Origin of the sequence: Brevundimonas sp. (assembly GCF_013912065.1) — a bacterium.
Classification (GTDB): domain Bacteria; phylum Pseudomonadota; class Alphaproteobacteria; order Caulobacterales; family Caulobacteraceae; genus Brevundimonas.
In genome coordinates, this window is sequence record NZ_JACESA010000008.1 from 113,209 (window position 1) to 162,176 (window position 48,968).

Here is a 48,968-nt window from a genome sequence, read left to right on the forward strand (position 1 = left end):
TGAACGCGTCGGGAAAGGGCTTTCCCACGCCGACTTCGCCCTCGATCTGAATGTGATCGAAATACGGTTCGAGACCGAACCGTTCGATCTTGGCGCGCTGCAACGGTCCGGCGCCGTTGGTGAGAAGCGCGAGGCGATAGCCCGCGTCGCGCAAGTCGAGCAGCAGGGCCTCAGCCCCCGCCTCGAGCCGCATCTCTTCGTCCCGCCGCCGGCTGAAGGCGTCGGCGAGGCTCGAGACCGTTTCGCAAGCCGGTGCGGGATGGCCTTCCCGAAGCAGGGTCTCGAAGGCCGCTGTCGCGATGAGGCGCCGCGCGTGTCGTGGGTCGGCGCGACCCAACTCATGACACCGCGGGTCGCGCCAGAACGCCTGCCCGGCCCGCGTGAGCGCCTGCGCCGCGATATCCGGGGCGAGGCCGCCCAGCTCGGCTTGCATCATCAAGCAGACGCTCCGCCAGGCCAGATCCGGCCGGCGGTAGGCCGAGAGCAGGGTGTCGTCGAGGTCGATGACCACGGCCGAGAGGGGCCGCGGCCTCACCGAGACCTCCCCGTCCTTTCCAGCCGCCGAGACCGGGGACGCCGCGCCTCGGCGACGATCCGCGACCGCCTATCGGGGCCAAGGATCAGACGAGGCCCGCCGCCGCCGACCTTCGCTAGAACCACGTCCGGATGCCGACGACGAGGCGCGTGTCTTCCGAGCTTCGCCCATCGGCTTCGAGGAAGTCCGCCGTATTCCCGAAGCTCTTGGTCCATTCCAGGCCGACATAGGGGGCGAACTCCTTGTGGAATTCGTACCGCAGCCGAGCCCCGATCTGGATCGACGTCAGGCCGGATCCAATCCGGAGCTCGGGGATGTCCTCGGCCGACAGCACGACTTCAGCGCGAGGCTGCACGATCCAGCGGTTGGTGATCCGCTGATCGTATTCGGCCTCCGCCCTCGCCGTGAGTTCACCCTTGTTGGAGAGGAAGGCCGCCGCATCGACCTCGAACCAGTAGGGCGCGAGGCCCTGAACGCCCACGACCAGATCGGTTCGATCGCCCTCCGGACGGTAGGTCTGTCGCAGACCCGTCTGGAAGTCGAAGAAGGGCCGGAACGCCCGGCTGTAAAGGGCCTGGATCTCGGCTTCCTCGACCTCGCCGTCGAAGTCGCCCTCGACTTCCGACTTCCACCAGAAGCGGTTGATGTCGCCGCCGGTCCAGCCCTGCGCGTCCAGCGCGTAGCCTTCTTCGCCGTCTCCGAAACTCGCTTCGAGCTGGTCGATGATCACCGCGGTGGTCCGCACGTCGCCATTCTCGACGCGAAGCTGTTCGCGGGCCGCCGCCATCTCCGCGGGATCGAACAGGGTATCGGCGGCGTGAGCGGGGCCGCTGGTCGCCCCGGGCGGAACGGGCATTTCCGGAGGGCGTCCCGGGTTGTCCGCGCTGGTCGGCACGTCGGGCGGCATCGCCATGGCCGACATGTCATGACCCGGGGGCATCTGCCCCATGGTCGACATGTCATGTCCCGCCGGCATGGCCGACGCGGGCGCGGTCTGCCGCATCGTTGACATGTCGTGCCCGGCGTGGGGATCCGGCTGACCGGCGGCGGCCGGCTGTTGGCCGGCCTGCATGGTCGACATGTCATGTCCCGCCGGCATGGCCGGCGCGGGCGCGGTCTGCCGCATCGTCGACATGTCGTGCCCGGCGTGCGGGTCCGCCTGGCCGGCGGCGGCCGGCTGCTGGCCGCTCTGCATGGTCGACATGTCATGTCCCGCCGGCATGGCCGGCGCGGGCGCGGTCTGCCGCATCGTCGACATGTCGTGCCCGGCGTGAGGATTCGGCTGACCGGCGCCGGCCGGCTGTTGGCCGCTCTGCATGGTCGACATGTCATGTCCCGCCGGCATGGTCGGCGCGGGCGCGGTCTGGCCCATCGTCGACATGTCGTGCCCGGCGTGGGGGTCCGCCGACGCCGGCGCGCGCTCGGGCACGGCGCCGGTTGGGCAGGCCGGCGCCCCGAGCGTTCCGACGCGGGAGGGATCCGCCGTCGGCGCGCCGCGCCGGACGCAACCGGCGGGCAGCTGGACGGCGGGCTGGACGGCGTTAGCCGCCGCGCCGTGCCCGGCGTGGCTCTGGGCGAACACCGGGCCGGCCGAGGCCGCGAGGAGCAGAGGGACGAGACCCACAGACCGACGGATCATGACGAAGCTCCTGCCATCGGGCGGACGGTGACGACGTTGAACATGCCCGCGTGCATGTGCATCAGCATGTGACAGTGGAAGGCCCAGTCCCCGGGATTGTCGGCGGTCAGGTCAAAGGTGACCTTGCCGCCGGGGAGAACGTTGACCGTATGCTTCAGCGGTTGGTGGCCCGCCGGTCCGCCGGTCACCAGTTCGAAGAAGTGGCCGTGCAGGTGGATGGGGTGGGCCATCATGGTGTCGTTGACCAGGGTCACCCTCACCCGCTCGTTCCGCTCAAAGCGGATCGGCTCGACCAGTTCGCTGAACTTTCTTCCGTCGAAGCCCCACATGAACCGCTCCATGTTGCCGGTCAGGTGGATCTCCATGGTCCGCGATGGGGGACGCTGGTCCTTGTTGGGCGTCAGCGAGACCAGGTCGGTGTAGACCAGCACGCGGTGGGGTACGTCGGCCAGTCCCGTCGGGCGCTCGCCCATGCGGTTGGCCGGCGCCATGGCGATGGCGTCCACGCCGACCCCCACCGCCATGTCCGGCGGCGCGTTGGCGGGATCGCGCATGCTCATGCCGGCCATGGAGCCGTGGTCCATCCCGGTCATCGCACCCGTGGACTGGGTCGCCATGGCGCCGTGATCCATCCCGGCCATGGCGCCGCCGGAGGCGCCGGTCATGGCGCCATGATCCATCCCCGCCATGGCGCCGCCCGGCTGGCCTCCCATCGAGCCGTGGTCCATGCCGCCCATCCCGCCCATGTCCCCCATGCCCATGTCCTTCATGGTCAGGTTTGGAACCTCGCGGAGCGGCGGAACCTCGGCGGTCATCCCCAGGCGCGGAGCAAGGGTCGCCCGCCCCATGCCGGAACGGTCGATGGCCTCGGATACGATGGTGTAGGCCCGGTCTTCGGTCGGTCGGACGATGACGTCATAGGTCTCGGCGACGGAGATCTGGAACTCGTCGGTCTCGACCGGACGCACGTTCTCGCCGTCGGCCTGGACCACCGTCATCGGCAGGCCGGGGATGCGGACGTTGAAGATCGACATGGCCGAGGCGTTGATGATGCGCAGCCGCACCCGTTCGCCGGGTCGGAACAGGCCGGTCCAGTTCTCCTGCGGGCCGTGTCCATTGATCAGATAGGTGTAGGTCGTCCCATTCACGTCGAGGATGTCGCGCGGGTCCATCCGCATCTGGCCCCACATGCGCCGTTCCTCCAGGCTCATGCGGTCCTCGCCGGAGAAGAGGCCCGCCAGGGTCGTGCGCTGCCGGTTGAAGTAGCCGGGGCTCTTCTTCAGCTTGTCGAGGATTTCGTGCGGATGCATGAAACTCCAGTCCGACAGGACCAGCACATGCTCGCGGTCGTAGGCGACCGGATCGGCGCCGGCCGGATCGATGACGATCGGCCCGTAATGGCCGAGCGCCTCCTGCAGGCCGGAGTGGCTGTGGTACCAGAAGGTGCCGGACTGCCTGATCGGAAACTCATAGACGAAGGTCTCGCGCGGCTTAATGCCTGGGAAGCTGATCCCGGGCACCCCGTCCATCTGGAAGGGCAGGAGAATCCCATGCCAGTGGATCGAGGTGTCTTCGTCCAGGGTGTTCGTCACCGCCAGACGGGCGTTCTGGCCTTCACGCAGCCGCAACACCGGCGCCGGCAGCACGCCGTTGATGGTCGTGGCGGTCGCGGTGCGCCCGTTCACGGTGAAGGGTGTCTGACCGATGGTCAGATCGATATTCGGCCCAGTCAGGGTAGGCAGGTCCGACCGCAGCCCCGGCGAGCCCGTCTGCGCCCAGGCGGGCATCAGGCCCTGCAAGGCGGCGAGACCGCCGCCCGCGACGGCGCCGCGCAGCAGCAGTCGACGATCTAGCTTCATAAGATACTCCTGAAAGTCAGAACCGCGCCTCGGCGAGGCGACGATCTATAGGGTTTTACGCAGGCGACCCGGTCGGCCCTCGCGACACGCTGCCGCAGAGCCGACCGGGCCGGAAACTCCCGTCGCCTGGCGCTGGATCAGCGCCGCGCCAGGATGGCTTTCATCTGGGCGATCTCCCTCTCCTGGGAGCTGACGATCTCCTCGCACAGACCGAGCACTTCCGGATCCTCCAGCGACGCCTGCTGACACATCAGGATCGCGCCGGAATGGTGGGGAATCATCGAGCGCAGGAACTCGGTGTCGCCCACCGCCGCCTGGGTCCGCATGCCGTAGAAGCTCACCGCGAACACCAGGGCCGCGGCTCCGCCGATCAGCAGGTTGGTCCGTTTCGACGGATACATCGATCGCATGAAGATCAGCATGAGGATCGCCATCGGCGAAACCATCATCAGCGTCATGTAGACGTTGTTGAGGTTGAAGTAGAAGTGATTGAGGGACGCGATCATCGTGTACATCACCAGGTACATGATGATGAAATCCAGAACGAGTTCGAAGCCGAACGAACGGTAGCTCCCCTTCATCGAATCCATCGTCTTCATCTTTTCCATCGATCGCTCCTTTCGCGACAACGCTCTTCAATCACATTCCGATCGCCAATCAGGCGGCGCCGGCCGGATGGGAGTCCAGCCAGGCGCGCAACTCGGCGATGTCGGCGGTCTGCATCTCGATCGTTTTCTGCGACATGCGCCGGATGTCGGCGTCCTGACTTTCGCGCAACACCACCTGGGCCATGTCGAGGGCGCCCTGGTGATGCGCAATCATCTTGCGAGCCCAGGTCTGGTCCGTGTCGGCCCCGGTCGCGGCCATCATGGCGTCCTTCATCTTGGCCTCGGCCGTCGCGTATGGATTTTCCGCGCTTCCGCCCGGAGCCGCCGCGCCGGCGGCGGCGCCCACGTTCGTTTCAAGCCAGCGCCGCAGCTCGGCGATATCGCCGGTCTGCATCTCGATGGTCTTCTGGGCCATGCGACGGATATCCGCGTCCTGTGTGTCCCTCAGCACGATCTCGGACATGTCCAGCGCGCCCTGGTGGTGAGAGATCATCTTGCGGGCCCATGTCTCGCCCGCATCCGCGCCCATGGCGGACATCATGGCCTCGTGCATCTTGGCCTCGGCGGCGGAGAACGGAGTCTGCGCCATGGCCATCGGCTCCTGCGTCTGAGCCGAGGCTTCGGCCTCCGTGTTCGGCGGCGGTTCCGCCGCCGGGCTGCAGGCCGCCAGAACGAGAGCGGAACAGCCGGCGACCAAGAGAGACGTGCGGGTGAAAGTCGGGGTGAGCATAGGGAGTCTCCGCTTGAGGGGGTCGCCGGCGGATCGCCGGACGGCCAGACGATCGATGCGTCCGACAACGTTGCGGCGGGTGCGAGTTTGGTCCCTTGCCCCGACTGCCCACGCCGGACATCGTCCAGCGTAATCCGGCCCCGGAGCCACGGTTCCGCCGTGATTAAATATTCCCGAACGCCGTTGGATCAGGCGAGGGATCGGTCGCCGGAATGCGTATTGGCGCCCGCCGCGGCTCTCGTCTGCGACGGCCTTCTGGCCATGGGACGTCCATCAGAGTCGGACGGCCCGGAGCCGCAGCGCGTTGGCGATCACACTGACGGAGGACAGGGCCATCGCCAACGCCGCCAGGGCCGGCGACAATAGGAGGCCGGAGACCGGGTAGAGCAGTCCCGCCGCGATCGGAATGCCGAGGGTGTTGTAACCGAAGGCGAAGACCAGGTTCTGGCGGATGTTGCTCATCACCGCACGGGACAGTTTGCGCGCCCGGACGAGGCCCTGGAGATCGCCGCCGAGAAGGGTGACCCCGGCGCTCTCGATCGCGACGTCCGAGCCGGCGCCCATGGCCACCCCCACGTCGGCGGCGGCCAGGGCCGGGGCGTCGTTCACACCGTCTCCGGCCATGGCGACGATCCGACCCTCCGCTCTCAGCCGCTCGACGACCGCCGCCTTGTCCTGGGGCAGAACCTCGGCCTGAACGTCGTCTATGCCGAGCCGGCGCGCCACCGCCTCCGCCGTTGTACGGTTGTCGCCGGTCATCATCACCAGACGCAGCCCCGACGCCTTCAGATCGCGGATGGCCTCGGCGGTCGTCGCCTTGACCGGATCGGCGATGCCCAGCACGCCGGCCGCAGCCCCGTCCACGGCGACGAAGATGGCGGTCGCGCCGTCTTGGCGAAGCGTATCGGCCCCGGCTTCCAGAGGCCCGACGTCGACGCCGATCTCGGCCAGATAGCGGCTGTTGCCGAGCGCCACGCGGCGGCCGTCGACGACCCCGGTGACGCCGCGCCCGACGGGGCTGTCGAAGTCCGACGCCTCGGACAGAACCAGATTTTGGTCGCTCGCCGCCCGAACGACGGCGTCCGCCAGCGGATGCTCGCTGCTCCGCTCAAGACTGGCGGAAAGTCTCAGAAGCTCGGCCTCGTCGAACCCGTCGGCTGGCCGGACGGCCGTCACCGAGGGGCGCCCCTCCGTCAGGGTGCCGGTTTTGTCGAGCACCAGGGTGTCCACCTTCTCGAAGCGCTCCAGCGCCTCGGCGTTCTTGATGAGCACCCCGGCGTGAGCGCCGCGCCCCACCCCGACCATGATGGAGATCGGCGTGGCCAAGCCCAGGGCGCACGGACAGGCGATGATCAGCACGGAGACCGCGGCGACGAGGGCGTAGGACAGCCGCGGTTCGGGGCCGGCCAGGCCCCAGACGATCGCGGCGAGAACGGCGATCCCGATCACGGCCGGAACGAACCAGCCCGACACCTTGTCGGCCAGCCGCTGGATCGGCGCGCGGCTGCGTTGGGCCTGCGCCACCATCTGGACGATCTGCGCCAGGAGGGTGTCGGCGCCCACCTTGTCGGCTCGCATGACGAACGAGCCGGTCTTGTTGAGCGACCCGGCGACGACCTTGTCGCCGACGTCCTTGGTCACCGGCATGGATTCACCCGTGACGAGGGACTCGTCGAGGGTGACCCGGCCGTCCAAGATCTCTCCGTCGACCGCCACCTTCTCGCCGGGACGGACGCGCAGCCGATCTCCCACAGCGACCAGATCGAGGGTGACGTCCTCATCGCCGCCGTCGTTGCGGACGCGCCGCGCGGTCTTCGGGGCGAGGTCCAGCAGGGCCCTGATGGCCCCCGACGTCTGTTCGCGCGCCCGAAGCTCCAGGATCTGGCCGACCAGCACCAGGACGGTGATGATGGCCGCCGCCTCGAAATAGACCGGCGCGCTGCCGTCCATCCGCCGGACCGCCGCCGGGAACAGATGCGGCGCCAGAACCGCGACCACGCTGTAGATCCAGGCCGCACCGACGCCGATGGCGATCAGGGTGAACATGTTGAGGCTGCGATTGCGGATGGACGCCCAGCCCCTCTGGAAGAACGGCCAGCCGGACCACAGCACGACCGGCGTCGCCAGGGCGAACTGGATCCAGTTGGAGGTCTGGCCCGGAATCCGCATCGCCAGCCCGGTCAGATGGCCGCCCATTTCAAGCGCGAAGACCGGCAGCGTCAGAACCGCGCCGATCCACAGGCGACGGGTGAAGTCGATCAGTTCGTGATTGACCGGAGCCTCGGCGGTGACGGTCTCCGGCTCCAGCGCCATGCCGCAGATCGGACAGGAGCCCGGTCCCTCCTGGCGCACCTCGGGATGCATCGGACAGGTGTAGATCGCACCGGGCGTGACGGGAGCCGGTTCGGGCCGCTCGCCGAGATAGCGATCCGGATCGTCCACGAATTTGGTCCGGCAGCCCGCCGAACAGAAGACATACTCCTCCCCCGCGTGGGCGGCCCCATGCGCCGTGGTCGCCGGATCGACGGTCATGCCGCAGACCGGATCGATCGCCTGGGCGCCGGCTTGAGGCGTCTTGTTCGAACAACAGCCGTGACCGGCGGGATGGGAATGGGATGACGTAGCCATGACGGCTCCTCAGACAACCTCACTAACAAATATACCCCACAGGGGTATCGCGCAAGGTGTGACGGTGAGGTAGGATCGAACGGTCGGAACGAGGAACAGGATGCAGACCGAGATCAAGCCGAAGGTGTTGAACCGCCTGAGCCGCATAGAGGGACAGGTGCGTGGTCTTTCCAGAATGGTCGAGGAGGACCGCTACTGCATCGACGTCCTGACCCAGCTCCAGGCCGTTCGGGCGGCGCTGTCGCGTGTCGAGGGCCAGGTCTTGAAGGACCACATGGATCACTGCGTCATGGGCGCGATCGCGGGTGACGATCTCGCCGACCGCAAGGCCAAGGCGTCCGAACTGATCGAACTTCTCGGCCGCGCTTCCCGCTAGCCGGGGACGGACTCCCGGCGTTTGGTCGCCAGGCCCGGCGGTCGGCCTGGACATCCTCTCGTCTGGCTGAGGGACATGACATGTCTTGGGGGCGGCCTCACCCAGAGCCGCAGCGGTCCAGGCTGGCAAACCGGCCGAGGGCATGCCGAGCCCCGAGCCAGACTTGGACGTCCCGTATGACCGGCCGGCCCCGTCTGGCGTCGCGCATGAGGGATGTTCCCGCCCGATGCGTATCTCAATATGGCGGCGGTGCTGATCCGCCGCCCTTGGGGGGCCATCGCGAATGACATCCGTACCGCCGACCCGAGACGGCTATCCCGCCGATCTCAGGGCCCTGACCAGTCTGCGCGCCTTCCTCGCCTTGGGGGTGGTGCTGTTCCATTATCAGCTCCAATGGGATCCGGCCCTGGGCTTCAGCCCGATCATCGAGCGAAGCCGGCTGGCGGTGGACGCCTTCTTCATGCTGTCGGGCTTCATTCTGGCGCACGTCTACGGTCCGGCCTTCGCGAGCCGCGGTTTCAGTTACCGGCGTTTCATCGTCGCCCGGCTCGCGCGGCTTTATCCCCTGCACGTCGCGGTTCTGACGGGCGCCTTGATCATGGTGCTGGGCGCGACCGCCGCCGGCGTCCGCTTCGACGCCGAGGGCTACGGGCCGCTGGCCTTCTTCCAGACGCTGTTTCTCATCCAGGCCTGGTTTCCGACCGATGCGGAGTTGAACTGGAGCGGCCCGAGCTGGTCCCTGTCGGCGGAATGGTTCGCCTATCTGCTGTTCCCCGCCTACGCCTGGCTGGCCCTCCGTCTGCGAGCGCGGCCGTGGGTGCTGCTGGGGATCGGGGCCGCGGCGTTCGTCGCCCTCGACGCCTTCTACGTCCAGGCGTTCGGCAAGGTCCTTCCGCGAGCTGAGGACTCCCTCGGCATTCTCCGGATCGTCCCCGAATTCCTGGTCGGCATGGCGCTCTACGGGCTGGGCCATCGCTGGCGCTGGAGCCCGCCCGTGGCCGCCGCGGCCGCCCTGTCCACGACCGTCCTGCTGCTGGGCGCGATGCAGCTGTCACTGGACGATCGCACCATCGTCGCCCTCGCCGCCCCCGTGATTCTGACCTGGTCCCTGCTCGCGCGGGCGGATTGCGAGGGCCCCCTCGCCGCCCCGGGCCTTGTCTTCGCCGGAGAAGCGTCCTTCGCCCTCTATCTGGTGCACATGCCGGTGATCGTGGCCTGGAAGGGCGTCGTGGCCGAACTGCGCGGCATCGACAGCACCTTCCGCATCACGCCGGTCGAACTGATCGGATTGTTCATCGCCACGGCCCTGATCGCGGCGGCGCTGCATCTGCTCGTCGAAAAGCCCGGCCGAACCTGGATAAGGCGCCGGTTCGACAGGCGTCGCGACGAGCTCGCCCCGGCCGCGCTCAGCCCGCCGGCGCTCCGTGAGCCTGACGACCGCTGAGCCGACCGGTCTCTTCGCCCTTCGCGACGGCCGTCCGCTCGTTGGCGATGACACCGCCGTCGTCGAGAACCGGCCGATCCCGACCTCCGATCGACCCGTCGCGAGGACCTCCGTCGCGGATAAACCGCACCGTCTCCGTTCGGAGATGCGGCTCGGCCACGAAGCCGGCGTCCGCCAGGGCGAGATGCTGTGGCGTCGCGGGCGCGCCGCGCTCAGGTTTCCACCAGCCCTCCGTCGCCGCAGCCTTCGGAAGAAGGCCGCTGATGATGCGTTCGATATCGCGGAACGTTAGCACCACTTCGGTCCGCCTTTGACGCCGCAGATAGGTTGCGAGGGGCGCGTATTTGGCCATGAACCTCTTTTCCTCTCGCCGCCCCGCAGGTCAAGCGCTGCTCGGCCCCTGCGATAGCCACGAAGAAGCCAACACCAGGCTGGCTAGATGCGAGTGCGATTGACTCGCAACAAGGCCTGTGGTCAGACGCCCTCCCTGTCGTTCCCCTGAAGAGCTCCATGTCCCCTCGTCTCCTCGCCACCGTCGCCCTCCTGCCGCTGCTGCTGGCCGCGCTTCCCGCGGCGGCCCAGGAGGGGCCCACCCCGGACGCGACGCTTTTGGACGAGGTGGTGGTCACCGCCTCCCGGATCGAGACCCCGCGCTCCGCGATCGCCGCCACGGTCGAGCTCATCGACGCCGAGGCCATCGTCCAGCAGACGGCGCTGGCCGCCTCGGCCGTCGATACGGTGGCGGCCCTGGTGCCCTCCTTCTCGCCGACGCGGCAGAAGCTGTCGGGCTTCGGCGAGACCCTGCGCGGACGCTCGCCGCTCTATCTCGTCGACGGCGTGCCGCAGTCGACGCCGCTGCGCGACGACAGCCGCGACGGCTACACCATCGATCCCTTCTTCATCGACCGGGTCGAGGTCATCTTCGGCTCCAACGCCATCCAGGGCATCGGGGCCACCGGCGGGGTGGTCAACTACGTCACCGCCCGCAAGCCGTCCGAGGCGGAGGGCCTGACCGGGCGGATGATGGCCCAGGTCACCACCGACGACGAGCTGCAGGGCGACGGCGTCGGCGCCAAGATCGCCGCCATCGGCGGCCGTGACTTCGGCGCCTTTGACCTGACCGTGGGCGCGGCCTTCGAGACCCGCGGCGCCTACTATGACGCTGACGGCAGCCGCGTCGGCTTCGACGGCGCCCAGGGCGAGGTCCAGGACTCGCAAGCCGTCTCGCTGCTTGCGCGCGGTGGCTGGGACCTGGGCGGCGATCGCCGGCTGGAGGGCTGGGTCAACCGCTTCGATCTGGAAGGCGACGGCGACTATGTGACCGTGGCGGGCGACCGGGCGACGGGCGTCCCGACCACCGCCGTGCGCGGCGCGGCGCCGGGCGAGCAGCCCTCGAACGCGGTGACCTCTGCGGCCCTGACCTACACCGATCGCGACCTGTTCGGCGGCGTCCTGCGGGCCCAGGTCTTCGCCCACGATTACCAGGGCGTATTCGGCGGCGGCAGCTTCCCGGACTTCCAGGACCCCCGCATCGCCCCGGTCGGGACCCTGTTCGACCAGTCGGCCAACAACTCGGAAAAGCTGGGCTTCAAGATCGACTGGCAGGGCCAGGTTCCCGGTCTGGCGGGCCTCAAGGCCCTGGTCGGCCTCGACGGCCTGCGCGACCGGACCTATCAGGAACTGATCCTGACCGGGCGCAACTGGGTGCCCGAGACCGCCTACGAGAGCCTGTCGCCCTTCCTGCAGCTGAACCAGTCGGTCCTGGCGGGCCGCCTCAGCCTGTCGGCGGGCGTGCGGCGTGAATCGGCGAAGCTTAAGGTCGACGACTTCCAGACCCTATACGCCTACGGCCCTCAGACGGTGGCGGGCGGCGAGCCGGGCTTCGAGGAGACGCTGTTCAATATCGGCGCCGCCTTCGAGGTGACTCCGGCTCTCCTCGTCTACGGCTCCTTCGCCCAGGGCTTCACCATGCCGGACGTCGGTCGGGTGCTGCGCGGCATCAACCGCCCCAATCAGGACGTCGACACCTTCCTCAACGTCGAGCCGGTGGTGTCGGACAACACCGAGGTCGGGGTCGAATACCGCGGCGCGCGCGTCGAGCTGTCCGCCGCCGTGTTCCGGTCCGAGGCCGAACGCGGCTCGCTGCTGAACCGCCTGCCCTCGGGCATCTTCGAGGTGCAGCGCCAGGCCACGCGGATCGATGGACTGGAGCTGAAGGGACTATGGCGCGCCACGGACGCCCTGACCCTTGGCGGCAGCTACGCCGCGCTGGACGGCCAGAGCGACAGCGACGGCGACGGCGATCTGGACCGCGACCTGAACGGAGCGAACATCTCGCCCGACCGCCTGCTGCTGTGGGGCGAGTACGAGACAGGCCCGATCGCCCTGCGCCTTCAGGCCCAGACCTATCTCGCACGCGACTTTGACGGCGAGCCCGCGGCCAACGGCTTCGAGGGCTATACGGTGCTCGACGCCGTGGCCCGCTATGAGGCGGGCTTCGGCACGGTGTCGCTGGGGGTGCAGAACCTGCTGGACGAGCAGTACATTTCCTATTTCTCGGACACACAGGGGCCGACCGACAATCTGCGCTTTTTCGCCGGTCGCGGGCGCACGGCCACCGTGACCCTGACGCGGAGCTTCTGAGCCGGTGATGGGCGCGATCCGCACGCTCCACGCCTGGGCCGGGACCGCCCTCTCGATCCTGGCCGTGGTGTTGGGCCTGACGGGATCGTTGCTGGTGTTCGAGGACGACTGGATCCGCGCCACCGTCCCCGCCGCGCGCGCCGAGATCGATCTCGATGCCGCCCGTCTGGGTGCGGCGCTGGACCGGCTCGAGGCAGCCGAGCCCCGCCTCACCTCGGTGGTCCTGCCGGGCGGGGCGGTCGGCGTTCACCGGCTCTACCTGGCCGAGGACGGTTTCGGCTACGCCGACCCCGACGGCAAGGTGGTGGACCGCTGGTGGGGCCCGGCGCGAGCCGAGACATGGATCTTCGACCTTCACCACGAGCTGCTGGCCGGTCACACCGGCAAGCTGGTTGCCGGCGGCGCCGGCCTGACCCTGGCGGTGATGATCCTGACCGGCCTGATCGTCTGGATTCCCGCCTGGCGCGCCACCGGCTGGCGGGTCTGGCCCCGCTCGGGGGCCCGGCGCGAACTGATCGGCAGCCATCGCAATCTCGGCCTGATCTTCGCCATCCCGCTGGTCGTCTTCAGCATCACCGGTGCGGCCATCGTCTTTCACGGCACGACCCAGGCCCTGCTGGGGGCTGTCCCGACGCCGCCGGCGCCGGTGGTCGGGACCGGGGACGTCGACTGGGCCCACGCCCTGACAGAGGCCCAGGCCCGCTTCCCCGAAGCGATCCCGCGCATGGTTGTCCGCCCCGCCGCACCGGGCAAGCCCGCCACGATCCGTCTGAAGCAGCCCGGCGAGTGGCATCCCAACGGCCGCACCACCGTGACCATCGATCCGGCCACCAGCCGGGCGGTCGCGACCTCCGACGCCAACGCCCTGCCGACCGGCGTCCGGGCCTACAACGCCTTCTACCCCCTGCACGCCAGTTCGGTCGGCGGCTGGCTCTATAGCGCGGTGACGGCGCTCAGCGGCGTCGCCATGGCGGCCCTGGGGGTGGTCGGCGCCTGGGCCTTCCTCGGAAAGCCCCGACGCCGCTCGCCTCGATCGAAACCGACCCGCTGAGGACAAGCGGGCGAGGGAGCGGAAGGGTTTGCCGGATTCCCGGGTCTTGCCCTCCGCTGGTCGCCACTCGAGGCCTGATGCACTCACACCGCCCCGCGCGAACCCCTACGCGCGACCACCGGCGGCAAGGCCTCGTTCACCGTGTCGGGCAAGCCTTCCTTGGCGCCTGTGGGGGGATGATGGCTGGATGACGGAAGATCCAGCACCCCCGGAGCGCCGACGCCCGCCGCCGATCGCGCGCGGCGGCTGGCTCGACCTTCTGCGTTTCGTCGTGGGGGCGATGATCGTCCTCTATCACTTCCGCGAGGCCGCTCCGATCCCCTTGCCGCTCTTCCATCCGGTCTTCGACCGCGGCTATCTGCTGACCGACTTCTTCATCATCGACTCCGGCTACGTTCTCGCCCGCGTCTACGGCGAGCGGCTCGCGAACCGGCGAATTCCGCTTTCCGTCTTCTACCGTCAGCGATTTCTCAGGGTGGTTCCGGCCCACATGACCGTCAGCCTCGCCCTGGCGGGGCTGGTGCTGACGGCGGCGATCCTGGGCCAAACACCCAGCCACCCGGAATGGTTCGACTGGTCCCGGTTTCCCGCCCAGTTCTTTCTGGTGCAGGCCTATGGGGTGCCGGGCGGAGAGGGATGGAACGCGCCGACCTGGACGCTCTCGGCGCTCCTGGGCTGTTACGTCAGCCTGCCCTTCCTCGCTCGCGCGGCGCGCGGCCTGTCCCCATGGCTGATCCTCGCTCTTGGGGTGGGCGGGCTGCTCGCCGCCAACCTGTCCGCCCACGCCGCCTTCGGGTTGCCGATCTACGAGATGCCGTTGCGCCTCGGCTTCCTGCGGGCCTTTCCGCTGTTCGCCCTCGGCGTCGCCGTGGCTCTGTTCGCCCGGCAGGTCTATTGCCCGCCCCGTCTGGCCGCCGGTCTGGGCGGTTCCGCCGTGGTCGCTGTGGCGGGTCTGCAGGCTCTGGGACCCCATAATCTGGCGACCCTCGGCCTCCTGACCGTCATCATCTTCGCCACCGGGGCCTTGCCGGTTCGGAGCCCGTCCAGGCTGGTCGAGCACCTCGCTTTGATGGCGTTCGCGATCTTCCTGACCAACGAAGTGATCCGGATCGTGTGGTTCGGCGTGCTCGACGCCGTCGATTGGCGGAGTTGGAGTCCGTCAGTGCAATGGACCGCCTGGGCGGTCGGCCTGGCCGCGGCTTTCGGCGGCGCCGCCGTCTTCCGCTACGCCTTCGACCGACCGACCCAGGCCTGGTTCAATCGTCCGCAGTCGGGGTCGCGATCGACCTCCCCCGCGGCCAAGTCTCCCGTTCCCGCGCTGTAGGCCGATCCTTCACAAAAGCTCGGCGAGGTTCACATCATGGCGGCGGGGGGCGCCTGGGTGCCCATGATCGCCACGATCAGAAGCAGCAGGGCCGCCAGCACGGTCTCCAGCGCCAGGCTGCGCCGCAGGCGGCGCAAGGCGAGCGGACGGGCGTGATCGTCTTCGAGCGCCGATCCGAGATGCGGGGTCAGGACAAAGCGGTTCGAGGCCGCTAGGGCCAGCATGCCGGCGAACAGGACGAGTTTCAGGATCAGAAGAACGCCGTAGGGCGTCGTCAACAGGCTCCCGAGCCGGCTGAACCCGATCAGATAGGCGCTGTTCACCAGACCCGTGATCGTCAGCAGGACGACGGCGAGCGTTCCCAGACCGGCGAACCCCTCCAGGGCGGCGTGAGTCACCGGCGCGCCCGCCGCGTGCCCGTGGCGGGTCCGCAGCATCAGGAACAACGCGACCAGACTGCCGAGCCAGAGTCCGGCGGCGAGCGCGTGAACGACATCGGCGATCAGATGCGGCCAGCGGCCCGCGCCTTCCGTCGCCGCGCCGTGACCGGTCCAGGCCAGGCTGGCGCTGACCACAGCGCCGACGACGGTCAGCACGATCCAGCCGCCGCGTCCCGGTTTCAGACTGATCAGCAGAACGGCGGCCAAAAGGGCCATCGCCGCGCGAACCAGGAAGCCGACGCCCAGGCCCGTGCCGAATGCCACGTAGGACAGCGACTCCGGCTTCAGCGCCTCGGTCAGCGATCCCGCCATCACGGCGGTTTGGACCACGAGGTTGGCGAGAGCAGCCAGGACGGTCGCCACGGCGGCGACCAGCAGCGTCGTTCGCGGCCACCTTTCGGCGGCCGCGTCCGACATGGGCATCCTGAACGCGAAGAACAGGGGGACGCCAAACAGCAGGACGGCGCCGATGTACTGCCCCAGCCTCAGCAGGACGACCGTTGTCTCCATCTGATCAGCGGACCGAGAAGTTGGTGGACCCCGTCATCCGGTGCCCGTCCGGAGACGCCACCCGCCAGTTGACCACGTAGGCCCCGGCCGCCAACGGCCTCGCCGGAGCGCCCGAGATCGTCTTGCCGTCCTCGGACACCCGTGTCTGGACACGGATGGTCGCGCCCGCCGCATTGACGAGATCGAAACCGGAGAAGGCCGGCGCCACGCGCTCGCTGAAGGTGAGACTGATGGTGCGCGGCGCCGCGACCGCAGCGCCGGCGGCCGGCGTGGCGCTCACGAGACGCGCGTGTGCATCCGCCTGACCGGCGACCAGGGAAAGCGCCGCGACGGTCGCGGCGAGCGATGCGATTTTGAAACGGGTCAACTCAAACTCCTAGGAAGGGACGCCCCTACTGTCTCTTACGCGGCACGCGCCCCCGCCCCTCACGAAATGAAACTGAAGCCGGCCGGCCCCCGACAAAAACACTCGACGGCGGGTTCATCCACAAACTCGGCTTCAGGGATTTAAACCGGATCAGTTGGTGGCGGCCGGCAAGCAGAGACACATCTACCAAGGGAAGGCCGGACAAAGTGAGTCACGGTCCAGTCGCGCTTCGGCACAGCGGGTCCGCTCAACCGCTGTCACCGGCAGGGCGCCGGTCTGGACGACAACGCCTTGTAGAGGCGCCGCCGCGTCGCAGACCGCAGGTCGCTAAGCGCCGCCTCGCCGATCGCCTAGACGCGGAACTCGAGCATCACGCGAGAATTCGCCGATTACTGCTCGTCGGCGCATAGTCGAAAGTTCATGCGCTTCGGGGCCCACCAGCGCCTGCGTAAACGCTAGCAGTCGGTTCAACCGGTCACTGGATATCCCGCGAGCCTTACCCATCAGTTCGCAACGCGCCATAACGACAGGCACCACAGGCCCGCCGCAGACTGTGAACCCGATCCTCAAGAATCGAAGGAACAGGGCGCCTGAGAACCACGCGGGGTAGAGGCTGGTGCGCCACGGCGCCTGCGCTATCCGACCTGCCGGTCTGCACACATTGGTTTGGGCTCTCTTCCGACGAAGCGCACCGTCTCCGCTTTCAGATCGACTTCAGCTGCGAACCCTGCCGAACCCGAGCCTACTTCTGCGGCGCGCCATCGGCGTCGTCTGCGCCGTGCGACCGCCAGCCTAGGTCACTAGACGCCTTCGGCCGAAGACCGCCGATGATCCGTTCGATGCCGCAGAAGCTTAGTCGCACTCGGTTTTGCGCCGCCGTCGCAAATCACCCGCCAACGGATCATGCCTTCCGTACCCCCATTTCGGCGACGCCAGCGGCGAGGGTCAACCTTGAGGGGTGTTTGGTTTGAACCGTTCCCGAAACGTCGGGTAAGCTGAAACCATCGTCACCCAGGCTCGCAGTTGGAGCAGTTTCTTGACGGCGCTTTCGGACACCATCCAGTTCACAGTCATTCGAGGCGAAGGCGATTGGCGCGTCCTCCGCGATGGCCGAGACGCCGGCCACTTCGATTTCAGCGTCGACGCCATCGAGTCAGCCCTGGTCCGCGCTACCACGTTGATCGAAAAGGGCGAGACCGTCGAAGTCTTCGTCCAGGACGCGGCAGGCCAGCTTAGACAGGTCGATCCTGTCGGTGGCGAGGTACTGCACTAACGTCCTCGACCGTCGTCGAGCGCCGATATCCGGTCTTCTGCACCTCTTCGAGCAATCCCCACCGGCTTGGAAAGCGTTGTTCGACGCGTCCGAGAGCTCCGACCATCCCGGTCGACTGAAAAATTCGCGACATATGAGGGAAGGGAGGAGACGCCGCGTAGTCAACAAAGAGGGGCCGCGATTTGGCCGCAATGTCGCTAGGGGGAAACCATTGGCCAATAAGTTTTTCAGGAGCCGGCTCGTCGCCTCCTCTGTCCTGACCGGAATCACGATCGTGGCGACAGCGACGGCCCTGCCTGTCGCGGCGCAAAACCGTCCCTCCTCCGAGACATCGTCATCCGAACCGGCCGCAGAGCTGGAAGCTGTTGTCGTCACCGGGTCTCGCATCGCCCGACAGGACTACATCGCCAACAGCCCGATCGTGACCGTGACCCAAGAGGATTTCCAGGCGACGGGATCGGTCAACATCGAGAGCTTGATCAACGAATTGCCGCAGTTCACGGCCTTGGGCAACGCGGCCTCTAACAGCCCAAATCTGGCGGGCCAAGCCAATGTGCAACTCCGTGGTCTTGGATCGACGCGAACCCTCGTTCTTCTCGACGGGCGCCGGATAGTCCCATCCAACGCCTCGTCGGTCGTCGATCTCAACCTGTTGCCCACCCCCCTGATCGCTAGCGTCGAGACGATCACGGGCGGAGCCTCCTCGACCTACGGATCGGACGCGGTGGGCGGCGTGCTCAACTTCCTGCTCGACCGCCGCTTTGAAGGCTTCAAGCTAGACGCTCAGTACGGGGCCTCCGACCAGGGCGACGCGGAGGCGGAGGCGGTCAGCCTAACGCTCGGCGGGGACTTCGCCGAGGGACGGGGTCGCGCTGTTCTTTCGGCCAGCTATTCCAACCGGGCGTCCGTGCTCAACGCCAGTCGCTCTTTCTCGCTCATCGGCGGGTTCGCCGGCACCTCGCCGCTCGGGTCGACGGTGTTCGACGCCTCAAACTTGCCGACAGCCGCCGCCGTCAACGCCGCCGTTTCCGGCGCTGCACGGGGCGATACGTTCGGCTTCAACAACAACGGAACCTTGTTCACCTATCAGGGCGCGCGCGATTACGTGAGTCCCGGCGGCATAGACTATGAGGGGTTCCGCAAGCCGGGTCCGTTGCAGCAGACGGACTTCACCTACAGCACCGTTGATCGCAACTATCTGATTATTCCCCAGACCCGGTACAATGTGTATGCGGCCGCGAGCTACGAGCTCACCGAAGCGGTCGAGTTTTACACGGACGTCCTGTTTTCTCAGTATCAGGCCGGCAACCAGCTCGCGTCCAACCCGGGTACCGGCCCCACTACGGGCTTCCGTATCCCATCTACCAATCCGTTCATTCCTACTGAACTGCGCGGTGTCCTCAACTCGCGACCCAATCCGGCCGGGAGTTTCCGCCTCGACAAACGATTCAACGAGCTCGGTCCGCGCCGCCAGAACGAAAATTACAGCGTCTACCAGATCACCACGGGCTTACGCGGCGATCTGGTCGGTCTGCGCGACTGGACCTACGACGCCTACCTGACCTATGGCCGGGTAGACAACGACACCAATTACACTGGCTATCTCTCTCGCTCCGCCATTCAGCGGCTCCTGGAGGCGTCAGACGGCGGCGCGTCGCTCTGCACCGGCGGTTTCAACCCCTTCGGCGCCAATCCGTTGAGCGCCAGCTGTATCGCCTATGTCAGCCGGGTGCCGCGCAATAAAACTACGAACGATCAGCGTGTAGTGGAAGCCAATCTGCAGGGTGGGCTGTTCACCCTGCCCGCCGGCGAGGTGCGCGCGGCTGTCGGCGCGGCCTACCGAGAGCAGAACTACGACTTTTCGCCCGACAACCTGCTGATCAGCACCTTTACCCTTAACGGCGTCACCGGACCTGAACTGGCCGGCAACTCCGGCACGCCGCTGTCGGGATCGGATACGGTGTCGGAACTCTATGCCGAGGTACTGATCCCGCTGCTCGCCGACCTGCCGTTCATTCGCCAGCTTGAGACCAACCTCGGCTACCGTGTGTCAGACTATGACACCATCGGACAGGTCGCGTCTTACAAGGCGGACCTCAGCTGGGAGGCGATCGACGGGCTGCGGCTGCGCGGCGGTGTGCAACGCGCGGTGCGCGCGCCCTCGATCGGGGAGCTTTTCGCCGCCCAGAACCTGAGCTTCCCGTCGATCGGCGTACCCGTGTCCTCGACCGGGGTGCGGCAGTTCTCCGGCGACCCCTGCGACATCCGCGGCGCCTATCGCGCGCCCGGCGCCGCGAACGCCGGCCAGGTGCGGAGCCTCTGTCTGGCGCAGAATGTCCCGGCGCAGGTGATCGACTCCTACACCTTCTCCAACTCGCAAGTGTCGGGCGTAACCGGCGGGAATCCCGACCTGCAGGAGGAGACCGCGGACTCCTTCACGGTCGGCGCGATCTTACAGTCGCCGTTGTCTAGCGCGTGGCTTAGCGGCGTATCCGGATCCATCGACTACTATGACATCACCATCGAGCAGGTGGTCGGCACGGTCTCGACGACCGAACAGCTGCGCCGCTGCTACAATCAGGACGGCGTCTCCAACCCGACCTACGATCCGAACAACGTGTTCTGCCGCCTGTTCAGCCGGGATCCGAACTCCGGCCAGATCACCAGCACGTTCGAGACAAATGCCAACCTGGGCACGCTGAAGACCAAGGGGATCGACTTCCAGATCGACTGGCGGCTCGATCTGACCGACATAGGCGCACCAGACTGGGGCGCCCTAGCCCTCAACGTCACTGGCACCCGGCTGCTGGAATGGGAGCGGCAGGACATCCCGGGCGGCCCCTACACCGATCGCAAAGGCACCGTTTCCAACAGCTTCGGTCTAACCCTCCCGGAATGGAAGGCGCTCTCGACCCTGAACTGGACTCAGGATCCGTGGACCCTCGGTCTGCGCTGGCGTTACCAAGGCGAGGTCGAGAACTTCAACAATCGAAGCCAAGTCATCGACGCCATCCACTATTTCGATCTGAACGCTGGATTTGAGATCAACTCGACCGTCTCACTTCGCGCGGGCGTCAACAATCTGACGGACGAACAGCCGCCCGTCTATGCGCCCGCGATCGCCGCCAATACCGACCCGTCCACCTACGATCTGGTCGGACGCCGATACTACGTCGGACTGACGGCTCGCTTCTGATCCCACCGATACTCGGCGCGTCCTGCTGAAATCACGCAAAAGAAGGCCCCATCTCATGAACACTCGTCTGATGCTGACCTTGGCCACGAGCCTCAGCCTCGTCGCCGGCGGCGCGGTCGCCCACGACTTCTTTCTCATCCCCGAGCGCTTTGTCGGACCGGCCGGACAACCGCTTATCGTTCACGCGACCTCGTCGTCAGATTTTCCCGCTCTCAATGTCGGTTCGCCGCTGGCGCGGGTCGGAGAAGCACGAGCGATGGTGAACGGCAGGCCCGCCCAAGTCGCCGTGGACGCCCATCGGCAATCCCTCCGTTTAACCGTCTCCAGCGCCGACGAGGGCATGGCCGCGGTCACTCTTCAGACGGTTTGGGGCGAGTCCAACTGGCGCCCTGACCAGGTCGAGACCTACCTTGACGAGCACCCGTTCTCGGCGGAGGACATCGCGACAGTCCATCGTTTGCTTCCCGCTGGCGCGACGCTCCAGATCCGATCGCGCCGCCTAGCGAAATCTCTCGTGTGTTTCCAGACCTGCACCCCGATCCCGCAGGGCCCAACGGGTTTGGAGGTGGAGTTTCTGCCGCTGTTCGAACCGGGTCAATCGATGCCCGCCGGCTTTCAGCTGATCAGAAACGGTGAGCCGTTAGCGGCGCACCCCGTCACTATCCGTTTCGGCCCTCGCGAACGTCGCACGGTCGTCACCGACGCCGACGGCCGGTTGAAGCTTCAGGATGGCGTGAGCGGCCCCATCATGCTGGTCGCGGTAACTATTGACGCGCCGTCGCAACCCGGAGAGCGGTTTGTCACCAACAACGCGACCTTGACCTTCAACGCGCCGGTCTAGGTTGATGCCCCTGGGCGGTGGTCCTCGTCATCATCATCCGAGGCGCTACAGCCGGCTGTGACGCCCTTCTGAGACCTCCAGCCCGGCGTGCGCCAGGACTTCCGCCTCGAGGGCGATGATACGACGCATCTGGTTCTCGGCCTTCAGGGTCTGGCGCCCTACTGGTGGGAGATCGACGCCGCCTCCTTCCTGTCGACCGAGGGGAACCTGACCGCTCGTGTCGAGGCCGAATACGACCAGCGCATCACCCAGCGCTGGATCCTCCAGCCGCGCCTCGAAATCGACGCCTCCGCCAGCGACATTCCGGAACTGGAGCTCGGTTCCGGTTTGTCCTCGGTCGAAGCGGGCCTGCGTCTCCGCTATGAGTTTCGCAAGGAGCTCGCCCCCTACGTCGGCGTCGAATGGAGCCGCGCGCTCGGCGATACCGCCGACTACATCAAAGCCCGAGGCGGCGAGATAGACGACACACGCTTCGTCGTCGGTCTCAACGCCTGGTTCTAACCGAAGGAGATCATTGATGATCCGCACCCTCGTCCTCACCGCAGCCCTGGCCTTCGCCGGAGCGGCCGCCGCCCAAGACCCGCACGCTGGCCATGCCATGCCGGCTCAAGCCGCCGCGCCGCAATCGGGCATCGTCACCGTCCCTGCCGATGGCGCCATGACATCCGGTTCGCCCGAACGCTTCAGCGTCACCTTCCCGCACGCGATGATTTTGAAGACCGTGACCCTCACCGCCGAAGGACGTGCCCCGGTCGTCGTCAACGCCCCTGCCGCGCCGGCCGCCGCGACCGTCAGCGTGGCCCTGCCCCGCCTCGTGGCGGGCACTTACAGGGCCGCCTGGACGGCGGAAGGCGCGGACGGGCACAAGATGTCCGGGTCCGTCAGCTTCATGGTTCACTAGGAGAACGACGATGAAACTTTCCAATCTGCTGGCCGCCGCCGGCGCTGTCCTGGCCCTGAGCGCGGGTGCGGCGCTCGCCGCCGAAGGCTGCGAGTGCTGCAAGGACATGGCGGCTAACGCCGCCATGTCCTGCTGCGACAAGATGAAACCCGAAACGCCTCCGCCCGCCGAACCGGCGGCGCCCACGCCCGCGCCCTCGGATGCTCCCGCTCCCCAGGGTCACGCCGACCATCACTGATCGGCCGATCTGAGCCGCTCCGGCAAGCGCTCCGTCGACCGGGCCTTGCCGAGAGCGTCCAGGCCTCACTCCTCGGCCATCGTCCCGCTCGGCCGCGCCGCGCCTCCTGTGACGCCGCATCCCCCCACCCGGACGAAACGGACCGTTTCGGCCCGCGTCCGGGGTTCGGCGACAAAACCCGCGTCGGCGAAGGCGAGATGCTGGGGCATGGGCTCCCGCGCGGGATCCGTGCGCCACCAGTCCTCCATCGCCGCCGCCTTGGGCAGGATGCCGCCGACGATCCGTTCGATGTCCCGGAACGTCAGGTCCACTTCTGCGCGCTTCTGGCGTCTGAGAAAGGCTGCGAGCGGCGAATATTTGGCCATCGGCGTGTCTTGCTCCCCTGCCGTTGACGGTCAAGCCCAACTGGCGCGACCGGCCTCTCCAGTCTAGGCTCGCCCGCGGCGGGTTCCGGGAACGATAGGCGCCGACAGGGGACGCGCGAGCGTCGGCGGCGATTGGCGGCGAAACGCCGGGCTTCCTCACAGAAGTTCCTGGCCCGCCCCCTCCCCTCACCCCGGATCGATGAGACCCAGCCGAACGGCGGACGCCACGGCCTCGATCCGGGTCCGTACCCGGAGTTTCGAGCACACCTTCTCCAGGTAGCTGTCCACGGTGCGCGGCGACAGGGACAAGATGATCCCGATGTCGGAAGAGCTCTTCCCGCGACAGACCCACTGGAGGCATTCCTGTTCGCGCGAGCTCAGGGAAACCACGGGCGACGCACGATCCGGATCTTCGGAGACAGCTTCCATACTACACCACGGGTTGTCCTACTCCTTCCGTACACGGCGAGTTTAGAGCCGCGCAACGTCGATCAATTGCGGGTTGCCCGCAGGTTTCTTGCGGTCGCGGGGAGCCGCCGGCGCTTGAACCCCTGACAGCCTCCGCTTACAGCGAGGGGTCGGGCGCCGCGAGATAGGCGCACAGCTTGAGCCGGGGTTCGTCGCTGACGGAGGCGGCGCTGAGCGCTGAAGTAACGGGCCTCGTTCGCAGAGGATTCCAACGCCCGACCCCTCCCGCTTGCGTCGGGATTCCGTTTGATTCATGCTTCGACGTCGGCGTTCGCGCCGATAGGGGCCTGGAATCCCCTGTGCGATACCTTCTTCGACGACCCACGCCCGGCGTGGCTGTCGCTGACCGGATGACCGTGTCAGGCGTGTGAGCGTCTGCGCCCGGCTGTCCGCTCGCGCCTCGGATTCCAGCCGTTTGAGCCGCGGTCGGAGAGGCAGGTTGAGCGAAGCGGAGCCATTGCAGGCGGACAGCGGCGACGGGCTGAACAGCCTGTATCGCCGCTACGCCGCGTGGTTGAACCGCCGCCTCCGGGCCCGGGTCAGCCCGGAAGACGCCGACGACGTGGTTCAGGAGACCTACATCCGTATCGCGCCCTTCGCCGACGGCGGGATCGCCCAGCCCCGGGCCTTCCTGCTGCGGGTCGCCCTCAACCTGGTGCGCGACGACGCCAAGCACAGGCGCCGCAGACCTCGCGACGCCGATCTTCGAGCTCCGGAATCCGAAGGCGCGACCCAGTTCGACCTAGTGCTGCTTGCCCAGATCGTCACCTCCATGCCGCAACTCTACCGCGACGTCTTCGTCTTGAGCCGCTTTGACGGTATGACGTATCCCGAGATCGCCAAGGAGCTTGAGATCAGCGTCAAGACGGTGGAGTGGCGGATGGCCAAGGCGCTCGACTACTGCGCGCTGCGGCTGGACCTTTAGGCGAAGACTGATGACGACCGAGGCTGACGCCGACATCAGACGCAAGGAGACCGCCGACTGGTTAGCGCGGCTCAACCAACGCAAGGTCACGACCGCGGACGTGAAAGCTTTCAGCGCCTGGCGGCGCGACCCCAAGAACGCCGAAAGTTTCGACCGCATGAATGCAATGTGGGAGGCGAGCCGGACGCTCGCCGACCAGCCCGAGATGGCGGCGCTTTCGGTCGAGGCGCGGGCCCGCGCAGCTTCCCGCCGGAAGGGTCGTCCCCGTCTTCTGGGCGTTCTTGCGCCCGTCGGCGCCGTGGGCGCCGTTGTCGCGGCGCTGTCTATGGGCGGGTGGTTGTGGTCGGCGCAGCAGCCGACCCGCTATCTCACCCAGGTCGGCGAACGCCGCGTCGTGCAGCTGGCCGACGGTTCGACGATCACCCTCGACACGGGCTCCCGCATCGAGGTTCGCCTGACGGAGGGCCGTCGGCTGGTCACCCTGGCGGCGGGCCAGGCCCGCTTCGACGTTCGGGGCGACCCCGAGCGCCCCTTCGTCGTCCGGGCCGGCGATACCGAGGTGACGGCCGTAGGCACCCGTTTCGATGTCCGACGCTTCGGGACCGGGGCGCGCGTGGTGCTCGTGGAAGGCCGGGTCGATGTGCAGGAGGGCAAGCAGGCCGATCGCCGCTGGTCGATGCAGCCGGGCCAGCAACTGGTGACCTCCGTCCCCCGGCCGCGGGTCGTCACTACCGATCTTCCCGCCGCGACCAGCTGGGCGACAGGCCGGCTGACCTTCCATGAAACGCCGATCGGCGTCGCCGTGGCCGAGGTGAACCGCTACACGCGCCATCCGATCGAGCTGCGCGCCGGCGACATCTCCGCGATCCGGGTGAGCGGGGTGTTCGACGCCGGCGACGTAGACGGCTTCGTGGCGGCGCTGCGCGACCTCTATCCGCTTACGGCGGAGCGCGCCGAAGACGGCCATGTCGTGCTGTCGGGCGCCCCAAAAGATAATTCGAACCCGGACTTAGGGTAAGGCCTGCGCCCAGTCGTCTCTTCCTGGTCCCGCATCAATGCGGATAAAAAATCGGGGGAGACATATGAGACAGGGCTTCACTTCAACGGCGCTCGCGGCGCTTCTGATGGCGTCGGCGACGCCGGTCTGCGCCCAGCAGATCGAGGCCGCGCGCCGCTTCGACATTCCGGCCGGACCGCTGTCGCGCACCCTGCCCGCCTTCGCGCGCCAGAGCGGCCAGCAGATCCTCTATCCAAGCGCCCTGGTGGCGGACCGGGCCTCGATGGCCCTTTCGGGAGACTATTCCGTCGAGCAGGCCCTCGCCCTGCTGCTGCGCGAGACCGGCCTGACCTATCGTCGCAGCCGACCCAATGTCTTCGTTCTGATCGATCCGTCACAACGCGCCGACCTCGACGAGCCGGAGGCGACCGAATTGGAGGAAGTCGTGGTCACGGGCAGCCTGCTGCGCGGCGTTCTCGACGGCCCCTCCCCGGTCGTGGTCGTCAGCCGCGACCAGATCGACCGCGACGGCCACGCGACCGTCGCCCAGGCCCTGGCCGCTCTGCCGCAGAATTTCGCCGGCACCGCCAATGACGCCACGCTCAGCAACGGCGGCGACCGCAGCGGCACCAACGCCAACTACTCCAACGGGGTGAACCTGCGCGGCCTCGGCAGCGACGCCACCCTCGTCCTGGTCAACGGACGAAGGATCGCCGGCACGGGCTCCAAGGGCGACTTCGCCGACGTGTCATCGATCCCGACAGCCGCCGTCGAGCGCATTGACGTCCTGCTCGACGGAGCCTCGGCCCTCTACGGCGCCGATGCCGTGGGCGGGGTCATCAACGTCGTCCTGCGCGACGACTACGACGGGGCCGAAACGCGGGCCCGCTACGGCACGGCGGCCGACGGCGCCTTCTCCGACGTCCTGTTCGCCCAGACGATCGGACGGCGTTGGTCCACCGGCAGTCTGATGGGCGTCTACGAATACCAGGACCGGGAGGCTCTGGCGGCGTCTGAACGGGACCGCGCCGCCGACGCCGATCTGCGCCGCTTCGGCGGGTCGGACCGCCGCCTGAACTACAGCAACCCCGGCAACATCATGGCGATCGACCCGGTGTCGGGCGCCTATGTGTCCGCCTTCGCCATTCCGGACGGCCAGGACGGGACCAACCTCGCGCCCGGCGACTTCCTGGCCGGCCAGGAGAACCGCACCAATCAGCGGTTCGGCATGAACGTCTTTCCCCGGCAGACCCGTCATATCGCCTATCTGGCGGGTCGGCAGGATCTGGGAGACCGGCTGACCGTCTCCGGCGACGCCCGCTGGGCGCGCCGGGACTACGAGACCCACTCCTCGCCGATTTCGACCCTGCTGACGGTCAACCGCAACAACCCCTTCTTCGAATCCCCGACTGGCGCGAACTCGCACCTGATCGCCTATTCCTTCGCCGGCCAGACGGCCAACCCGGTGCAGTCCGGCGCGGTGGAGACCCTGTCCGCCACCTGGGGCGCCGATCTCGACCTGGGCGGATCGTGGCGTCTGTCCAGCTATCTCGCCTATGGCGCGGAGGAGGCCCGGTTCGGCTCGTCCGGAACGCTGCAGTCCACCTACCTGCGCGAAGCCTTGGGCGCCTTGGCCGACAATCCGGCCACGGGCTACAGCGCGGCGCGGGACGGCTTCCTCAATCCGTTCGGCGCCGGGAACGTCAATCCTCAGGCGGCGCTGGACTTCATCACCGGCGGCTGGACCCACCTCTGGAGCGAGAGCCGGATCACGACAGCGAACGTCATGCTGGACGGCGACCTGATGGAGTTGCCGGGCGGCCCGTTGAAGATCGCCGTCGGCGCATCGCTGCGGCGGGAGAATTTCGACCGCAAGGTGGACAGTTTCACCTCCGGGACCGCACCGGTCCTCGGCGCCCTGAACGAGAGCGAACGCGATGTTTCGGCTATCTATGCGGAAGCTCGTATCCCCCTGTTCGGGGCCGGCAACACCCGCCCGGGTCTGGAACGGCTCGAACTGTCGCTCGCGGCCCGGTTCGAGGACTATGGCGACGTCGGCCAGACCACCAGCCCCAAGATCGGTTTGGTCTGGGAGCCCGTCGACGGCGCCCGCCTGCGCGCCAACTACGGCCGGTCCTTCCGCGCGCCCGCCCTGCGTGAGGTGAACGACGCGGCCACGGCCAGCCCGTCGATCCTCCCGCGCGGTCCAAACCAGATCCTCACGATGATCCTGTATGGCGGCAACCCGGACCTTGAGCCCGAGACCGCCGACACCTGGACGATCGGTGGGGATTTCGAGCCCGCCGCGGTCGAAGGGCTTCGGATCAGCGTCAACGCCTTCCGCACCGACTTCGAGAACCGGATCGGCCAGCCCGCGCTGGAGAACATCCTCACCGCGCTCAGCGACACCACGCTCAGCCCGTTCGTGCGGGTGATCGATCCGGTCAACAACGCCCAGGATCGCGCCGACATGCAGGCGATCCTCGATCTGCCGACCACCAATCTGCGCGATCTGTTTCCGGCCACGGACTACGGCGCCATCGTCGACGCCCGCTACGTCAACACCGCCAGCGTCCAGGTCCAGGGGGCTGACCTGATCGTCGCCTACGCCTTCGAGGTTGGGCCGAACGCCTTCGACCTGTCCTCCAGCCTGACCTGGCTCGAGCGTTTCGACGCCCAGGCCACCCCGACCTCTCCGGTCGTGTCTCAGGTAAATCGGCCGAACTATCCGGTCGGCCTGCGTGGACGCACCCACCTGTCCTGGACACGAGGCCCGCTCACCGTGGGTGGCGCGGTCGATTATGTCTCCGACTACGCCGATCTGTCGGGTCGCCGCATCGGCTCCTGGACCACGGCCGATCTGCAGATGCGCTATGCGCCCGACACGGGCCCGTTCGCCGGCACGGCCTTCGCCCTGACCGTCCAGAACCTCTTCGACCGCGATCCGCCCTTCTATGACGCGCCGGAAGGCGTGGCCTATGACGCGGCGAACTCCGATGTGATCGGCCGCTACGTCTCGCTCCAGCTGACGCGGAGCTGGTGATGCGCCGTACAGTTCTGATGCTCGGCCTCGCGGCCGGGCTCGCTTTCGCCTGCCCGGTCCTCGCCCAGTCCGCCGGACCCTTCACCATCGACGCCCTGCTCCGGCAGGAGAGTTTCGGCGATACGCGGGTCAGCCCGGACGGACGCTGGATCGCGTTGGAGCGGCGTGCGCCCTACGATCAGGCCCCGTCCTATAGACTCTCCAGGGATACCGACCGGGTCCTCAGTTCCGTCCTGATCGTGGACGCCCGCACCGGCGCCGTCGTTCACACGATCCAGGCCCCGGACCGCGCCGCCGGCTATTCGGCCGGGCGGTTCTCGCCCGATGGGCGCCGCTTGCTCGTCTACGAGCTGACACCGCAATCCTGGCGTCTGGGGATCCTGACGCTGGACACCGGCACCGTGCGCTGGACCGATCTGGCCTTGGAGGACCCGCGCCTCGGCCTAACGGCGGTGTGGCGCAATGCCGACGAGCTGCTTCTCGTCGTCCAGCCCGCCGGGCAGTTGCCCGAGATCGCCCGCACCGGCTTCCAGGCCCAGGATCGGATCGCGGCGCTCTGGGCGGCGACGGCTTCCGGCCGATCCGTCGGCGGCACCTTCATCCCGAGCGGTTCGGCCCGCGACACCCGCGCGCATCGCCCGGTTCTGACGCTCGTCCGCCTGAACGTGCACACCGGTGTGCAAACGACACTGGCCGCCGGCGCGATCTTCGATCTGGCCCTGTCGCCCGATCAGAACCGCGTGGCGATCCTGGAGGACCGCGAGGACCTGCAGCCCGATCCAGAGCGGCCTGTTCTGGTCGGCGATCCCATCCGGCGGCGGTTCCTGCGCCTGATCGACATCGACACCGGCGTCGAGCCTCTCCTCGACCGGTCGCTCGACTACGGCCCCTATCTGATGGCGTGGAGCCCGGACAGCCGAAGGCTTTTGGCCTTCGCCCGCGAGGTCGGCTCCACCGGGTTCGAGCAGAGTGGAGCCTATGTGGTCGTCGGCATCGACGGCGCGGTCTCTGCGCTCCAGGGAAGGCCGGCCACGGAGCGCAGTCCCTGGGACGAACCGGTGGCGCTCGGCGGCTGGCGCGGCGACGCGCCGATCCTACGCCTGAGCGACGACGCCGGCGCCGCCCGATGGCGCATCGGCGAGGGTCAGTCGATCCCGGCGCAGCCCGGCGACCGGCTGGTCGAGTGGAACGGCGAGACCCGCGTCGAACGCGGCGACAGACTGGTGTCGCTGTCCGGCGAACCGGACCTCCCCGGGCGGATCGCGGATCTCGGCGAGGCCCGGGACGCCGGCTTCCGCGCCGCCTATGTCAGAGAGCCGACGCCGGGACGAACCCTTGTCGAAGGCGACTGCGTGCGTATCGCGGGCGACCCGGCGCCCCGGTGCGCCGCACCTCTCGGTCCCGACGAGACCCGGATCGTGACCAGCCCCGACGGCGGCTTCGTGGTCGCTCGGCAGGACCGGACCGACGGCACGTCGAGCCTGCGTCTTCACCGGCCCGACGCCGAAGCGACCCTCGCCGAGATCAACGCCGACCGCGCGGCCTTGGCCTGGGGCGACCTCGTCGAGGTGGCTCACACCGGTCCCGCCGGTCAGGCGCTGAAGAGCTGGTTGCTGTTGCCGCCCGGCTTGCCGGACGGCGTGCAGGCGCCGCTCGTCGTCGAGGTCTATCCCGGCAGGGTATCCTCGCGCCCGCCTTCGGCGCTGACCCGCCGCTCCGCCATGCTCCAGAACAATCCGGCGGTCATCGCCGGCGGCGGCTATGCGATCCTCTATGTCAGCCTTCCGAACCCGCCGACCGGCCGTTGGACCGGGCCGGCCCTGGCGAGCCAGATCGACGCCATCGCGGACGCCGCCGGCGCCACCGGTCGGGTTCGGACCGATCGCTACGCCCTGCTCGGTCACAGCTACGGGGCCTTTAATGTGCTCAACGCCGCGCCGCACAGCGATCGGGTCGCCGCAGTCATCGCCTCCAACGGCTACGCGGATCTGGTCAGCGCCTTCGAGCTGCCGCCCTTCTTCCGCTCCGCGCCGGACGAAGGCGTTCCGATCGGTCAGCTGTCGGGCTGGGCTGAAACCGGCCAGGCGGCGATCGGCGCCTTCCCGGCGGAGGCGGCGCGCTATGTGGAGATGAGCCCGCTGTTCTCCGCGGCCAACCTGCGGGCTCCGGCCCTGCTGATCGAGAGCGATCTCGAACGCCCGCGCATGGGCAAGCTGTTCGGCGTCCTCTACCGGCTGAATCGCGAGGCGGCCCTGCTGACCTACTATGGAGAGGGGCATGTGCTCGCCAGCCCCGCCAATCTGCGGGACCTACACGCCCACATCCTTGACTGGCTGGCGCGTTATCTCGGTCCGCCGGCGGGCGATGCGGCTCTCCCAGTGGCGGGCCCAGCCCTCCAGGACGGCGGCCAGCAACGGGGCGTTGGCGCCCTCGCGCCATAGCAGGCGAGCGGGATCGAGATCCGTCTCCAGGGCGGCCCGGTCCAGGACGCCCTGGGCGGCGAGCCGGCCATCCATCAGGAAGCCGGCCAGGACCGGCGCGCTGCCGCGCACGACCTGACCGTAGAAATGGCTCAGGTCGCCCTTGTCCCGCCGCTCGGCGATCAGGGGCGGCAGGCGGTCGGCGAAGGCGCGTCGCGCCAGGCCCCGGTCCCGCTCTTCCAGGGTCAGCCGGTAGGACGGCACGCCGAGGCAGTGTTCGACGACCGGCTGACTCAGGAGGGGATTGAGCAGGGGCGCCTGACGCGCCCGCAGGCAGTCGGTCCAGAACAGCTGGCAGTTCACAAATCGCTCGACCTGGCCGCGCTTGCCAGGCGGCAGCTCCCGCGCGTCGTCCAGCCAGCGGTGCCGCGGCCCCGATCCGGCCACGGGTCGCCCGCGCAAGGCCAGTCGACCGACGGTCCAGGCGGAGTGACGGGTCCAGCGGCCGACCGCCGCGAGATAGGCCGGACTGAGAGCCCGCGGGCCCTCCCCGCGAAGCCGGTCCGCCGCGACCAGGGGATCGGGCGCCTGGAAGAAGACGCTGTCGCCGCCCTGGCCCGTCAGCAGGCCGTCCGCGCCGAGCGTCGCCAGCCGCTCCGCGGCATGTCGGTCGTAGGCCGGGTCTACGCCCTGAAGGGCCGGGCGGAGCCCGGAGGCGAGGGCCATGAAATCCGCCTCCGAGATCGGCTCCACCGGTTTGCGGACCGTCTCCAGGGCGACGCCGTGCAGCGCCGCGGCGGCCTCGGCGTGCCGGCGTTCGTCCCCCTCCGCGTCGTCGCCGTAATAGTTGACGAACACCGCCCGATCGGCGTGACCGGTCGCCTTCAGACTGCCCGCCACGATGGCGGAGTCCAGACCGCCCGACAGCTCCGCGACCACCGTGCGACGGGACCGCATGATCCGGTCGATCGTGCGATCGACCACCCGCACCAGGGCCTCCGGCGTATCGTCGGCGCCGCGATGCACGAAGTCGGCCGGGCGCCACAGATCCTCGTCGGGCAAGGCCTGCCCCGGCCGGCTCCAGGCGCCGGCGCCGACGGGCGTCAGCCCGACCAGCGGCAGGCGGTCGCTCAGCAGCGAGGGCGTGGACAGGACGGCGCCGAGACCGTCCCAGTCGATGGCCAGCGCCTCGGGCAGGACAGCGTCGAGCGCCTGGGGCGGACAGTCCGTGACGAGGATGACAGGCCCCCGCCGCCACCAGACCGCGTCGATCGCCCCCGTCGGATCGCGCACCAGGTTCAGATGACCGGCCTGGTCGCGCCACACCATCAGATAGGCGCCCCAGCCTTCGGCGATCAGACCGGATCCGAGCGCGCGGCCTTCCGGTGAGCGGCCGGCGATGGCCGAGGGATGCGCCCCCTCGCCGCGCCACTCGCCGATCAGGGCATGGGCGCGGTGAACCTGCGCCACCGGCCAGGGAAAGCGCGGGCCCGTGAAGATTCGCAGGCCGAAGCCGTCAAGGCGCTTGGTCCAGCCGGCCCGCAACAGCGCCGCCACGGCGCCCTCGATCTGCGGATCCGGCGCCTCCGCGCCGCTGGCGACGATCAGATAGCCGTGGTCGGCCGTGGCGGCGGTCATCGGACCATGATCGGCGTATAGGCCACGAGCCGCTCCACATCGTCGTTGAGGCATACGTCCCCGACCTGGACCCAGCAGTGGGCGGTGAATGGGCACAGGCGAACGCCGAAGACCCAGTCCGCCCGCAGGCCGTGGCGGCGAAGGAAGCGGATCAACAGCGCCGACCGCACCAGGCATTCCCCCTCGATCGGCAGATAGGGCATCAGCGCCCAGAACCGCCGCCCGGCCTCGATCGCGGCCTCGGCGTCGTCGCGCGGCTCGCCCTCGCCCAGAGTCACGTAGGGCGACAGTCCCGTCCCGCGCCGGGCCGCGCGCACCTCGCTCACGGCGCCGAGCGCCGGGCCGAGGTCGCGCAGCAGGTCGAGGCGTCGCGGCTCATGGATAATGGAGCGGATCGGCCGGGGCGGCGGCGCCGGAAGCGGCGAGGAAGGCTCGGCTCCGATCAACCCCGCCCCGATCAGGGCCTGCACCGCCCCGGTGATTGGAACCCGGCCGCCCTGCGCGAGACGTCGGCACAGCGCCGCGCCATCGGGCAGGCAGTGATATCCGTCGCCGCGCACATCGAGCAGCACCGCGTCCCGACCGACACAGGCATGATGGACCTCTGGCGAGAAATACAGGCGCACGGAGGGGGCGACAGCGTCGCCGCCGTCGCCCCCCGTCGGAGCCGTCGTGTTCAGGCGGTCCAACGCTCGACCGGGATCAGCTCGCGATTGCCGCTGGGCTGGTCCGCCCGCGTCTGCTCCGCGGCGCCGCCGATGCGGGCGACCGAGGGATCGACGTAGGTGTAGACCGGGTTGAGTTCCCGGTTGTGGCCCGGACCGTCTGCACGGGTCTGCTCCACGGCGGAGCCGAGCCCGACGATCTGGGTCGCCGAGGCGTCGTCGTAGAAATAGAGCGGGATCAGCTCCATCTTTTCGACGCCGCCGCCCGCGCGAGTCAGCGCGCTGGCGCAGCCGAGCCCGATAAGGGCCGGCGGGGTCATGGTCTTCATGGCGTAGCCTCCTTGAGCGGGGCCAAACGCCCCGCGTTCTCAGCCAGCGCGCAAATGAGGCTATATTCAAACTATATCTGTCCTATACTTTCGACAGACTGCCTCATGACTGAGACGACAGCCGTCGCCATCGCCGATCTCTCTTGATGATGGAGGTCGACCTCCTGGCGCAGCGCTGTGAACGCCCCCTCCGCGACCTGGCTTTCGACGCCGGCGATCCATCCGGCGTCCATCGGCGCCAGGTCGGCTTCGACGCGGCGGATCGGCCGAAGACGCAGCGTCAGACGCCAGTGGGCTTGCGCCAGGACCGCCCGACCGGGCGCCCGGGCCAGTTCGGTGAAGAAGCGCTCCACGCCGCCCTCGCCCGCCCCCGGGAGCGGTCCCGCCGGCCCGCTCGTCTCGAGAAGGTCGATCGCCCAATGCGCCAGACGCCGGTGCAACTCATACAGATCGGCGATGTCGTCCGCGCCGGGACTGGGCGCATAGTAGCCCCGGCCGGGGCGATGCTCGATCAGCCCCTCCCCGGCCAGCCGGGCCAGGGCCTCTCGCACGGGGGTCTGGGACAGGTCCAGTTCAGCCGCCAGCGCCGTGGCGACGAGCGGCTCTCCCCAGCCGAACCGGCCCGATCCGGCGAAAGCCGCCAGGGCGGTCAGGGCGTCATGATAAGGATCGCGCGACCGCATCATCGCCGACCCGCATCCAGGCCCTCAACATTCAAGCCTCGACGGAGAGGCTGTTGAGACGAGAATTCGACCATGTAATCGCGACCGGCCGCAAAGATTTCGCGTTCGACCCGCATATATTTTGCGTAAATCCACAAGGTTTATGCACCCGTTTGTTTCCCATCTTTCATTTGATGCACGGTTGCTTCATTTTTCAACCAGTAGGGGTGCGGTACGCGCGCGCGTCGCGCTGGTGCGAACGGAGTTGAAGCGACGTCATGGAGAGCGCCGACCGTCAGTCCCAGAGCGAGACCCTTTCCAGCGCCCTGCGGCTGATCCGGGCCCATCGTCGGCTGCGGGCCGCGGACGTGGCCAGGGCGATGAACATGGCGCTGCGGTCCTACGAGCATTTCGAGTCCGGCGGCGGTCGGATCAATGTCGAACGGATCCATCGCTTCGCCGAGGTCACCGACAGCGATCCTCACGCCATCTTCGCGGCGATGGCGCTCGGCTCGCCGGCGTTCGCCTTGCGGTGCGCTGACAACAAACTGGCGACCATCCTCGCGGTCGTCCTGCAGGAGTTCGACGAGGAGGCGGGCGATGCGATCGCCGAGCTGGAGCCGCTGACCATCATCAACACCTTCACCAAGGCCCTGCGCGACTTGGCCGCCCAGTCCGTGCGGCGCGAAAGCGCCGCCGATGCCTGGCTGGAGGAGCGTCGTCACCGTCTGGTCTCGCCCACCCGCGAGGACGACGACTCCGGGAACGGCACACCGTAGATCTCCCGTCGCCGGGCTACGGACTGGCGCGCGGTCCAGCAGTTCGGCCTTGATGGTCGGATGCGCCCCTCCGTCCCCTCTCCTCTGCCGAGATCAGACGCGCTCGACCGGCTGTCGGACCGCCAGCGCCAGTGCCTCGCGCTGGCCGCCCGGGGTCTGACCTCGGCGGCGATCGGCCAAGACATCGGCCTGTCGGCCCGCACCGTCGACGAACATCTGATGGGCGCCTGCCGGGCGCTCGGCGTCCGGACCCGCGTACAGGCCGTGGCGCGACTGGCGGCCGCCCAGCGCCCGCCGGAACCGCGGACCTTCCTACCGTAGACTCCCCACGGGAGGGTCGCGGGTCGCGGCCCTCGGGACTCATCGGTTTTGCTTGGGGCTCACGTTGGAGCCCGCCTTGTTGGACCTCGCCCTGATCCTCAGCCTGTCCCAGGCCTGCGCCCCGCAGGTGGCCCCGGAAACCCTGGCGGCCGTCGCCTATGCGGAAAGCCGCTTCAATCCGAACGCCATAGGGGTCAACCGCGGTCCCCGGCCCGCCCGTCCGCCGCGCGACGCGACCGAGGCGGCCCGTGTGGCGCGGAGCCTTCTGGCCCGGGGCGCGAACCTCGATCTCGGCGTGGCCCAGATCAACAGCGACAATCTCGGATGGCTCGGCCTCTCTGTCGAGGCCGCCTTCGATCCGTGCCGCAACCTCGCCGCGGCCGGGACCGTCCTGCGCGCGGGATACCGTCCCGTCGAGGGCGTCGATCGTCAGACGACGCTGAGGGTCGCCCTCTCCCGCTACAACACCGGCCATCCCGAGCGCGGCTTCCGCAACGGTTACGTTGCCCGGGTCGAGGCCGCCGCCGTGACCCTCGGTCTGCAGGCGCTGCGACCCGTCGAACCCCTCGCTGGCGCTCCACCACCCCAGCCCTCGCCGCCATCGCCGCCCCCGGATTGGGATGTGTTCTCGCGCGCCCGGACGAGCCTCGTCCTGACCTTCACCGCAACCCCGGACAGGGAGATTTCACGATGACCGCCCCCGCGACCGTTCGCAGGCTCGGCGCCGCCGGTGCCATCGCCCTCGCCTCCAGCCTCATCCTGGTTCAGCCGGCCTTCGCCTCGGCCAATGTCGAGGGCCTGTTGCAGAACGTCGTCGACATGCTCACCGGCAATACGGCCCGGCTGCTGGCCGTGCTGGCGGTCGTGGTGGTGGGCATCCTGTGGATGTTCGGCCTGTTCGATCTGCGACGGGCGGCCATCGTGGTGCTCGGCATCGTGGTCGTCTTCGGCGCGGCCGAAATCGTCAACCTGATCACCGGCGGCGCCTGATGGACACCCCGCCCCCCTGGCTGACGATCGGATCGATCACGGCGCTCCTGGCCCTGGGCCTGATGCTCGGCCTGAAGCTGATCTCGCCCAAACGTTTCGCCCAGATCGTCGCCGGCCTGGCCTCCGGCCTCGCCATCGGCCTCGCCCTGTCGCGTCTGCCGGCGGGAGGCGCGCATGGCTGAGGAACGCCTGACCGAGGATCCGTTGTTCCTCGCCTGCACCCGGCCGGCGATGATCCTGGGCGTGCCCATGGAGGCCATGGGCGTTAACGTCATCCTGTCGGGCGTCGTCTTCCTCGTCGGCGGAAGCCTGCTTTATCTGCTGGTCGCCCCGGCCCTGCATCTGGTGTTTCGGGCGATCTGCCGAGCCGACCACAACGCCTTTCGGCTGCTGTTCGTCTATGTCGACACCAAGGGCCGGTCGCGCAACGCGCCGCTCTGGGGCGGCAGCTCGGCGACGCCGCTTTCCCTGATCCGGCGCTATCGGCCGGTGGAGCTGTCTCGTGGCTGAAGGAAGCGTCAGCGCCGCCCGGCTCCGGCGCGAGGCCGACGCCCGGCCGCACCTGCCCTATGCGCGGCATGTCTCGGACGCCGTGGTCGCGCTCGACAGCGGCGCGCTGATGATGGTGTTCCAGATCGAAGGCGCGAGTTTCGAGACCGCCGATGCGCGCGACCTCAATGACTGGCACGTCAAGCTGAACCAGGCCTGGCGCAACCTCGCCGACGACCGCCTGGCGGTCTGGCACCATGTGGTGCGCCGTCCGGTCGAGCTGGAGCGGTCGACGGGGTTCCGCTCGGACTTCGCCGGCGAACTGGGCGGCCTCTACGACGACCGTGTCGCGGGGCGACAGCTCTGGATCAACGAGCTCTTCGTCACCCTCGTCCTGCACCCCGGTCGCGACGCTGGCGATCGGGCCGCCGCGCTGGCCCGTCGGCTGACGGCGGCGCGCCGGGCGAACGCCGAGGTGGAGATCGCCCACATCCAGCGGATCGAGGAGGCGGGGCGCGACCTGGTTCAATACCTCGACCGCTACGCCCCGCGCCGGCTGGGCCTCTATGAGCGGGGCGGCCTGTGGTTCTCCGAGCCGATGGAGGTCATGCGCCTTGTCCTGACAGGCCGGCGATCCTCCGTTCCGATCGTCTTCGGCCACCTCGGCGCGGCCATCTATACCGTGCGGATCATCTTCGGCCGCGAGACCCTGGAGCTTCGGGACGCGGCCGATGCGCGATACGGCGGCGTCCTGGCCGTGAAGGAATACCCGGCGGCGACCCGTCCAGGCCTGTGGGACGACCTGTTGAGCGTCCGCTTCGGCTTCGTCGCCAGCCAGTCCTTCGCCTTCCTGTCCAAGGCCGCCGCCCGCACGGTGATGGAGCGCAAGCAGAACCAGATGGTGTCCGCGCGCGATCGTGCGGCTTCCCAGATCAGCGGCCTGTCCGAGGCGCTCGACGACCTCGTCAGCAACCGCTTTGTCATGGGCGAGCACCAGGCCTCGATCCTCGTCCATGGCGACACCCCCACGGCGCTTGCGGATCATCTGTCCAAGGCCCGCGCCATCCTCGCCGACTCCGGCCTCGTCGTCGCGCGTGAGGATCTCGGTCTGGAAGCGGCCTTCTGGTCCCAGTTTCCCGGGGCCTTTGCCCGCCGCACCCGGCCCGCCGCCATCACCTCGCGCAATTTCGCGGCCTTGGCGCCGTTCCACGCCCATCCCGTCGGCAAGGCCCGGGGCAACCATTGGGGCGACGCCGTTGCGGTGCTGCGCACCACGGCCGGCTCGCCCTTCTGGTTCAACTTCCATGTCGGCGATCTCGGCCACACCTTCATCTGCGGGCCGTCCGGGTCGGGCAAGACGGTGGTGCAGAACTTCATGCTGGCGCAGCTGGAGCGCTTCGGCGCCCAACAGCTGTTCATCGACAAGGACCGCGGCGCCGAGATCTTCGTCCGCGCCTGCGGCGGGACCTATCTCGCCCTGCGCAACGGCGAGCCCACAGGCTTCGCGCCCTTCAAGGCCCTCGAGCCGACCCCGGCCAACCGCGCCTTCCTCGTCCGCCTCGTCCGCGCCCTCGTCGGTCGTCCCAATGAAACCCTGACGGTGCCCCAGGCCCGCGCCATCGATCAGGGCGTGGCCGCGCTTGAAGCCCTGCCGCGCGAGCGGCGATCCATCGCCGCCCTGCGCAGCCTGCTCGGCCAGGGCGACGCCGGCGGCGTGGGCGCCCGGCTGGAGCGCTGGCAAAGGGGCGGCCCCCTCGGCTGGGTGCTCGACAATGACGAGGACGCCCTCAGCCTCGAGGCCCGCTTCGCCGGCTTCGACATCACCCAGGTGCTCGACCACGACGAGGTCCGTACGCCAGCGATGTTGTATCTGTTCCATCGCATCGCCGAGCGCGTCGACGGTCGCCGCCTCGTCCTCGACATCGACGAGTTCTGGAAGGTGCTCGGCGACCCGGCCTTCACGGAACTGGCCCGGGACGGGCTCAAGACCTGGCGCAAGCAGAACGCCCTGATGGTGTTCGGCACCCAGTCGCCGGCCGATGCGCTTCGGTCTCCCATCGCCCACGCCATCCTCGAACAGTGCGCGACCAAGATCTTCCTGCCCAACGCCCACGGCCAGGCGCGCGACTACGTCGACGGCTTCGGCCTCACCCAGGAAGAGTTCCGCCTGGTGCGCGAGGTCCTGACCCCGGAGTCTCACCGTTTCCTGGTCAAGCAGGGCCACGACAGCGTCGTCGTGGAACTGGACCTGAGCGGCATGGACGACGCCCTGTCGGTCCTGTCCGGCCGCACCGAGACCACCGCCCTGCTCGACCGGCTCCGCGCCGAGGTCGGCGACGACTACGCGGCGTGGCGCGATCCCTTTCATGACCAGAGGAGGTTCCTGTGAGAGCCCGTATCCCCTTCGCCGCGGCGGCCGCCGCCCTCGTCTTCGCCTGCGCGCCGACCGTCCAAGCGCAGCAGATCGTCCACGATCCCCGCGCTTTCGCCCAGATGATCGAGGAGGCGCGAACGACCCTCGATCAGCTCAGGGCCCTGCAGGCCCAGGTCGAACAGGGCCAGCAACTGTTCGACAGCCTCAACGACCTGTCCGGCGTTAATGCCCTGGCGCATGAACTGGGCCTGCCGACGGTGCGCAACCCCCTGCCCGACATGCGCTCGCTGCGCGCGGCGGCGAACGGTGATCTGTCCGCGCTCGGGGATCTGGCGGACCGCGCCGACGCCATCCGCCGCGACACCCGGCTCTACACGCCGCCCGCGGGCGAACCAAGTTCGGCGGAAGCCTGGTATCGCGACAGCCTCGAACGCGCCGGCGCGCGGACCGCGCGGGATCTCGCCATCGGCGAGGCCGTCGGCGGCGCGGCGGATCGCCGTCTGCAGGGTCTGGAGACGCTCCGCTCCGCCCTCGACACCGCGCCCAACGCCCGCGCCGTCATGGACCTCGAAGCCCGCCTCGCGGCCGAACAGGCGCTGATCCAGAACGAGCAGGTGCGGCTGCAGGGCCTCGCCTTGACCCAGGCCGCCGAGACGCGTCTTGAGGAACAGCGCGCCCGGGAGCGGGCCGAAGCCGCCCGGGCTGCGCGCATGGACGTCTATCAGCGGGCGTTCCAGTGAAGCGGATCGCCGCCTTGGTGATGCTCGGTCTGGTCGGCTGCGAAGCGCCCGCGCGCACCGCAGAGGACTTCGCCGCCGACCCGCAGGGGGCGGCCCGGGTGGTCGCCGACTGCGACGCCGGCCGGGCCGAGGGCGAATGCGAGGCGGCGCGTCGGGGTCTGGCCGAAGCGCGCCGGGAGGCGCGGATGCGCGCCTATGAGCGGGCCTTCTGAGGAGCCCGACGATGAGCTTTCGCGTCTTCGAGCCCAGCTACGACTTCATCGACGAACGGCTCAACGTCTTCCTCGGCGACCGCCTGTCGTCGGTGATCGCCGAGGTCGAGGGCCCGCTGCGCATCGCCCTGGTCCTCTATGTCGTGCTCTACGGCGTCGCCATCCTGAGGGGCGCGATCAGCGAACCGGTGATGGACTTCGCGGTCCGGTCGCTGAAGCTCGCCTTCCTCTATCTGCTGGCGACCACGGCCGCCTATTCCACCTTCGTCACCGAACCGCTGTTCACCGGCTTGCCCAACGCCCTGACCCGGGCGGTCAGCGGCGCGGACACCCCCAGCGTCGGCGCGGCCTTCGACCAGTTCTTCGCCTATGCGGCCTGGCTGGGCGAGGACATCTCGCGCGACGGCTCCGCCTTCAATCCTGGCCCCTGGGTGGTCTCGGCCGCCGTCTTCATCATCGGGGCCCTGGCCGCCGCCCTCGGCTTCGGCGTGGTGCTGGTGGCCAAGCTGGCTCTGGCCCTGCTCGTCACCCTCGGCCCCATCTTCATCGCCTGCGCCCTGTTCGACGCGACCCGCCGCTTCTTCTTCGGCTGGCTCAGCCAGGCGGTGAACTATCTCGTCCTGTTCGCCCTGATCATCGTCATCTTCCAGCTCGTCCTGTCGCTCGTCCGCGACCAGTGGGGCGCGATCCAGGGGGCCGACCCGATGATCGGCGGGCTGATCTTCATCGCCCTGTGCCTGCTGGGGGCGATCTTCTTCCTGCAGACTCCGGCCATCGCCGCCGGCATCGCGGGCGGCGCCAGCGCCGGCCTCGCCGACTTCGCCAACGCCGCGGCCCTGGGCGGGAGCGGTTCGGGCCGCGCCCAGGGTCCGCAAGAAGCCAGCCGCCAACCGCCCAGGGGCGGCGGCTCCATCCGACCGAGAGGCGCCTGACATGATCTATCGCTCCCTCCTGTTCGCCGGCCTGGTGCTGTTGGGCGGCTGCGCCCACCGGAGCGATCCGGCCCTGCCGACCTGCGACGGCTCCGCCCGGCGACCGGCCAATCCCCACGGCTCGGTGCTCGCGCCCCGGGCCGAACCGCGACCGGCCGAGGCCCCCGTCGATGTCGGCGCCGACGCCAGGACGGGAGGCTGCGCATGAGCGGCGTCCCCTCTTCCGAGCTGAAGCGCTATTTCACCGAGGCGCGGCGCTGGGACCAGGACCGCCTGGCCTCGGCGCTCCGGTCGCGCCGCCTTGCCTGGTCGGCGGCGGCCCTGGCCACGAGTCTCGCGGTGATCGCAACCGGCGCGGTGGCGATGCTGACGCCGCTGAAGTCCACCGAACCCTTCGTCATCCGGGTCGACCGGACGACCGGCGCGGTCGATGTCGTGCGCGGCCTCTCCGCCGAGGACGGGCCGGTGCGCTACGACGAGGCCGTCAGCAAATACTTCCTCGGCCAGTATGTGCGCCAGCGGGAGGGCTACCTCGATCCGGCCGCCGAGGACGCGTTCCGTCTGGTCTCCATTCTGTCGGCGCCGGCCGAACAGCGGCGCTGGGCCGATCTGTTCCGCGGCTCCAATCCCGACAGCCCGCAGAACGTCTATGGCCGCGACGGCGAGGCCGTCATCTCGATCCGCGCCATCGGCTTCATCAACGACGGCGTCGCCAACGTCCGTTTCCACCGCACGGTCCGCCAGGCCCAGCAGACGGTGGAGAGCGACTGGATCGCCACCATCGCCTTCACCTACACCCGCGCGCCGATGTCGGAACCGGACCGGCTGAGGAATCCCCTCGGCTTCCAGGTGACCTCCTACCGCGCCGATCCGGAGGTCATCCGATGAAACGCTCCCTGTCCCTGCTGGCCCTGGTCGCCGGCCTCGCCCTCGCCTCCCCGGTCTCGGCGCAGACGCCTCAGGACCCGCGCATCCGCGAGCTCGCCTATGATCCGGCCGCCGTCTACCGGATCGCCGGGGCCTTCCGCACGGCGACCCAGATCGTCTTCTCGCCGGAGGAGACCATCCGTCACGCCGCGATCGGGGACAGCGTCGCCTGGGAGGTCGCGGCGGAAGGGTCGGTGCTCTTCCTCAAGCCTCGCGAGCGCCATCAGGCGACCAACCTCCTCGTCGTTACCGAACGCGGAGGCGCGGCGCGGCACTACGCCTTCGAACTTGTGGCCCGCGACGCCGGTGACCGCACGGCGATCGCTTATCAGGTCAGATTCCGCTACCCCGCCGATGAACAGGCGCAGGCGGCCCGGGCGCTGGCCGTCCAGGCCGAGGCGGCGGAACAGCGCCTGATCGGCCTGGAACTGGAGCGCGGCGTCGTCGAAGGCGCCCGCAATCTGGCCTGGTCCGCCCAGGGCGACGCCGCCCTGCAGCCGAGCGAGGTCAGCGACAACGGCCGCTTCACCGTGCTGCGCTTTCCCGGCGTCCAGGCTCTGCCGGCCCTGTTCGAGGTCGCGGAGGACGGGTCCGAGCGGCTCGTCCCCTATGACGTGCGCGGCGAGTTCGTGGTCATCCATGGCGTGGTGCGCGGGTTGCGGCTGAGGCGAGGCCGGTCGGTGCTGTGCCTGTTCAACGACGCGCATGACGTCCGCGGCGTCGGCCTGGGCACCGGCACCGCCTCGCCCGCCGTCGATCGCGCGCCGGCGGGGAGCCCGTCATGAGCCATCTCGATCAGATTCCGCCCGCCGACGATCCAACGCCGCCGCCGACGGCGCCCGATCGCGGCGTCTCGCCGATCGCCGGACGGCTCGGCGGACGGCAGGGCAAGGTCATCACCCTGGCGGCCCTCGCCGTCGGATGCGGCGTTTTCCTGCTCGCCAGCTGGGATCGCGGCGACGGCGACGGCGCCGAGCCGAGCCGGCGCGACGAGCCGCCCCGGCAAACCGCGCCGTTCGAGCCCGCCCGCCGCGAAACGCCTCCCTTGCTGGCCGACGCCGCCGTCGATCCGTATGCGCCGACCCTGACCGACGCGGAGGTCGTGCCGCCGCTCGAAGCGAGTCCCCGGGACCCGGCGTCGCCCGCGTCCGGTCCGTCGCCGGCGGATCAGCGGCGCGCCCTGGCCGAAAGCGCCCGGCGCGCGCCGGTGCTGGCCTACAGCAGGCCCGCCGGCAACTCCTCGATCCCGCCGACGGCCGTGGCGCCCTCGCCGACGGCGCCGGGGGCCCCGACCTCGCTCGACCAGTTGCGGCAGGTGACGCCTGTCGGCCAGGCGCGCGCCGGCCGACTGCCGGACCGCAATCTGCTGATCACCGCGGGTACCAGCGTGCCCTGCGTTCTGCAGACCGCCATGGACAGCACCACGCCGGGCTATGTGACCTGCGTGCTGCCGCGCGACGCCTGGTCAGACAACGGCGCCGTGGTGCTCATGGAGCGCGGCACCCGGGTGCTGGGCGAGTATCGCGGCGGCCTGCAACAGGGACGGCGCCGGCTGTTCGTCCTGTGGACCCGGGCGGTGACGCCCACCGGCGTCGCCGTCGCCCTCGCCTCTCCGGCCGCCGACGCGCTCGGACGCTCGGGTTTCGACGGCGTCGTGGACACCCGGTTCTGGGACCGGTTCGGCGGCGCCCTGTTGCTCTCCCTCGTCGATGACGGCGTCTACGCCGCGGCGGGTCAGGGCGACGGCGGCTCGGCAATGGCGCGACTGCCGTCCGACGCGGCCAGCGTAGCCCTGCAGGGCTCCGTCGATATCCCGCCGACCCTTCGCAAGGGCCAGGGGGCCGAAGTCTCGATCTTCGTGGCCCAGGACCTGGATTTCACCGGGGTCTATCAGCTGCGGCCGCGATGACGGACGACACCTCGGTCCTGGATCACTACCTCGCGCCGCTCCGCCCCTTCCTCGAGCCGGCGTCCGTCACCGAGGTCGTCATCAACCGGCCCGGCGAGGTCGGGGTCGAGGCGGAGGGGGCCTGGCGCTGGTCCGATGCGCCGGAGCTGACCGAGGCCTGGCTTCGCACCCTGGCCGTTGCGGCGGCCGCCTACACCCGTCAGGACGTCGGTCCCGAGCAGCCGATCTGTTCGACCACCCTGCCCGGCGACATCCGCTGCCAGATCGTGCTGCCGCCGGTCGCCGCCGACGGAGGCCTGTCCCTGACCCTGCGAAAACCGTCGCGACGGCGGATGGGTCTGAAGGAGTTCGCAGCGGCCGGCCTGTTCGACCAGGTCGCCGACGCCCAGGCGGAGGCCGCGGACCCCGCCGACGCCGAACTGGTGCGGCTGCGCCAGGCGGGGGACTGGCCGGGCTTTCTGACCCTCGCGGTCGCGGCCCGACGCAATATCCTGATCTCGGGCGCGACCGGATCAGGCAAGACCACCCTGGCCAAGGGGCTGATCGAGCTGATCCCGGATCACGAGCGACTGCTGACCATCGAGGACACCCGCGAGTTCGTGGTGCCGCACCGCAATGTCGTTCACCTCGTCTACTCCAAGGACGGACAGGGTCTGGCGAAGATCGGCCCCAAGGAGCTTCTGGAAAGCGCCCTGCGCATGCGGCCGGACCGCATCCTGCTGCAGGAACTGCGCGACGGCACGGCCTTCTTCTACCTGCGCAATGTCAACTCGGGCCACCCCGGCTCGATCACCACCGTGCATGCGGATTCCGCCGCCCTGGCCTTCGAACAGCTCACCCTGCTGGTGCGGGAGTCCGAGGGCGGACGGGACCTGCCCCGCGAGGACATCCGCGCCCTGCTCCATCTGCTTGTCGATGTGGTCGTGCAGATGAAGAAGGTCGATGGCCGTTTCCAGATGACGGAGGTCTGGCATGACCCGGTTCGCAAGCGCCAGCCCGGCGGCTAGGGCGGCGCTGGCCGCCGCCGCGGCGCTCCTCGTCCTCGGCCTGGTCTCGATCGGCGCCATGATGGTCGCCCTGATCGGCCTGGGCCGATTCTCGGGCGATATCGACCCCGGCCGGGTCCCGGCCTGGTTTCTGTATTACCGGCACGATCCCGAGGTCCGCCGCTGGCTGGCGATCGGATCGGCGTCGAGTGGCCTCGTCTGTCTCGTCCTGTCCGCGGCCGCCCTGCTGAACCGCCGCCGGCCGCTGCACGGCGCGGCCCGCTGGGCCTCCGCCTCCGAACAGCACCGCGCCGGCCTGCGTGCGCGCCAAGGGGTCATTCTCGGTCGGGCCGGAAGTCGCCTCCTCGTCGCCGATGGTCCGGATCACGTCATCCTCTATGCGCCGACCCGCACCGGCAAGGGCGTCGGCGTCGTCATTCCGAACCTGCTGGCATGGCCGGGCTCGGTGGTTGTCCTCGACATCAAGCGCGAGAATTTTGAGGCCACGGCCGGCTATCGCGCCGAGGCCGGCCAGCGCGTCCTGCTGTTCGATCCCCTGGCGAAGGACGGGCGCACGGCCCGGTTCAATCCGCTCGGCCACATCGACCGGGACGATCCCGTCGCCGTGCTGGACGAACTGCAGCGCATGTCGGTCATGCTGTTCACCGGCAGCGATCACGCCGACCCGTTCTGGTCGGAGGCCGCCCGCACCGGCTTCATCGGCGTCGGCGCCGTCGTGGCCGAAACGCCCGACCGCCCCTTCACGCTCGGGGAGATCTATCGCCAGCTGACCCAGGGCGACCCCCGGCTCCGGTTCCCGGCGCTGATCGAGGACCGCCGGCGACAAGGCCGTCCGCTGTCGGCCGGCTGTGTCTCGGCGCTCACCGATTTCTGCGCCTCGAGCGAAAATACCTTCGCTTCCGTGCGTCAGTCGATCACCAGCCGGATGGGCCTGTGGCTCAACCCCGCCGTCGACGCCGCCACCAGCGCCAGCGACTTCGATCTCAGGACGGTCCGCGAGGGCGACCTGTCGCTCTATCTCGGCGCCTCGCCGGACAATCTGCTGCGCGTCGCGCCCCTCTACGCCCTGCTGTTCCAGCAACTTGTCGATCTCAACAGCCGTGCGCTGCCTGGTCGGGCGGATCGGCCGGTCCTCGTCCTGCTCGATGAGTTCGCCCGCTTGGGACGCGCCCCGGTGCTGGCGCACGCCTTCGCCTGGGTCGCCGGCTACGGCCTGAGACTGCTGCCGGTTATCCAGAGTCCGTCGCAGCTGCGCGGCCTGTATGGCGCGGACGTCACCGAAGAGATCTTGACCAACTGCGGTATCGAGATCGTCTTCGCGCCCAAAGAGCTCAAGGTCGCCCAGGACCTCAGCGAACGGCTCGGCTATTACACCTACAGCGCCCGCAGCCGCAGCCGGCCCAGCGGTCTCGCGCAAGGCCGCCGCAGCCATACGGACTCCGACCAGCGTCGCGCGCTGATGCTGCCGCAGGAGCTGATGCAACTGCCGGGCGACGCCCTGCTGGTTCTCAAGGCAGGCCTGCCCCCCGTCCGCGGCCGCAAGATCCGCTACTACCGCGAGCGGGTCTTCACCGCCCGTCTCAGACCCGCGCCGACCGTTCCGCCCGCCGCCGGCCCGCCAATCCGGCCCCTCCTCGTCCCGCCGCTCCCGGAGACCGACACGGACATGGATTTCGACAGCCTCGCCGCCCAGCTGGCCGCCGAGGGCCTCGTCCCGCCGCCTGCCGACGCCTCGGAAGCTCAGTTCGGGGACTGGATCGACCGCATGATCGACACGGCCGTCCCGTCGCGGTCGGCCCTTGAGGAGGCGCATGACCGCTGATGGCGACCCCAAACAAGCGCCCCGCGCCGTCCAACCGCGTCGCACCTGACGGCGAAGCCGGCGCGCGCCGGGCGCGGTCCCTGGACAAGGGCGATGTCCCTCCCGCGCTGCTGGATCGCTATCTCGTCGAGCGGGACCGGCAGGGCCGCGCCGAGCGCTTCTATCGCGATCATCGCGCCAGGGAGCCGATGTTCCAGGACCGTGGCCGATCCCTTGTGGCCCGCCAGGCCTATCCCGACGCCGTGGCGGACATGCTCAGGATCGCCCGGCACCGGGGTTGGTCGGCCGTCCGCGTCGCCGGCGATGAAGCCTTCCGACGCGAGGTCTGGGTCCAGGGCCAGGCGCTCGGCCTTGAGGTCAAAGGCCACCGCCCCACGGAGCGGGACCGGGCCGCGGCCACGCCGCCCGAGCGCACAGCGACCAGCGCCCTGCCGCCGGACCGCGAGGGATCGCCGGACCGCAAGCCCTCGTCCCGCACCGTCGGGGCCCGACTGGCCATGGCCGCCCAGGTCGTCCGCGCCGTGGTGGCCGACCCCGAGATTCAGGCGCGGCTGATCGCCCGCGCCTGGACGCGCGCCGCGCCCCATCTGGCGCGAACCCGGGATTCGGACGACCGGCGATCCAGGGCAGGCCGCGAGCGCTAGTCCCGTTTCTGCGCCTGATCTAGCGGGCGCGTCCACGGGTCGGGGGGCCGCTGTCCTGTTCGTACAGAGTCCGGTCGCGCGCGGCTTCAATCCGCCGCCTCAGCAGATCTTCCCGGGTCTCCGCCAGCGGCAGGGTTCGGACGAACCGCTCGATAGCCGCACCGAAGCGCCGATCTTCGGGGTCGCCGGATTTCTGCAGAGCGACGGCCTCGGCCACGAAGGCCCGACGAACGGCAAGTTGGCGCGACCGGATCGCCTGGCGCCACGGCGGCGGAACACCCGAGCCCTCCACGGCCTCGCGCCAGGCCGAGGCCAGGACGCGGGGCATGTCCGCCTGGCCGGCCGTGAACCGGTCCCGCAGTTTCCGGATCGCGATCGGATCGGCCTTGCGGACCACGCCGCGCGCGCGACGGGGCGTGGCCTCGGCCTCCACGCCGCGGTCCCGCAATGTCCTGGCGAACTCCTGGCGCCAGGCCTGCAGATCGGCCTTGCGCGGGTTCAGCCGTTCGCCGTCGCGGCCCAGCATCCGCACGGTGAGATGGACGTGGGGATGGCGGCCCTCGTCATGGAGCGCGAAAACATAGGGGAAGCGGCCGCCGAAGGTCGCGGCGGCGAACGCCCGCGCCGCGTCGTGCAGCCGATGCGGCTCGGTCCCGGCCGGCATGCTCAGAACCACGGACAGCGAGACCGGCGAGTCCTTCCGACGGCCCGGCTCCATCGCCAGCTCGGCCGCCCAGTCCTCGGCCAGCGCCCGGACCGCGTCCCGTCCCGCCAGCCGTTCGCCGTCCTCCCCTTCCAGCACCAGGGCGCCGTTGCGCGAGATATAGTCGAGATGGCGGCCGAGATGTCCGCCGTCGCGCGTGCGCCCGGTGATCTTGACCATGACCTCCGGGGCGCCGCGGACCACCCGCATCAGCTGGCCGCGCGCGCCGCCCGAGGGCGCCGACGATGGCTTCCCAAGCACCGCCGGGGTCAGCCGCGCGCGCCGGACATCGACCGGCGGCCGCAGCGCCTCCTCGAACCCGACCGGGATCCTGAGGTCGCTCAAGGCTCCGCCGCCCAATAGGCGAGATTGCCCTCGAAGGCCTCGCGCAGGCCGAGGACGTGGCCGCGGATCTCGTCGGCGAAGGCGGCCAGCTGCGCGGTCTCAAGGTCGAGAACCTTGCCCTCCATCACCGCCGTGTTCAGCGCGCGGGCGATCTGGTTGACGTTGACGCCGATGCGCCTGAGCTCGCGCTGAACCTCGATCAGGGCGAGCGCCTCGGGTCGGGTGAAATGAGGCGCCTCATGCAGACGCCGGCGGATCAGGGCGACGCACCACTGGGTTCTCGACAACCCCAGGCCGGCGGCCTCGGCTTCGAGCAGGGCGAGATCGTCCGACCCGAGCCGCACGGTCAGCTTGCCGGTCCCGCCTCCCGGCGACGCGGGCAGCGCCGCGGGCAAGGCGGCCTGGGCGGCGGTCTCCATCAGGCTGCGCAGGAACCGCGAGCGGCCGCCGCGACCGGCCGCGGCGGCGTCGAAACGGCGGGCCAGATCGGGCGGGAGACGAAGGGTGAGGCGATCCATCGGTCGAGGGGTCTGTCAGACATTGCCGGCGCAAAGCCTATCCTGCCCTAGACCGTCACCCCCCTCGCCCCGTAGGCCTCCGGTGCTGCACGTCCTCCCCTCGGCGACCGCTGCACGGCCGCTCGCCCGCCGTCCTGTCGG

48 protein-coding genes and 2 pseudogenes (1 of these 50 running past the window's edge) are annotated in these 48,968 nt (G+C 69.1%); 32 read left to right on the top strand and 18 right to left on the bottom strand.

The window, feature by feature from the left end; translation table 11 throughout:
* The 6 genes from H2037_RS09050 to H2037_RS09075 all read right to left on the bottom strand — a co-directional run.
* Positions 1-511, bottom strand: the 5' portion of a protein-coding gene (locus H2037_RS09050; protein ID WP_066551037.1) for an HAD family hydrolase. It extends 227 nt beyond the left edge of the window; only the first 511 of its 738 coding nucleotides appear in the window; its start codon is at positions 509-511; the stop codon falls past the left edge of the window.
* 139 nt (positions 512-650) lie between these two features.
* Positions 651-2,174: a copper resistance protein B gene (locus H2037_RS09055; protein ID WP_292120574.1), complete on the bottom strand. Its 1,524-nt coding sequence runs from the start codon at positions 2,172-2,174 to the stop codon at positions 651-653.
* Positions 2,171-4,033: a copper resistance system multicopper oxidase gene (locus H2037_RS09060; RefSeq protein WP_112862310.1), complete on the bottom strand. Its 1,863-nt coding sequence runs from the start codon at positions 4,031-4,033 to the stop codon at positions 2,171-2,173. Before H2037_RS09060 ends, H2037_RS09055 begins: the two co-directional genes overlap by 4 nt.
* Positions 4,034-4,170: 137 nt before the next feature.
* Positions 4,171-4,641 carry a DUF305 domain-containing protein gene (locus tag H2037_RS09065; RefSeq protein ID WP_152950394.1) on the bottom strand — a complete coding sequence of 157 codons (471 nt, stop codon included), beginning with the start codon at positions 4,639-4,641 and terminating at the stop codon, positions 4,171-4,173.
* A gap of 49 nt (positions 4,642-4,690) precedes the next feature.
* A complete protein-coding gene (locus tag H2037_RS09070) occupies positions 4,691-5,371 on the bottom strand; it encodes a DUF305 domain-containing protein (protein WP_292120582.1) in 681 nt (226 codons plus the stop codon).
* Between the two features lie 273 nt (positions 5,372-5,644).
* A complete protein-coding gene (locus H2037_RS09075) occupies positions 5,645-7,999 on the bottom strand; it encodes a heavy metal translocating P-type ATPase (protein WP_174086269.1) in 2,355 nt (784 codons plus the stop codon).
* A 100-nt stretch (positions 8,000-8,099) separates the two neighbouring features.
* Between H2037_RS09075 and H2037_RS09080 the strand changes: the two genes are divergently transcribed.
* Entirely contained in the window at positions 8,100-8,375 is a 276-nt protein-coding gene (locus H2037_RS09080) for a metal-sensitive transcriptional regulator (RefSeq protein ID WP_066551027.1), read from the top strand.
* Between the two features lie 283 nt (positions 8,376-8,658).
* Positions 8,659-9,819 carry an acyltransferase gene (locus tag H2037_RS09085; RefSeq protein ID WP_066551024.1) on the top strand — a complete coding sequence of 387 codons (1,161 nt, stop codon included), beginning with the start codon at positions 8,659-8,661 and terminating at the stop codon, positions 9,817-9,819.
* Here H2037_RS09085 and H2037_RS09090 read toward each other — a convergent pair.
* Positions 9,782-10,171 carry a hypothetical protein gene (locus tag H2037_RS09090; protein ID WP_066551023.1) on the bottom strand — a complete coding sequence of 130 codons (390 nt, stop codon included), beginning with the start codon at positions 10,169-10,171 and terminating at the stop codon, positions 9,782-9,784. The two genes, H2037_RS09085 and H2037_RS09090, sit on opposite strands and share 38 nt — an antisense overlap.
* A gap of 158 nt (positions 10,172-10,329) precedes the next feature.
* Here H2037_RS09090 and H2037_RS09095 point away from each other — a divergent pair, with 158 nt between their 5' ends.
* The 3 genes from H2037_RS09095 (at position 10,330) to H2037_RS09105 (ending at position 14,837) form a co-directional block, all read left to right on the top strand.
* Positions 10,330-12,462, top strand: coding sequence for a TonB-dependent receptor (locus H2037_RS09095; RefSeq protein ID WP_161638708.1), 2,133 nt, complete (start codon positions 10,330-10,332; stop codon positions 12,460-12,462).
* Positions 12,463-12,469: 7 nt separating this feature from the next.
* Complete coding sequence (locus H2037_RS09100) at positions 12,470-13,513, top strand: PepSY-associated TM helix domain-containing protein (RefSeq protein WP_066551022.1); 1,044 nt, start codon at positions 12,470-12,472, stop codon at positions 13,511-13,513.
* A gap of 187 nt (positions 13,514-13,700) precedes the next feature.
* Entirely contained in the window at positions 13,701-14,837 is a 1,137-nt protein-coding gene (locus tag H2037_RS09105) for an acyltransferase (RefSeq protein ID WP_066551020.1), read from the top strand.
* Between the two features lie 29 nt (positions 14,838-14,866).
* Here H2037_RS09105 and copD read toward each other — a convergent pair whose 3' ends face one another.
* The 3 genes from copD to H2037_RS17415 all read right to left on the bottom strand — a co-directional run bounded on the left by copD (position 14,867) and on the right by H2037_RS17415 (position 16,814).
* Positions 14,867-15,787: a copper homeostasis membrane protein CopD gene (gene copD / locus H2037_RS09110; protein ID WP_066551019.1), complete on the bottom strand. Its 921-nt coding sequence runs from the start codon at positions 15,785-15,787 to the stop codon at positions 14,867-14,869.
* A 4-nt stretch (positions 15,788-15,791) separates the two neighbouring features.
* Positions 15,792-16,154: a copper homeostasis periplasmic binding protein CopC gene (gene copC / locus H2037_RS09115; RefSeq protein WP_066551017.1), complete on the bottom strand. Its 363-nt coding sequence runs from the start codon at positions 16,152-16,154 to the stop codon at positions 15,792-15,794.
* 327 nt (positions 16,155-16,481) lie between these two features.
* Complete coding sequence (locus H2037_RS17415; RefSeq protein ID WP_082854037.1) at positions 16,482-16,814, bottom strand: chromate transporter; 333 nt, start codon at positions 16,812-16,814, stop codon at positions 16,482-16,484.
* A 376-nt stretch (positions 16,815-17,190) separates the two neighbouring features.
* Between H2037_RS17415 and H2037_RS09120 the strand changes: the two genes are divergently transcribed.
* From H2037_RS09120 to H2037_RS09145, 6 genes and pseudogenes are all read left to right on the top strand, one after another.
* Positions 17,191-17,427, top strand: a complete 237-nt coding sequence (locus H2037_RS09120) for a hypothetical protein (RefSeq protein WP_066551015.1) — start codon at positions 17,191-17,193, stop codon at positions 17,425-17,427.
* Between the two features lie 211 nt (positions 17,428-17,638).
* Positions 17,639-20,623 (top strand): TonB-dependent receptor, encoded by a 2,985-nt coding sequence (locus H2037_RS09125; RefSeq protein ID WP_066551013.1) that lies wholly within the window; start codon positions 17,639-17,641, stop codon positions 20,621-20,623.
* A gap of 55 nt (positions 20,624-20,678) precedes the next feature.
* Positions 20,679-21,464, top strand: a complete 786-nt coding sequence (locus H2037_RS09130; RefSeq protein WP_082854036.1) for a DUF4198 domain-containing protein — start codon at positions 20,679-20,681, stop codon at positions 21,462-21,464.
* 84 nt (positions 21,465-21,548) lie between these two features.
* Positions 21,549-21,965 (top strand): annotated as a pseudogene (locus H2037_RS09135) (copper resistance protein B); the annotation flags it as partial.
* Between the two features lie 16 nt (positions 21,966-21,981).
* Positions 21,982-22,365: a copper resistance CopC family protein gene (locus tag H2037_RS09140; protein ID WP_066551011.1), complete on the top strand. Its 384-nt coding sequence runs from the start codon at positions 21,982-21,984 to the stop codon at positions 22,363-22,365.
* A 10-nt stretch (positions 22,366-22,375) separates the two neighbouring features.
* Positions 22,376-22,603 carry an ammonium transporter family protein gene (locus H2037_RS09145; protein WP_066551009.1) on the top strand — a complete coding sequence of 76 codons (228 nt, stop codon included), beginning with the start codon at positions 22,376-22,378 and terminating at the stop codon, positions 22,601-22,603.
* A 65-nt stretch (positions 22,604-22,668) separates the two neighbouring features.
* On the opposite strand, the gene H2037_RS09150 is transcribed toward H2037_RS09145, so the two are convergent.
* Entirely contained in the window at positions 22,669-22,968 is a 300-nt protein-coding gene (locus tag H2037_RS09150) for a toxin-antitoxin system, antitoxin component (protein WP_066551007.1), read from the bottom strand.
* Positions 22,969-23,154: 186 nt separating this feature from the next.
* Positions 23,155-23,397 carry a helix-turn-helix transcriptional regulator gene (locus H2037_RS09155; protein WP_174086279.1) on the bottom strand — a complete coding sequence of 81 codons (243 nt, stop codon included), beginning with the start codon at positions 23,395-23,397 and terminating at the stop codon, positions 23,155-23,157.
* Between the two features lie 478 nt (positions 23,398-23,875).
* Here H2037_RS09155 and H2037_RS09160 point away from each other — a divergent pair, with 478 nt between their 5' ends.
* The 4 genes from H2037_RS09160 to H2037_RS09175 all read left to right on the top strand — a co-directional run bounded on the left by H2037_RS09160 (position 23,876) and on the right by H2037_RS09175 (position 30,842).
* Positions 23,876-24,361: an RNA polymerase sigma factor gene (locus tag H2037_RS09160; RefSeq protein WP_292120603.1), complete on the top strand. Its 486-nt coding sequence runs from the start codon at positions 23,876-23,878 to the stop codon at positions 24,359-24,361.
* A 10-nt stretch (positions 24,362-24,371) separates the two neighbouring features.
* Positions 24,372-25,379 (top strand): FecR domain-containing protein, encoded by a 1,008-nt coding sequence (locus H2037_RS09165; protein WP_292120606.1) that lies wholly within the window; start codon positions 24,372-24,374, stop codon positions 25,377-25,379.
* Between the two features lie 64 nt (positions 25,380-25,443).
* On the top strand, positions 25,444-28,401 hold the full coding sequence (locus H2037_RS09170; protein ID WP_292120609.1) for a TonB-dependent receptor: 2,958 nt from the start codon (positions 25,444-25,446) through the stop codon (positions 28,399-28,401).
* Positions 28,401-30,842: a prolyl oligopeptidase family serine peptidase gene (locus tag H2037_RS09175; RefSeq protein WP_292120612.1), complete on the top strand. Its 2,442-nt coding sequence runs from the start codon at positions 28,401-28,403 to the stop codon at positions 30,840-30,842. The genes H2037_RS09170 and H2037_RS09175 overlap by 1 nt, the downstream gene beginning before the upstream one ends.
* Positions 30,843-30,866: 24 nt before the next feature.
* On the opposite strand, the pseudogene H2037_RS09180 reads toward H2037_RS09175, so the two are convergent.
* From H2037_RS09180 to H2037_RS09195, 4 genes and pseudogenes are all read right to left on the bottom strand, one after another.
* Positions 30,867-32,513, bottom strand: a pseudogene (locus H2037_RS09180) (asparagine synthase C-terminal domain-containing protein); the annotation flags it as partial.
* Positions 32,456-33,148 carry a lasso peptide biosynthesis B2 protein gene (locus H2037_RS09185; RefSeq protein ID WP_292120615.1) on the bottom strand — a complete coding sequence of 231 codons (693 nt, stop codon included), beginning with the start codon at positions 33,146-33,148 and terminating at the stop codon, positions 32,456-32,458. The gene H2037_RS09185 and the pseudogene H2037_RS09180, both read right to left, overlap by 58 nt.
* On the bottom strand, positions 33,136-33,453 hold the full coding sequence (locus H2037_RS09190) for a hypothetical protein (RefSeq protein ID WP_292120618.1): 318 nt from the start codon (positions 33,451-33,453) through the stop codon (positions 33,136-33,138). Before H2037_RS09190 ends, H2037_RS09185 begins: the two co-directional genes overlap by 13 nt.
* Positions 33,454-33,524: 71 nt before the next feature.
* Entirely contained in the window at positions 33,525-34,139 is a 615-nt protein-coding gene (locus tag H2037_RS09195) for a GntR family transcriptional regulator (protein WP_292120621.1), read from the bottom strand.
* A 254-nt stretch (positions 34,140-34,393) separates the two neighbouring features.
* Between H2037_RS09195 and H2037_RS09200 the strand changes: the two genes are divergently transcribed.
* The 17 genes from H2037_RS09200 to H2037_RS09280 all read left to right on the top strand — a co-directional run bounded on the left by H2037_RS09200 (position 34,394) and on the right by H2037_RS09280 (position 47,261).
* On the top strand, positions 34,394-34,894 hold the full coding sequence (locus H2037_RS09200; RefSeq protein WP_292120624.1) for a helix-turn-helix transcriptional regulator: 501 nt from the start codon (positions 34,394-34,396) through the stop codon (positions 34,892-34,894).
* Positions 34,895-34,954: 60 nt separating this feature from the next.
* Positions 34,955-35,215, top strand: coding sequence for a helix-turn-helix transcriptional regulator (locus H2037_RS09205; RefSeq protein ID WP_292120627.1), 261 nt, complete (start codon positions 34,955-34,957; stop codon positions 35,213-35,215).
* A 76-nt stretch (positions 35,216-35,291) separates the two neighbouring features.
* Entirely contained in the window at positions 35,292-35,909 is a 618-nt protein-coding gene (locus H2037_RS09210; RefSeq protein ID WP_292120630.1) for a lytic transglycosylase domain-containing protein, read from the top strand.
* The gene (locus H2037_RS09215; RefSeq protein WP_292023719.1) at positions 35,906-36,205 is read left to right on the top strand and encodes a TrbC/VirB2 family protein; all 300 of its coding nucleotides are present in this window, start codon (positions 35,906-35,908) and stop codon (positions 36,203-36,205) included. Before H2037_RS09210 ends, H2037_RS09215 begins: the two co-directional genes overlap by 4 nt.
* Entirely contained in the window at positions 36,205-36,387 is a 183-nt protein-coding gene (locus H2037_RS09220; protein ID WP_292120633.1) for a hypothetical protein, read from the top strand. Before H2037_RS09215 ends, H2037_RS09220 begins: the two co-directional genes overlap by 1 nt.
* Entirely contained in the window at positions 36,380-36,715 is a 336-nt protein-coding gene (locus H2037_RS09225) for a type IV secretion system protein VirB3 (RefSeq protein WP_292120635.1), read from the top strand. Before H2037_RS09220 ends, H2037_RS09225 begins: the two co-directional genes overlap by 8 nt.
* Complete coding sequence (locus H2037_RS09230) at positions 36,708-39,083, top strand: VirB4 family type IV secretion/conjugal transfer ATPase (RefSeq protein WP_292120638.1); 2,376 nt, start codon at positions 36,708-36,710, stop codon at positions 39,081-39,083. Before H2037_RS09225 ends, H2037_RS09230 begins: the two co-directional genes overlap by 8 nt.
* Positions 39,080-39,808 carry a type IV secretion system protein gene (locus tag H2037_RS09235; protein WP_292120640.1) on the top strand — a complete coding sequence of 243 codons (729 nt, stop codon included), beginning with the start codon at positions 39,080-39,082 and terminating at the stop codon, positions 39,806-39,808. Before H2037_RS09230 ends, H2037_RS09235 begins: the two co-directional genes overlap by 4 nt.
* The gene (locus tag H2037_RS09240) at positions 39,805-40,020 is read left to right on the top strand and encodes a hypothetical protein (RefSeq protein WP_292120643.1); all 216 of its coding nucleotides are present in this window, start codon (positions 39,805-39,807) and stop codon (positions 40,018-40,020) included. Before H2037_RS09235 ends, H2037_RS09240 begins: the two co-directional genes overlap by 4 nt.
* A gap of 11 nt (positions 40,021-40,031) precedes the next feature.
* Positions 40,032-40,952, top strand: a complete 921-nt coding sequence (locus H2037_RS09245; protein ID WP_292120646.1) for a type IV secretion system protein — start codon at positions 40,032-40,034, stop codon at positions 40,950-40,952.
* A gap of 1 nt (position 40,953) precedes the next feature.
* Positions 40,954-41,160 carry a hypothetical protein gene (locus tag H2037_RS09250; protein ID WP_292120648.1) on the top strand — a complete coding sequence of 69 codons (207 nt, stop codon included), beginning with the start codon at positions 40,954-40,956 and terminating at the stop codon, positions 41,158-41,160.
* The gene (locus H2037_RS09255) at positions 41,157-41,840 is read left to right on the top strand and encodes a virB8 family protein (RefSeq protein ID WP_292120651.1); all 684 of its coding nucleotides are present in this window, start codon (positions 41,157-41,159) and stop codon (positions 41,838-41,840) included. The genes H2037_RS09250 and H2037_RS09255 overlap by 4 nt, the downstream gene beginning before the upstream one ends.
* Positions 41,837-42,664, top strand: coding sequence for a TrbG/VirB9 family P-type conjugative transfer protein (locus tag H2037_RS09260; protein ID WP_292120653.1), 828 nt, complete (start codon positions 41,837-41,839; stop codon positions 42,662-42,664). The genes H2037_RS09255 and H2037_RS09260 overlap by 4 nt, the downstream gene beginning before the upstream one ends.
* Positions 42,661-43,788 (top strand): type IV secretion system protein VirB10, encoded by a 1,128-nt coding sequence (gene virB10, locus H2037_RS09265; RefSeq protein ID WP_292120655.1) that lies wholly within the window; start codon positions 42,661-42,663, stop codon positions 43,786-43,788. Before H2037_RS09260 ends, virB10 begins: the two co-directional genes overlap by 4 nt.
* Positions 43,785-44,795, top strand: a complete 1,011-nt coding sequence (gene virB11, locus H2037_RS09270) for a P-type DNA transfer ATPase VirB11 (protein WP_292120656.1) — start codon at positions 43,785-43,787, stop codon at positions 44,793-44,795. Before virB10 ends, virB11 begins: the two co-directional genes overlap by 4 nt.
* A complete protein-coding gene (locus H2037_RS09275; RefSeq protein ID WP_292120659.1) occupies positions 44,761-46,617 on the top strand; it encodes a type IV secretory system conjugative DNA transfer family protein in 1,857 nt (618 codons plus the stop codon). The genes virB11 and H2037_RS09275 overlap by 35 nt, the downstream gene beginning before the upstream one ends.
* Positions 46,617-47,261 (top strand): LPD7 domain-containing protein, encoded by a 645-nt coding sequence (locus tag H2037_RS09280; RefSeq protein WP_287011933.1) that lies wholly within the window; start codon positions 46,617-46,619, stop codon positions 47,259-47,261. Before H2037_RS09275 ends, H2037_RS09280 begins: the two co-directional genes overlap by 1 nt.
* A gap of 19 nt (positions 47,262-47,280) precedes the next feature.
* Here the strand turns inward: H2037_RS09280 and H2037_RS09285 are convergent, their stop codons facing one another.
* Entirely contained in the window at positions 47,281-48,309 is a 1,029-nt protein-coding gene (locus H2037_RS09285; protein WP_292120665.1) for a hypothetical protein, read from the bottom strand.
* Positions 48,306-48,827, bottom strand: a complete 522-nt coding sequence (locus tag H2037_RS09290) for a MobC family plasmid mobilization relaxosome protein (RefSeq protein WP_292120668.1) — start codon at positions 48,825-48,827, stop codon at positions 48,306-48,308. The genes H2037_RS09285 and H2037_RS09290 overlap by 4 nt, the downstream gene beginning before the upstream one ends.
* Positions 48,828-48,968: the final 141 nt, after the last annotated feature.

Bases quoted from the DNA above. Each gene is read 5' to 3' on its own strand.
- H2037_RS09250 (WP_292120648.1), top strand. From the start codon at position 40,954: ATGATCTATCGCTCCCTCCTGTTCGCCGGCCTGGTGCTGTTGGGCGGC.
- H2037_RS09215 (WP_292023719.1), top strand. From the start codon at position 35,906: ATGACCGCCCCCGCGACCGTTCGCAGGCTCGGCGCCGCCGGTGCCATC.
- H2037_RS09190 (WP_292120618.1), bottom strand. From the start codon at position 33,453: ATGAAGACCATGACCCCGCCGGCCCTTATCGGGCTCGGCTGCGCCAGC.
- H2037_RS09225 (WP_292120635.1), top strand. From the start codon at position 36,380: ATGGCTGAGGAACGCCTGACCGAGGATCCGTTGTTCCTCGCCTGCACC.
- copD (WP_066551019.1), bottom strand. From the start codon at position 15,787: ATGGAGACAACGGTCGTCCTGCTGAGGCTGGGGCAGTACATCGGCGCC.
- H2037_RS09095 (WP_161638708.1), top strand. From the start codon at position 10,330: ATGTCCCCTCGTCTCCTCGCCACCGTCGCCCTCCTGCCGCTGCTGCTG.
- H2037_RS09195 (WP_292120621.1), bottom strand. From the start codon at position 34,139: ATGATGCGGTCGCGCGATCCTTATCATGACGCCCTGACCGCCCTGGCG.
- H2037_RS09080 (WP_066551027.1), top strand. From the start codon at position 8,100: ATGCAGACCGAGATCAAGCCGAAGGTGTTGAACCGCCTGAGCCGCATA.
- H2037_RS09150 (WP_066551007.1), bottom strand. From the start codon at position 22,968: ATGGCCAAATATTCGCCGCTCGCAGCCTTTCTCAGACGCCAGAAGCGC.
- H2037_RS09055 (WP_292120574.1), bottom strand. From the start codon at position 2,174: ATGATCCGTCGGTCTGTGGGTCTCGTCCCTCTGCTCCTCGCGGCCTCG.
- H2037_RS09145 (WP_066551009.1), top strand. From the start codon at position 22,376: ATGAAACTTTCCAATCTGCTGGCCGCCGCCGGCGCTGTCCTGGCCCTG.
- H2037_RS09205 (WP_292120627.1), top strand. From the start codon at position 34,955: ATGCGCCCCTCCGTCCCCTCTCCTCTGCCGAGATCAGACGCGCTCGAC.
- H2037_RS09220 (WP_292120633.1), top strand. From the start codon at position 36,205: ATGGACACCCCGCCCCCCTGGCTGACGATCGGATCGATCACGGCGCTC.
- H2037_RS09100 (WP_066551022.1), top strand. From the start codon at position 12,470: ATGGGCGCGATCCGCACGCTCCACGCCTGGGCCGGGACCGCCCTCTCG.
- virB10 (WP_292120655.1), top strand. From the start codon at position 42,661: ATGAGCCATCTCGATCAGATTCCGCCCGCCGACGATCCAACGCCGCCG.
- H2037_RS09155 (WP_174086279.1), bottom strand. From the start codon at position 23,397: ATGGAAGCTGTCTCCGAAGATCCGGATCGTGCGTCGCCCGTGGTTTCC.
- H2037_RS09175 (WP_292120612.1), top strand. From the start codon at position 28,401: ATGCGCCGTACAGTTCTGATGCTCGGCCTCGCGGCCGGGCTCGCTTTC.
- H2037_RS09070 (WP_292120582.1), bottom strand. From the start codon at position 5,371: ATGCTCACCCCGACTTTCACCCGCACGTCTCTCTTGGTCGCCGGCTGT.
- H2037_RS09255 (WP_292120651.1), top strand. From the start codon at position 41,157: ATGAGCGGCGTCCCCTCTTCCGAGCTGAAGCGCTATTTCACCGAGGCG.
- H2037_RS09075 (WP_174086269.1), bottom strand. From the start codon at position 7,999: ATGGCTACGTCATCCCATTCCCATCCCGCCGGTCACGGCTGTTGTTCG.
- H2037_RS09200 (WP_292120624.1), top strand. From the start codon at position 34,394: ATGGAGAGCGCCGACCGTCAGTCCCAGAGCGAGACCCTTTCCAGCGCC.
- H2037_RS09170 (WP_292120609.1), top strand. From the start codon at position 25,444: ATGAGACAGGGCTTCACTTCAACGGCGCTCGCGGCGCTTCTGATGGCG.
- H2037_RS09245 (WP_292120646.1), top strand. From the start codon at position 40,032: ATGAGCTTTCGCGTCTTCGAGCCCAGCTACGACTTCATCGACGAACGG.
- H2037_RS09065 (WP_152950394.1), bottom strand. From the start codon at position 4,641: ATGGAAAAGATGAAGACGATGGATTCGATGAAGGGGAGCTACCGTTCG.
- H2037_RS09090 (WP_066551023.1), bottom strand. From the start codon at position 10,171: ATGGCCAAATACGCGCCCCTCGCAACCTATCTGCGGCGTCAAAGGCGG.
- H2037_RS09105 (WP_066551020.1), top strand. From the start codon at position 13,701: ATGACGGAAGATCCAGCACCCCCGGAGCGCCGACGCCCGCCGCCGATC.
- H2037_RS09280 (WP_287011933.1), top strand. From the start codon at position 46,617: ATGGCGACCCCAAACAAGCGCCCCGCGCCGTCCAACCGCGTCGCACCT.
- H2037_RS09130 (WP_082854036.1), top strand. From the start codon at position 20,679: ATGAACACTCGTCTGATGCTGACCTTGGCCACGAGCCTCAGCCTCGTC.
- H2037_RS09085 (WP_066551024.1), top strand. From the start codon at position 8,659: ATGACATCCGTACCGCCGACCCGAGACGGCTATCCCGCCGATCTCAGG.
- virB11 (WP_292120656.1), top strand. From the start codon at position 43,785: ATGACGGACGACACCTCGGTCCTGGATCACTACCTCGCGCCGCTCCGC.
- H2037_RS09060 (WP_112862310.1), bottom strand. From the start codon at position 4,033: ATGAAGCTAGATCGTCGACTGCTGCTGCGCGGCGCCGTCGCGGGCGGC.
- H2037_RS09290 (WP_292120668.1), bottom strand. From the start codon at position 48,827: ATGGATCGCCTCACCCTTCGTCTCCCGCCCGATCTGGCCCGCCGTTTC.
- H2037_RS09165 (WP_292120606.1), top strand. From the start codon at position 24,372: ATGACGACCGAGGCTGACGCCGACATCAGACGCAAGGAGACCGCCGAC.
- H2037_RS09260 (WP_292120653.1), top strand. From the start codon at position 41,837: ATGAAACGCTCCCTGTCCCTGCTGGCCCTGGTCGCCGGCCTCGCCCTC.
- H2037_RS09275 (WP_292120659.1), top strand. From the start codon at position 44,761: ATGACCCGGTTCGCAAGCGCCAGCCCGGCGGCTAGGGCGGCGCTGGCC.
- H2037_RS09140 (WP_066551011.1), top strand. From the start codon at position 21,982: ATGATCCGCACCCTCGTCCTCACCGCAGCCCTGGCCTTCGCCGGAGCG.